The 44437-nt window shown below is 38.8% G+C and carries 38 protein-coding genes (1 of these 38 running past the window's edge); 13 read left to right on the top strand and 25 right to left on the bottom strand.

Going from position 1 to position 44437, the window contains the following annotated elements:
* Positions 1 to 447 precede the first annotated feature (447 nt).
* From nqrM to GQR52_RS11140, 11 genes are all read right to left on the bottom strand, one after another.
* Positions 448 to 660 carry a (Na+)-NQR maturation NqrM gene (nqrM, locus tag GQR52_RS11190; protein ID WP_007376137.1) on the bottom strand — a complete coding sequence of 71 codons (213 nt, stop codon included), beginning with the start codon at positions 658 to 660 and terminating at the stop codon, positions 448 to 450.
* 101 nt (positions 661 to 761) lie between these two features.
* On the bottom strand, positions 762 to 1793 hold the full coding sequence (locus GQR52_RS11185) for an FAD:protein FMN transferase (RefSeq protein WP_165728485.1): 1032 nt from the start codon (positions 1791 to 1793) through the stop codon (positions 762 to 764).
* Between the two features lie 109 nt (positions 1794 to 1902).
* Positions 1903 to 3132, bottom strand: a complete 1230-nt coding sequence (gene nqrF, locus GQR52_RS11180) for an NADH:ubiquinone reductase (Na(+)-transporting) subunit F (protein WP_007584893.1) — start codon at positions 3130 to 3132, stop codon at positions 1903 to 1905.
* A gap of 19 nt (positions 3133 to 3151) precedes the next feature.
* Positions 3152 to 3760, bottom strand: a complete 609-nt coding sequence (gene nqrE / locus GQR52_RS11175; RefSeq protein WP_002958896.1) for an NADH:ubiquinone reductase (Na(+)-transporting) subunit E — start codon at positions 3758 to 3760, stop codon at positions 3152 to 3154.
* A 10-nt stretch (positions 3761 to 3770) separates the two neighbouring features.
* Positions 3771 to 4403 carry an NADH:ubiquinone reductase (Na(+)-transporting) subunit D gene (locus GQR52_RS11170; RefSeq protein WP_007584891.1) on the bottom strand — a complete coding sequence of 211 codons (633 nt, stop codon included), beginning with the start codon at positions 4401 to 4403 and terminating at the stop codon, positions 3771 to 3773.
* A complete protein-coding gene (locus tag GQR52_RS11165) occupies positions 4403 to 5155 on the bottom strand; it encodes a Na(+)-translocating NADH-quinone reductase subunit C (protein ID WP_165728484.1) in 753 nt (250 codons plus the stop codon). The genes GQR52_RS11170 and GQR52_RS11165 overlap by 1 nt, the downstream gene beginning before the upstream one ends.
* Positions 5148 to 6350, bottom strand: a complete 1203-nt coding sequence (locus GQR52_RS11160) for an NADH:ubiquinone reductase (Na(+)-transporting) subunit B (protein ID WP_010555189.1) — start codon at positions 6348 to 6350, stop codon at positions 5148 to 5150. Before GQR52_RS11160 ends, GQR52_RS11165 begins: the two co-directional genes overlap by 8 nt.
* Positions 6351 to 6354: 4 nt before the next feature.
* Positions 6355 to 7698, bottom strand: a complete 1344-nt coding sequence (locus tag GQR52_RS11155) for a Na(+)-translocating NADH-quinone reductase subunit A (protein ID WP_165728483.1) — start codon at positions 7696 to 7698, stop codon at positions 6355 to 6357.
* 674 nt (positions 7699 to 8372) lie between these two features.
* Positions 8373 to 9566 carry an enoyl-ACP reductase FabV gene (fabV, locus tag GQR52_RS11150; RefSeq protein WP_165728482.1) on the bottom strand — a complete coding sequence of 398 codons (1194 nt, stop codon included), beginning with the start codon at positions 9564 to 9566 and terminating at the stop codon, positions 8373 to 8375.
* 104 nt (positions 9567 to 9670) lie between these two features.
* On the bottom strand, positions 9671 to 9982 hold the full coding sequence (locus tag GQR52_RS11145; RefSeq protein WP_165728481.1) for a BolA family protein: 312 nt from the start codon (positions 9980 to 9982) through the stop codon (positions 9671 to 9673).
* Between the two features lie 54 nt (positions 9983 to 10036).
* Entirely contained in the window at positions 10037 to 10648 is a 612-nt protein-coding gene (locus GQR52_RS11140; RefSeq protein WP_165728480.1) for an alpha-ketoglutarate-dependent dioxygenase AlkB, read from the bottom strand.
* A gap of 42 nt (positions 10649 to 10690) precedes the next feature.
* On the opposite strand from GQR52_RS11140, the gene GQR52_RS11135 reads away from it, so the two are divergent.
* Genes GQR52_RS11135 through GQR52_RS11120 form a run of 4 tightly spaced genes read left to right on the top strand, consistent with a single transcriptional unit; the run spans position 10691 to position 14447 of the window.
* The gene (locus GQR52_RS11135) at positions 10691 to 11833 is read left to right on the top strand and encodes a methyltransferase (protein WP_165728479.1); all 1143 of its coding nucleotides are present in this window, start codon (positions 10691 to 10693) and stop codon (positions 11831 to 11833) included.
* Positions 11834 to 12394, top strand: a complete 561-nt coding sequence (locus GQR52_RS11130) for a YajG family lipoprotein (RefSeq protein WP_165728478.1) — start codon at positions 11834 to 11836, stop codon at positions 12392 to 12394.
* 2 nt (positions 12395 to 12396) lie between these two features.
* On the top strand, positions 12397 to 13017 hold the full coding sequence (locus GQR52_RS11125) for a peptidylprolyl isomerase (RefSeq protein WP_165728477.1): 621 nt from the start codon (positions 12397 to 12399) through the stop codon (positions 13015 to 13017).
* A 50-nt stretch (positions 13018 to 13067) separates the two neighbouring features.
* Positions 13068 to 14447, top strand: coding sequence for an MFS transporter (locus tag GQR52_RS11120; protein WP_007584875.1), 1380 nt, complete (start codon positions 13068 to 13070; stop codon positions 14445 to 14447).
* A 70-nt stretch (positions 14448 to 14517) separates the two neighbouring features.
* Here GQR52_RS11120 and GQR52_RS11115 read toward each other — a convergent pair whose 3' ends face one another.
* Positions 14518 to 14757 carry a helix-turn-helix transcriptional regulator gene (locus tag GQR52_RS11115; RefSeq protein ID WP_007584874.1) on the bottom strand — a complete coding sequence of 80 codons (240 nt, stop codon included), beginning with the start codon at positions 14755 to 14757 and terminating at the stop codon, positions 14518 to 14520.
* Positions 14758 to 15209: 452 nt separating this feature from the next.
* Here GQR52_RS11115 and GQR52_RS11110 point away from each other — a divergent pair, with 452 nt between their 5' ends.
* Positions 15210 to 15398, top strand: a complete 189-nt coding sequence (locus tag GQR52_RS11110; protein WP_165728476.1) for a hypothetical protein — start codon at positions 15210 to 15212, stop codon at positions 15396 to 15398.
* 48 nt (positions 15399 to 15446) lie between these two features.
* Here the strand turns inward: GQR52_RS11110 and erpA are convergent, their stop codons facing one another.
* Positions 15447 to 15785 (bottom strand): iron-sulfur cluster insertion protein ErpA, encoded by a 339-nt coding sequence (gene erpA / locus GQR52_RS11105; RefSeq protein WP_002958911.1) that lies wholly within the window; start codon positions 15783 to 15785, stop codon positions 15447 to 15449.
* 322 nt (positions 15786 to 16107) lie between these two features.
* Here erpA and GQR52_RS11100 point away from each other — a divergent pair, with 322 nt between their 5' ends.
* From GQR52_RS11100 to GQR52_RS11080, 5 genes are all read left to right on the top strand, one after another.
* Positions 16108 to 17790: a chloride channel protein gene (locus GQR52_RS11100; protein ID WP_007584866.1), complete on the top strand. Its 1683-nt coding sequence runs from the start codon at positions 16108 to 16110 to the stop codon at positions 17788 to 17790.
* A 15-nt stretch (positions 17791 to 17805) separates the two neighbouring features.
* Positions 17806 to 18240 (top strand): CopD family protein, encoded by a 435-nt coding sequence (locus GQR52_RS11095; protein ID WP_007584864.1) that lies wholly within the window; start codon positions 17806 to 17808, stop codon positions 18238 to 18240.
* 114 nt (positions 18241 to 18354) lie between these two features.
* Entirely contained in the window at positions 18355 to 19371 is a 1017-nt protein-coding gene (locus tag GQR52_RS11090; protein ID WP_007584862.1) for an aspartate carbamoyltransferase, read from the top strand.
* Between the two features lie 33 nt (positions 19372 to 19404).
* Positions 19405 to 20685 (top strand): glutamate-1-semialdehyde 2,1-aminomutase, encoded by a 1281-nt coding sequence (hemL, locus tag GQR52_RS11085; protein WP_165728475.1) that lies wholly within the window; start codon positions 19405 to 19407, stop codon positions 20683 to 20685.
* 178 nt (positions 20686 to 20863) lie between these two features.
* Positions 20864 to 22705, top strand: coding sequence for a methyl-accepting chemotaxis protein (locus GQR52_RS11080; RefSeq protein ID WP_024608758.1), 1842 nt, complete (start codon positions 20864 to 20866; stop codon positions 22703 to 22705).
* Positions 22706 to 22770: 65 nt separating this feature from the next.
* On the opposite strand, the gene mrcB is transcribed toward GQR52_RS11080, so the two are convergent.
* The 4 genes from mrcB to GQR52_RS11060 form a co-directional block, all read right to left on the bottom strand.
* A complete protein-coding gene (gene mrcB, locus GQR52_RS11075; RefSeq protein WP_165728474.1) occupies positions 22771 to 25113 on the bottom strand; it encodes a penicillin-binding protein 1B in 2343 nt (780 codons plus the stop codon).
* 150 nt (positions 25114 to 25263) lie between these two features.
* Complete coding sequence (locus tag GQR52_RS11070) at positions 25264 to 26493, bottom strand: ammonium transporter (RefSeq protein ID WP_010555509.1); 1230 nt, start codon at positions 26491 to 26493, stop codon at positions 25264 to 25266.
* A gap of 9 nt (positions 26494 to 26502) precedes the next feature.
* A complete protein-coding gene (locus GQR52_RS11065; protein WP_004587162.1) occupies positions 26503 to 26841 on the bottom strand; it encodes a P-II family nitrogen regulator in 339 nt (112 codons plus the stop codon).
* A gap of 220 nt (positions 26842 to 27061) precedes the next feature.
* Positions 27062 to 28285, bottom strand: coding sequence for a diguanylate cyclase (locus tag GQR52_RS11060; protein WP_165728473.1), 1224 nt, complete (start codon positions 28283 to 28285; stop codon positions 27062 to 27064).
* 365 nt (positions 28286 to 28650) lie between these two features.
* Between GQR52_RS11060 and GQR52_RS11055 the strand changes: the two genes are divergently transcribed.
* The gene (locus GQR52_RS11055) at positions 28651 to 30168 is read left to right on the top strand and encodes a carboxypeptidase (RefSeq protein WP_165728472.1); all 1518 of its coding nucleotides are present in this window, start codon (positions 28651 to 28653) and stop codon (positions 30166 to 30168) included.
* A gap of 39 nt (positions 30169 to 30207) precedes the next feature.
* Here GQR52_RS11055 and GQR52_RS11050 read toward each other — a convergent pair whose 3' ends face one another.
* From GQR52_RS11050 to GQR52_RS11040, 3 genes are all read right to left on the bottom strand, one after another.
* Complete coding sequence (locus GQR52_RS11050) at positions 30208 to 32439, bottom strand: ATP-binding protein (protein ID WP_165728471.1); 2232 nt, start codon at positions 32437 to 32439, stop codon at positions 30208 to 30210.
* Positions 32426 to 33235 (bottom strand): phosphate/phosphite/phosphonate ABC transporter substrate-binding protein, encoded by an 810-nt coding sequence (locus GQR52_RS11045; protein ID WP_165728470.1) that lies wholly within the window; start codon positions 33233 to 33235, stop codon positions 32426 to 32428. Before GQR52_RS11045 ends, GQR52_RS11050 begins: the two co-directional genes overlap by 14 nt.
* Positions 33236 to 33750: 515 nt before the next feature.
* Complete coding sequence (locus tag GQR52_RS11040) at positions 33751 to 35274, bottom strand: CYTH and CHAD domain-containing protein (RefSeq protein WP_165728469.1); 1524 nt, start codon at positions 35272 to 35274, stop codon at positions 33751 to 33753.
* A 294-nt stretch (positions 35275 to 35568) separates the two neighbouring features.
* Between GQR52_RS11040 and GQR52_RS11035 the strand changes: the two genes are divergently transcribed.
* Entirely contained in the window at positions 35569 to 36174 is a 606-nt protein-coding gene (locus tag GQR52_RS11035; protein WP_007584830.1) for a TIGR04211 family SH3 domain-containing protein, read from the top strand.
* Between the two features lie 32 nt (positions 36175 to 36206).
* On the opposite strand, the gene GQR52_RS11030 is transcribed toward GQR52_RS11035, so the two are convergent.
* The 5 genes from GQR52_RS11030 to GQR52_RS11010 all read right to left on the bottom strand — a co-directional run bounded on the left by GQR52_RS11030 (position 36207) and on the right by GQR52_RS11010 (position 42178).
* Entirely contained in the window at positions 36207 to 37268 is a 1062-nt protein-coding gene (locus GQR52_RS11030; RefSeq protein WP_007584829.1) for a CNNM domain-containing protein, read from the bottom strand.
* A gap of 55 nt (positions 37269 to 37323) precedes the next feature.
* The gene (locus GQR52_RS11025) at positions 37324 to 38676 is read right to left on the bottom strand and encodes a magnesium transporter (protein ID WP_165728468.1); all 1353 of its coding nucleotides are present in this window, start codon (positions 38674 to 38676) and stop codon (positions 37324 to 37326) included.
* Between the two features lie 313 nt (positions 38677 to 38989).
* Positions 38990 to 39739 (bottom strand): serine/threonine protein kinase, encoded by a 750-nt coding sequence (locus GQR52_RS11020; RefSeq protein ID WP_165728467.1) that lies wholly within the window; start codon positions 39737 to 39739, stop codon positions 38990 to 38992.
* A gap of 117 nt (positions 39740 to 39856) precedes the next feature.
* Positions 39857 to 40390 (bottom strand): MarR family transcriptional regulator, encoded by a 534-nt coding sequence (locus GQR52_RS11015; protein ID WP_231611873.1) that lies wholly within the window; start codon positions 40388 to 40390, stop codon positions 39857 to 39859.
* A 120-nt stretch (positions 40391 to 40510) separates the two neighbouring features.
* Positions 40511 to 42178 carry a methyl-accepting chemotaxis protein gene (locus GQR52_RS11010; protein WP_165728466.1) on the bottom strand — a complete coding sequence of 556 codons (1668 nt, stop codon included), beginning with the start codon at positions 42176 to 42178 and terminating at the stop codon, positions 40511 to 40513.
* A gap of 486 nt (positions 42179 to 42664) precedes the next feature.
* On the opposite strand from GQR52_RS11010, the gene GQR52_RS11005 reads away from it, so the two are divergent.
* A protein-coding gene (locus tag GQR52_RS11005) for an endo alpha-1,4 polygalactosaminidase (RefSeq protein WP_165728465.1) crosses the window boundary here: on the top strand, positions 42665 to 44437 show its 5' portion. Its footprint extends 936 nt past the window's final position; the window shows 1773 of its 2709 coding nt (coding positions 1-1773); it begins with the start codon at positions 42665 to 42667; the stop codon falls past the right edge of the window.

Below are 44437 nucleotides of genomic sequence, written 5' to 3'. Positions count from 1 at the left end.
TAGGGAAATAAAAACAACTCAAATGCAGTCACCACCGAATTTGAGTTGCCTTTCACACTGACAACATCTTCACACACAATATAAAGATTTTTGGTTTACACTGCGTGACATTGTAGGGAAATAAAAACAACTCAAATGTAGTCACCACCGAATTTGAGTTGCCTTTCACACTGACAACATCTTCACACACAATATAAAGATTCTTTTAAGCGAGACCAACTTTGCCTCAAGCTTATGACTAGAGCCTTGCTCTGTGTCTATGATTAAACTTTAGAGTGTTAGCTCCAATTTGACAAACGAGAAAAATAAACCTAATAGGTGAAAAAAACTAAACTATAGACGTTTGTCTAATACATTAAGATTGGATTACTTATGAAATAAAAAAGATAAGAGGTTTTACAGACACAAAAAAAGCGCTATAAAGCGCTTTTTAATATTTAAGAGAACTTAAATAATTTGATTTTCTTTCCAGGCTTGCTCTTTAGCTAAACGGTTTTTGCGTTTATCACATGGATCATCGCAATCACAGGCTTTATCAATACCAACCGAACCTAAACCACCACAGCTACTTGCCATAGATTTTTTTTGCACGATCATACCAACGGCCATTGCCGACACTATTAAAATTAGTAAGCCAAAAGTAAGAAGAAAAAGTGACATTGCTTAGCCCCTATTGATCAGCAATTAATTAAACTCAAACATTTTTGAGCAAGTGTTATTATATACCCAAATAATCTGGAAATAAACAAGGCTGCACCATACTATAAATAAGGTTTAAATGCAGGGCTTGAATAAGTAACTAAACCCTCTTCTGATTTACCTATTAAATACACTGGCAAATCGTGCTGCTGAGCATATGCCTGAGCTTTCTCCATACCCATCACAGTAAGAGCAGTCGCTAAACCATCTGCTGTCATAGCGCTTGGATGAAGCACAGTTACCGACACTAAGTCGTGCTTAATAGGCATGCCGGTTACAGGGTCAATTAAATGAGTATAGATCTCCCCATCCATTTTATAAAAAATACGGTAATCACCTGATGTTGCGATCCCACTTGTACCTGGTGATAAAACACGGTGTACTTTACGCTCTCCAGGTTGTGCATCTGGTTGTTCTATCGCAATTTTCCAATCCTGGTTATTTGGCTTTTCACCCGCTATACGTAGCTCACCACCAATCTCAACCATGTAGTTAGTAATACTGTGGCTTTCTAATAGCTGCGCTATTTTGTCGATACCGTAGCCTTTAGCCGTTGCTGAAAACGAAAGCTCTAACCCATTAACTGTTTTAGCTAAACCCTGTTCATTTAAAATAAGCTTATCAATACCTATTTTTTCAACCATTGAAGCAAGCTCTTCATCTGTTGGGCGATTGGTTGGTTTTTTATCAGGACCAAAGCCCCATAAGTCAATGAGAGGTCCCATGGTTACATCAAGTGTTTTAGTTGATTCACCTAAGCGAATAGACTCAGATATAACAGCCCTAAAATCTTCGCTAATTGGCATCACTTGATTTGCAGGTAATCTGTTAAATGTATTTATTTCAGAGTCTTCTATGTAAGTAGACATAGACTGATTTACATCTTTTAAAACAGCGTCTATTTGTAGCTGTAATTGTGAGGCCGATAGCTGGGTTTGCTCATCATAATATTTAATATGATAAGTGGTTCCCATAGTCTTACCTTCTAAAAAGGTTTCCCTCGACTCTGGTTTTTCACCACACCCAGACAGTAATAAGATCAGTGTGATTAGTAAAAAGGCCATTATGCCTTGTGAAGTACTTACTCGATTCATAACAGCTCTACTTAATAGATTGATAAAATTAAAGAATAAAAAAAGCCTCGTAACACAAGTGCTACGAGGCTGGTATTTTAACCAAAACTAAACTGTTTTGGTATTAGTGTTAGCCACCAAAATCATCTAATAAGATATTTTCGTCTTCAACACCTAAATCTTTAAGCATAGTGATAACTGCAGCGTTCATCATTGGAGGACCACACATGTAGTACTCACAATCTTCCGGCGCTTCGTGATCTTTAAGATAGTTCTCAAATAACACGTTATGGATAAAGCCAGTATAGCCTTCCCAGTTATCTTCAGGTTGTGGATCTGAAAGTGCTGTATGCCATACGAAGTTAGGATTTTCAGCCGCTAGGCCGTCAAAATCTTCTACGTAGAACATTTCACGTTCAGAACGTGCACCATACCAAAAGCTCATCTTACGTTTAGAGTTTAAACGTTTAAGTTGGTCAAAGATATGTGAACGCATTGGCGCCATACCAGCACCACCACCAACAAAGATCATTTCTGCATCTGTGTCTTTAGCAAAGAACTCACCAAATGGACCTGAAATAGTTACCTTGTCGCCTTTTGTAAGTGACCAAATGTACGAAGACATTTTACCACATGGCAAGCTTAGGTTTCTCGGAGGCGGAGCAGCAATACGCACGTTAAGCATAATGATGCCTTCTTCTTCTGGGTAGTTAGCCATTGAGTATGCACGAATAGTTTCTTCGTCTACTTTTGACTCCAGATCGAAGAAACCAAAATGGTTCCAGTCGCCACGATATTCTTCAGGAACATCAAAATCTGCATATTTAACATGGTGAGGTGGCGCTTCAATTTGGATGTAACCACCCGCACGGAAAGGCACTGACTCATCACCAGGGATTTGCAGTTTAAGTTCTTTAATGAACGTTGCTTTGTTATCGTTAGAGATAACTTCACAATCCCATTTTTTAACACCGAAAATTGACTCTTCAAGTTCAATTTCCATGTCGTTTTTAACATTTACCTGACACGCTAAACGACAGCCTTCACGGGCTTCACCTTTAGATATGTGATCAAGTTCAGTTGGCAAGATATCGCCGCCACCTTCTTTAATGTGAACACGACACTGACCACAAGAGCCACCGCCACCACAAGCAGATGATACGAAAATACCTGACTCAGATAATGCACTTAAAAGCTTATTACCTGCTGATGTAGTAATGGCTTTGTCTTTATCGCCATTAATACCGATGATGATGTCACCGCTTGCAACTAACTGAGATTTAGCACCAATGATCACTAAAACTAGTAGTACAACGATAGCGATGAAAACACCAACGCCTAAGAAAATCTGATAATCCATGATTTATCCTCGCTACCCTTTACAGTGAAATACCAGAGAATGACATAAAGCCAAGTCCCATTAAACCAACAGTGATGAAGGTAATACCTAAACCACGTAAGCCGTCTGGCACGTCTGAATATTTCAGTTTCTCACGGATACCTGCAAGTAATGTAATTGCAAGTGCCCAACCAACACCAGCGCCAATACCATAAACAACAGACTCGCCGAAGTTATAGTTACGCTCAACCATGAATGATACCGCACCAAATATTGCACAGTTAACTGTGATAAGTGGTAAGAAGATACCTAACGCGTTGTATAGTGCAGGGAAAAACTTATCTAATGCCATTTCAAGTATTTGCACTAGTGCTGCAATAACACCAATGAAAGTTAAGAAACGTAAAAAGCTAAGATCTGCATCCGGGTAACCTAACCAAGTAAGTGAACCGGGTGCAAGTACCGCATGGTAAACCAAGTTGTTAACAGGTACAGAAATACCCAATACAACTATAACCGCTATACCTAGGCCAATTGATGTAGTTACTTTTTTAGATACTGCTAAAAAAGTACACATGCCTAAGAAGAATGACAACGCTAAGTTCTCAATAAAAACGGCTTTTACAAATAAACTAATATAATGTTCCACTATCTGCCCCTTACGCTTTAGCTTCTACTTGGTCTTTCTTATAAGTACGAAGTACCCATATGAATAAACCAATGATGAAGAATGCACTCGGTGGTAAGATCAATAGACCCATAGGCTGATACCAACCGCCATCTTGTACTAATGGGATAATATCAACACCGAATAGTGAACCCTTACCGAATAGCTCACGAATGAAACCAACAGTAAGTAGTACTACAGAATAGCCTAAGCCATTACCAATACCGTCAAGGAAAGACATAATTGGTGGCGACTTCATCGCATATGCTTCAGCACGACCCATTACGATACAGTTAGTAATGATTAGACCAACGAATACAGAAAGCTCTTTTGCCGTAGCGTAAGAGAATGCCTGTAATACTTGGTCAACAACGATTACCAATGATGCAATAATTGTCATTTGTACGATGATACGAACAGATGATGGGATCTGGTTACGAATAAGCGAGATAAAGAAGCTCGAAAATGCTGTTACTAGTGTCAATGCAATTGACATGATTAACGCATTTTTTAAGCTAGACGTTACCGCTAGCGCTGAACAAATACCAAGTACTTGTAGTGCGATTGGGTTGTTAGCTAAAACCGGACCAAATAGGACCGCCTTCATTTCTTTAGTATCAGCCATTATTTCAATGCTCCTTTACGTACTTTCGCAAGGAAAGGGCCAAAGCCATTTTCGCCAGTCCAAAAATCAACTGCATGATCAACACCGTTAGACGTTAATGTAGCACCTGAAAGACCATCGATCTTATGCTCATCATTGCCCGCAGTACCTTTAACAATTTGAATTGGAAGTTCTTTACCTTCCCATGTAGCCGTCCACTGTGGATTCTGAATTTCGCCACCTAGACCAGGGGTTTCATTATGCTTGTAAAAGATAATGCTCTTAACTGTTTCAGCATCGCTTTCAAGCGAGATAAAACCATACATTAAGCCCCATAAGCCGTAGCCTTGGATAGGAAGAATGATTGCATCAACTGAGCCATCTTCTTTTTTAGAGATATACACCGGCGACTCTTTAGTCACACGTTGAATACCAGCAATATCTTTAACGCCTTTCTCTTTAAGAGAAACACTTAGCGCTGCATCATATTTGCTTTTTTCAAAGTCAAAGATTGTTGGGTCTGTATCTACAAACTCACCTGTAGTCATGTTTACAACGCGCGCTTCGATTTTTGCATCAAATGTTTCTAAAACATTTTCAACTTTATCGATACCCGCAGCAGCCAAGATATTACTTTGAATATCTTTTTCTTTATTAGCTTGCTGTAAAGGACGAAGCTGTACAGAAGCAAACGATACGATGATTGCACACACTAAACATAGTGCGACAACAACTGATAACGTTTTACCGATTGATTCGTTATTACTAGACATTACGTGCCAACCTCCGCTTAATATTAGCCTGCACTACAAAGTGATCGAACAGTGGAGCGAATAAGTTAGCAAATAAGATTGCTAGCATCATACCTTCTGGGAAAGCAGGATTCACAACACGTATCATAACCACCATAAAGCCAATTAATAGACCATATGCTAATTTACCTTTGTCAGTAAATGCAGCTGATACAGGGTCAGTAGCCATAAAGAACATACCGAACGCAAAGCCACCAAGTACTAAATGCCAATACCAAGGCATTGCAAATACAGGGTTAGTTTCTGAGCCAACAGCATTTAGTAAAAATGCAGTTGCTACCATACCTAGGAATACACCTAGTACGATGCGCCAAGAAGCGATACGAACGTAAATTAAGAACAAACCACCTACTAATAATGCAAGTGTAGATGTTTCACCTACAGAACCTTGAATGAAACCGTAAAACGCATTCCACCATAATTCCATGTTTGCAAAATCAAGTGTGCCAGCAAATGCTTGGCCTAGCATAGTTGCACCAGAGAAAGAATCTACTGCTGTCCATACTGTGTCACCCGAGATTTGAGCTGGGTATGCGAAGAATAAGAACGCACGACCGGCTAAAGCAGGGTTTAAGAAGTTACGGCCAGTACCACCAAAGATTTCTTTAGCGATTACTACACCAAACGTAATACCTAATGCAACTTGCCATAAAGGAATCGTTGCAGGCAAAATAAGTGCGAATAATACTGAAGTAACGAAGAAACCTTCGTTAATTTCATGCTTACGCACAGAAGCAAATATTACTTCCCAAAAACCACCTACTGCAAATGTTACCGCGTAGATAGGCAGGAAGAAACATGCTCCATAGAACATCTTAGCGCCCCAGCCTGCATCAGCGGTTAATTCACCACCGAATAACTGGAACAAACCAACTTGCCACGTGTTTGCTAGTTCAAAACCTTGTGCTAAAGCACCTGCGGCCTGATGGCCGATATTGAACATACCAAAAAACATAGCTGGGAACGTCGCCATCCACACTAAAATCATCATGCGTTTTAGGTCGATATTATCGCGTACGTGTGTCGCGCCTTTATTTACGTAGCCTGGTGTATAAAAAATAGTTGCAGCTGCTTCATACAGTGCATAAAACTTCTCATATTTACCACCGGCTTCAAAATTCGGCTCGATATCTTCTAGATATTTTTTTAAACCCATCTCTCTAGCCTTCCTTCTCGATCGTAGTTAAGCAATCGCGTAGGATAGAACCATACTCGTATTTGCCTGGACAAACGAAGGTACATAACGCTAAATCTTCTTCATCAAGTTCAAGCGCGCCCAATGAAATTGCACTGTCTAAATCGCGTGCAATTAAGTCACGTAATAATAGAGTAGGCAAAATATCTAGCGGCATTACGCGCTCGTAGCTACCAATTGGTACCATGGCACGTTTTGAACCACCTGTTGACGTTGTCATTTTAAATAAACGACTCGGCGCAAGGTGAGAAAGGAATGTACGCGTTACAGAGAATTTATCACTACCTGGTGCAATCCAGCCAAACAATTCTTTTTCGCGACCCTCAAGTAAAACAGATACTTGAACGTGGTAACGACCTAAGAATGCATGAACACCGTTTGAAATAGAACCAGATAAAACAGAACCAGAAATAACACGGTTATCTCCGTCTTCTAGCTCACCAGCCACTAAATCATCCAATGAAGCACCTAGTTGTGTTTTCACTAAACGTGGGTTTTTAACGCGAGGACCTGCAAGCGAAATAACACGATTTGTGTAAATTTCACCAGTAAGGAATAAGTGACCATACGCAATAACGTCTTGGTAACCAATATGCCAAACTTGTTTGCTAACAGAAACTGCATCAAGATGATGGATATGAGTGCCAACGAGGCCAGCCGGATGCACACCACCAAACTCATGTACTTCTACTTGAGCTATAGATGAGCTAGGAACTTGGCTACCTGCTTTTTTACACACAAATACTTTGCCATCGGTCAAACGCGAAATAACAGCAAGACCCGCTTCAAATGCTTGCGCATTTTCGGCAATTATTACTGCAGGATCTGCAGCTAATGGGTTTGTGTCAGTTGCGGTCACAAAAATAGAACTAGGATTTGCATCCACAGCCGCTACTTTGCTGAATGGGCGAACACGAAGTGCTGTCCATTGACCAGACTGGATAAGTACTTCTTTGGCTTTTTCACGCTCTAAGCTCGCAAGCTCGTCTGCTTTGAAAGAGTCAAAGGTGATTTGCTCACTGCCTGTTACTTCAATAACAACAGATTGCAGCACACGTTTAGCACCACGATTTATTTCTTTTACTGTGCCAGAAGCTGGAGCAGTAAATAGGACGCCTGGGTTCTTTTTATCTTCAAAAAGTACCTGGCCTTTTTTGACTTGGTCATCCACACGAACATGCATGGTTGGACGCATACCGATAAACTCTTCACCAAGCACAGCTACACGTTTGACAGCAGAACCGTCATGTATAACTTGCTGTGGCGAGCCCTCTAAGGGTAAATCCAGACCTTTTTTTATATTGATCATACGCACTTGCATTACATTAAAGGAAAGAAACTGAAAAATCGTATCAACCACGTCGCCATTTGAGTTATTCCAAGTTATATCAAGGTACAAAAGAGCAGCTTGCTAGAAATATCAAACAAGCAACGTAGTAAAACTCATCACATATTGTCGAGATTTTAACATCATTTTAGATGACTATGCGAGTGTATTTATAAAAATTATACGACAGAAACACTTATTTGGTTTTGTTAAGTGACTTTAATTAAAATCAAGTTAGACCAAAGTGGTAGCCTAAGCAATTATTGTTCCTGATTTCATCGTAAATTAAACAAATCGCATAATATAAAAAAGCCGCTATAGCGGCTTTAATACCTAGGACCTGTTGACCTTTCAGGATTAAAATTTGTTCAATCTAGGGGCTATTTAATCGCGGCGTGAGGTTTGTAACCTAGTGGGCTAAGTAAAAACCGAGCAAAGCTTCCGCGTCCTGCTCACGCCCCTTACCTACATCCATTTAGGCAACAAAGAGTAAATAGCCCCTAGGCAGAACCCTTTGGGCAGCGCATGTTTGGCATTAATGCTACGTTATCGCCCATTTATGGGGAATAACCACACTACGTAGGCTCTGCCTTGCCTAAATACCAAACAGACTGCTGCAAATTTAACCTCGAAAGATAAACAGGCCCTAAGCTCTGTTAGTCAATCATATTAGCAATTGGCTTAACTGAACCTATGTCTTGCTCGTAGTCAACACCGTCTATACCAAAACCAAATAAGCGTAAAAACTCATTATGGTAACCAACATAGTCTGTTAGCTCATCAAGGCTGCTTGTATCAACACTATCCCATACAGCTTGAACGCGTGCTTGCACATCGTCCTCTAGCTCTTTGTAGTTTTGGAATAAATGCCCGCCGTCGTCAAAACGAGGCGATTCACCATACAAGTTTTCACTAAATAATGCGTGAATTTGCTCAATAGTGCCTTCGTATGTGCCATCTGCTTTCATAACTTTAAATAAAGCAGAAATATATAACGGCATTATAGGAATAGCAGAACTTGCTTGGGTTACTACTGCATTAAGTGATGAAACATACGCCTCACCCTTTAAATTTTTTGTTGATTCTTTAATAGCAGCCGTTGCACGGTCTAAGTCTTCTTTAGCCTTACCAATAGTCGCGTGTCCGTATATTGGCCATGTTAACTCTTTACCAATATAAGTGTACGCAGTCGTTTTAAAGTTATCGGCTAATACATCTGCTTCTTTTAATGCGTCTATCCACATTTCCCAATCTTCACCACCCATTACTTTAATGGTGTTGTCGATATCGTCTTGATTTGCAGCTTCAACCGTAATTTCATCAATTTCACGCTTTGATGTATTTAAGTTTTTTGTTGTTACGGCATTACCAATTGGCTTAAGTGTAGAAGAAAACACTTCACCGGTATTTGGATCAGTACGACGAGGAGACGCTAAGCTGTAAATAATACAATCTACTTTGCCCAAGTCAGCTTTAATGGTGTCGATTGCTTTTTGCTTGATTTCGTTAGAAAACGCATCGCCATTAATATTTTTAGACCAAAGGCCCGCTTCGTCTGCTGCATCTTGAAAAGCAGCGGTATTGTACCAACCAGCAGAACCTGTTTTACGCTCTGTACCCTCTTTTTCAAAGAAAATACCTAATGTTTTAGCACCACCACCAAACGCAGCAGTAATGCGCGATGCCAAGCCGTAGCCTGTTGATGCGCCAATAACTAATACATTTTTTGGTGCGCTTTTTAATGCACCCTGTTGTTTTACATAGTTAATTTGTTCTTGAACATGCTCTGCACAACCAGCTGGGTGTGCGTTTGTGCAGATAAATCCACGAATTTTAGGCTTAATGACCATTGATCATCCTATATCTTTTACAATAAAAATTAGCGCTAGTTTAAAGGCTAATACTAAAAACACTGATCTGATCAGTTAAACACCGACCAAATTCCCTATTTATTTTAGTTAAGCTTTGAGCCGCCCATACAATTAGGAGAATCAGGCGCTTCACCGCCCTGCTCTGTATATTCGTCTGGTGTATATGTATGAATAGCGAGTGCATGAATATGATTTGCTAATTCATCTTTTAAAATTTCGTTAATTTCACGATGGCGTTGTAATAAGCGCTTACCCGCGAACTCTTCGCTAACCACTATAACTTTAAAATGCGACTCAGTACCGGCACTGTGCATATGACTTTCATTGATTACGTTTAAATGTTTACACGCAATGGCGCTGCTTATTTTTTCTTGGATCTGTTGCTGCATTGACATAAAAGACCATTTTAATTAGCTAATTAATAGGCTTACTATAACAAGTTAAATTAACTAACTAAATTGCTTTTGCTTAATGTGCTTAATAAATCGGTAAGTTAAACTTATTCGCGGGTGCGCAAGCGTTGTTTGCTTGGGTATTGCATGTTGATAATCTCGTTGACTGTCTCCATTCATTATTAGGCAACTACCGCTTTGTAACTTTAAATCAGTCACTTTATTACTCGCTTTGTGCTTTAACTTTAAAACCCTATCAGCTCCTAGCGACACACACACAATTGTTGGTTTATCACCAAGCTCTATTTCATCATCACTGTGCCACCCCATCGTATCATTTCCGTCTCGGTAATAATTAACCAGTAGTGAGTTTAGAGGCTGATTTAAATGTGCTTCTAATCGCTTTCGCATATTAAGTAGAAACTCATCCCACGGTTCTACTATTTGCTTACTACTTGAATAGCCGTATTCAATATTTAAATCGCTCATGAAGCATTGAAGTCGTGGAATGGGTCCTGTTTTGCCATAAACGGTTACATCGGGCTGTTGCCAATGTAGGTTTTTCTGCAAATAATAAAACAGATCGAGGCTTTTTTGCGCACTAAGTGCCCTACTTTGATAAGAAAAGCCATTTGGTAACTGTTGGGGGTTGGCGTTTTGCCGTTGCATGTTAGAATTTACCTACATTAGATTACTGATCAACGAACCATTATGACGACGCAAGCCCAGCTAGGCGATAAAACCTTTACTCTTGAACGCTTTCCATTGGATCAAAAAAACCGCAGCTTACAAGCTTGGGATTCGGCAGATGAGTACCTTATCAATTATGTTAACGAACATCACCCTGATTGTCGCTCATTGCTTATTCTAAACGATAGCTTTGGTGCACTTGCTTGTTATTTTAATAAGTTAACGGTTTGTTCAGTTAATGATTCTTATATTAGCCACCAAGCTGCGGCTTATAACTTACAAGAAAACAAATTGCCTACTACAGATTTTACACAAGTAGATAGTTTGTCGGCATTACCAGAAGACGTTGATTTAGTACTTATTAAAATCCCTCGTAATGTGGGTTTTTTACAGTTCCAATTAAGTGAACTTAGTGAAGTACTTGCGCCTGGTACACCAGTAATTGCGGCAGGTAAAACAAAAGAAATTCATAATTCAACAATAAAATCATTTGAGCAATTTATTGGTGAAACAACAACAAGCCTAGCAGTTAAAAAGTCTCGCCTTATATTAAGCACAGCTAAAGGCGGATATAAAGCAGCAGACTTCCCTATAACATGGGAGCTTGAAGGTACTGAGTTTAATATAACAAATCATGCAAATGTGTTTTCGCGTGATTCGTTAGATATTGGTGCGCGCTTCTTTTTTAACTACTTACCAGAAACACCTAAAGCTAAAAGCATTATTGATTTAGGCTGTGGTAACGGCGTTGTTGGATTAATGACGCTTGCTCGTTGCCCTAATGCATCAATTACCTTTGTTGATGAGTCTTACATGGCAGTAGAGTCAGCCCGGTTAAATGTAGAAATTAACCTAGGCGATAAGTTTGATAACTGTGAGTTCATCGAAAACGATTGTTTAACAGGCTTTGAAAGAGACAGTGTGGATATGGTGCTTTGTAATCCTCCATTTCACCAAGCTCAAGCTGTTACCGATCACATTGCTTGGCAAATGTTTAAACAAGCAAAAGATACTTTAAAAGAAGGCGGCGAGCTGCGTATTATTGGTAATCGTCATTTAGATTATCACGATAAATTAAACCGTATGTTCGGAAACTGTAAGTTGTTAGGCTCAAACAAAAAGTTTGTCGTTCTAAGTGCAACTAAAAATAGTGGAATGCTATAAATGAAATTAACAAACATTATAATTGGGTGTTGTGTATTACTAATACTTGGTGGCTGTGCGAATCAGCCTAGCCAAGTAATACTCAATCCTGTTTATAAAAGTGGTCAAATAAGCACTATAAATAGTAGCTTAAGCACCAGTGTAATTGATTTACGTGGCGACTCATCAACACTTAAACTTATTGAATCAGACAAAGCTAAAACCTTTGCAAGCCAAGGTCTTACTGAATCAGTTAAAAGTGTTTTAGACAGCGCCCTTAGCCGCAATGGTGCCAGCATTTCTAACTTGGCAACTGTTCGCTTTGAAGTAGATATTCATGCACTGCAGGCTGTTGTGACCGAAAAACTTGTGAGCCATACCAGCGAAGCCCATATAGAGCTTGGCGTGCGCGTTATTCGCGCCTCAAGTAATTTTAGTAAAGTGTATAGAGGCAGTGCGAATTTAGAAGGCCCGTTTAGTCACGAGCGAGCAAAAATAGAAGGTCAGCTCAATAAGTTGACTGAGCAAATTATTACCCGCATTGTATCTGACCCTGAATTAATAGAATTTTTAGAAGGTTAACTATGAAACGACTTTTTTTAATCTGCTTAGGCCTATTTTTTAGTTTAAGTAGCTTGGCAGCCCAAGAAGGCCGCTTTGTTCAAAAAGATAATATTTTTCCACGCGTCGAAATCGTAACGACAATGGGCAGTATTGTTGTTGAACTCGACCGTTCGAGAGCGCCTATTACGGTCAATAACTTTTTAACTTACGTGTCAGATAAAAGCTATCAAGGCAGTGTTTTTCATCGTATTGAGCGCGATGTGGAAAATGACCGCGACTTTGTTATTCAAGGTGGTGGCTACGATAAAGATTACGACGGCTTACACGAAAACGATCCTATTTTTAATGAAAGTGGCAATGGTTTAAAAAATGATATGTACAGCATTGCTATGGCGTATCAAGACCGTGAACCTCACTCGGGAACACGCCAATTCTTTTTTAATATGGATAACAACGATCACTTAAACCCAGGTAAAGATTGGGGATTCGCAGTATTTGGTAATGTAATGGATGGCTACGAGACCCTTGATAAGATCATGGCTGTTGAAACAGGATTTAATGAAAAAATTGGTTACGATTTTGTTCCTAAAAAACCAGTGGTCATCTTAAATATTAAAATGCTTGAACAAGTTCCACTGTAATTTTTTTAAGAGCAGCTTAGCTGCTCTGCATCTAAGCCAATGAAGGCCCTATGAGCAAATCTCTCTCTATTAGCGAATATTTTTCTTACTTTAAAGACAAACGCTTAATCCATATTTTTATATTTGGTATGAGTAGCGGTTTTCCGTGGGTATTAATTGGCTCTGTTATGTCGGCTTGGCTAAAGGATGAAGGGCTAAGCCGCAGCATGATTGGCCTATTCGGCATTGTATTTGGCGCTTACAGTATCAATTTTTTATGGTCACCGCTCATTGACCGTACAAAACTCCCTATTTTATATAAATGGCTAGGCCAACGTCGTAGTTGGATACTATTTTGCCAGAGCTTTATTTTTATTGGCACCTTATTATTAGCTGGGCTTGATTTAAAAGCTAATTTAGCAATTGTTGCTGCAATTTGTTTGTTAATCGCCATTGCTTCTGCAACGCAAGACATTGCTATTGATGCATTCAGAATAGACACACTTAAAGCAAACGAATCTCACAAAGCAACAGCGGCAGCCGCTATGGCAACGTCTGGTTGGTGGACAGGTTATGCGCTTTTAGGTGCAATTCCATTTTATATGGCTGATATCCCCTCGCTCGACTGGCCACAAATTTATTACTTTTTAGCTGCTGTAATGCTGCTGCTAATGAGTGGAGCATTGTTTGCAAAAGAACCTGAATCAAATAGAGAAGCGGTACATGCAGAGCTTGAACGTGTGTACCTTGAAAAACTGTCCTCTACAAAACAAACCCCTCTTACAAAAACTGTTGCGTGGCTCGCGGTAACCGTTATTGATCCCTTTAGAGCTTTTTTTACTAAAAATGGCGTTAAAACGGCACTGGCATTACTTGCGTTTATTTTCTTATTTAAAATAGGCGAAGCGTTTTTAGGGCGAATGTCGATTGTTTTTTATAAAGAAATTGGTTTTAGCAATAGCGATATAGCTACATTTTCAAAGGTAGGTACTGCCGTACTTACAATCATATTTACCTTTGTTGGCAGTTTATTTAATCAAAAATATGGCATTGTTAAGGGTTTATTTGTTAGTGGCATTGCGATGGCGGCCTCAAACTTAGCCTTTTCGTGGATTGCTTTAGTTGGCCCTGATTTAAGACTGTATGCCTTTGCTATTGTTATTGACGGGTTTACGCAAGCATGGTCGCTGGTCGCTATGGTGGCCTTTATATCGATGTTATGCGATAGAGCATTTAGTGCAACACACTATGCATTACTGGCGTCATTAGGGAATTTAGGACGAACATTACTTTCGAGCTACAGTGGTGTAGTAATTGATGATTGGTTAATGGGAAATTGGTCGCTGTTCTTTGTTTTAACAGCCTTGATGGTTATACCTTCGCTGATATTTTTATACCTGATTAGGCATAAATTATATGAGCTTGAGAAAAATTATCATAAAAATATTTAATGCATCCCTGCATTAACATATTACTTAGCACTATCAAGTGCCCCTTAAAGTGTACTAAGCAATGTTTGAGTTAATCTACTTTTAGCAAGCTAAGTGCTTCATGTGGATCAACTTCTAGAGCTGTACAATAACGAACAAACTCAATCACATCTAAACGGCGTTCTTGATTTTCAATCTTGCCGATAAACGAATGAGGCGTTCCCAGCACTTGTGCTAGGCTTCGCATTGTATGACCCTTTTCGTGGCGCTTACTTTTAAGCCACTTTGTTAGCTTTGCATTTTCTTCAGAAGAAACTGTTTTGCCCATCATTTTACATCTCCTACTAGATGATTTGACGTACCTATTAAAGCAGTAGTCTCTATCAATAGCTGTAGGCAAGTAAGCAGTCATACCATATTTTCAATAGCAAGCTATTGCTTAACAAAGCATGTGTTGCTACTCACTCCACCAATATAGCTAAAAAACTACGCTAATAATGTGGTAAAGATTTGTTTTTATTGAGAATGAAATTTTGCCCGTCTCATTCTTGGATACATTATATACTATTAACACTTTGGTTAAATAACTAATTACATACTCGGTACAAATATGAACACGAGTGAATATTTATAAACGCTGAATATTGACCTAAGTACTCAAAAAGTATTAATAAATTAATTTCTAGTTATAAAATATTTAAATGAATTTTTATAACAATTTTGTTCCAATTTATCGTCACATGTTTATGATTAAGCAATAATTAGCACCAAAAAGGCCGAATAATGTTCAGACTTCTTTTTTTATTACCGATTGTGTTGTGCTTGGGTTGGTACTTTTTTTTGCGCCACAACGGCGTACCAATTAAGCAAGGCAAAAAAGGCTTCATATACATTTTAGCGTTTTCTACTTTTGTACTTGGCTTTTTTGTATTGATAATGCAAATAACTGAATACGCCCCAACCGATTTGTAGGCATTAAAAAAGCCGCAAAGCGGCTTCATTCTATTTAGCGTTTGGCTGTTAAACGCTAAAGCTTGCACCACAACCACAGGTTGTTGTTGCATTAGGATTAGATACAAAAAAGCGTGCGCCTTCTAATCCTTCAGTGTAATCAACTTCACCGTCAACCAAATATTGAATGCTCATTGGATCGATCACGAGTGTTACACCATTTTTTACAATTTCTAAATCGCCAGGATTCGCTTTTTCATCAAAAGTAAAACCATATTGAAAACCAGAACAACCACCACCTGTTACATAAACACGCAGTTTTAAATCTGGATTTTCTTCTTCGTCGATTAACTGTTTAACGCGAACAGCAGCTGCATCGCTGAACTTAATTGGTAATTCTTCAGACATTTTAAAACCCTCAATATCGCAATGGCGTGATTATCTAATACCCGAGTGTTTTAATCAAGTATAGTAAAACAACTCTTTACTCTAAGTTATACCTATAAATTAGTAAAAAAGTGGCTAAACATTAGCTCACTAAAATAATACTTAAGCAAACTAAAAGCGACCCTTGTAAACTATAAATTCATTAAAAATTTTAGTTATAAAAAATAGGTCTTAATCTTTACTGCAAATTGTTAATATAAGTTACGAAAAATTCAAAATCACAAGGACTTAACTAAACTCTTTTGCTAAAATGCTGCTGAAAAATGCGGCGAGGAAATAATGCATGTGGCTTGAGCAACTCAGGCGTCGACTGGCAAAACCTAAAACATCTGTACAATTATGCTTATTAGGCGTAGTTGCCGGATTAATTGCTGCATTTTTTATTATTTTATTTCGCTTAACTATTTTGTTTTTTCAAAGCTTATTTTTGGAAACACCTGACGACTTTACTACCCTACCCACTCTTGAACGCGTTTTAATGCCATTAATAGCCGCATTTTTAATTGCGTGCTTTGCTGCATTTACTGGCTTTAAACATTACCGTTTAGGCATTCCTTTTGTTATTCATCGTATTAAACGCCATTACGGGCAAATGCCTTTATACAATACGGTTAATCAATTTGTTGGTGGCGCACTTGCACTCATTAGCGGTTTTTCGGTTGGCCGAGAAGGGCCTTCCGTACATATGGGCGCAACAGGTGCGAGTATTTTAGCGGATAAACTACATTTACCGCATAACGCCATGCGTACTTTAAGTGGTTGCGGCGTTGCAGCAGGTATAGCCGCTTCGTTTAATACCCCACTTGCAGCCGTTATTTTTGTAATGGAAGTGGTACTTCGAGAATATAAAGTACACATATTTGTGCCAATCATGCTTGCTGCTGTTACTGGTGCACTCGCTACGCAGTTTGTTTTTGGTGAAGGCTCTGAACTTGCACTCATTACAATAGCGCCATTAAGTGGTTGGCATTACCCTTATTTAATATTATGCGGTATGGCGCTGGGCGCTATAGCATTTAGCTTTAATCAAAACTTAATGCTAATTATTAAAACATTTAAACCTTTAAGTATGTTTCCTCGTTTACTAATCGCAGGCTGTATTGCCAGCTTGATAGCTTACGCGGTGCCTCATGCTATGGGTTCTGGTATGAGTGCGATTACTATCGCGGTTGAATCGCCTGATAACGTAAAGCTGCTTACTACCATTTTAATAGCTAAACTACTTGCCACATTGTTTGCTATTGGTTTGGGTATTCCTGGTGGTTTAATTGGTCCGGTAATTGGGCTTGGTGTATTAATTGGGACATTAATGGCCTTTTTTGCTCAATATATTAGCCCGGGTACTGATATTGCGGGTACGTATGGGGTTTTAGGTATGGCTGGATTATTAGCGGCTACACTGCATGCACCACTTGCTGCATTAACAACAGTAATGGAGCTTACATCATCACCTGAAATAATCGTTCCTGCGATGATAGTTATAACCACTGCATATGTAACTGCATTACAATTTTTTGGAAATCGCTCCATATTTTTGCAACAATTAGATTTTCAGGGATTGCCGTACCATGTATCTCCCGCTACCGAAGCATTACAAAAAGTGGGAATAATGGATGATATGGATGAAGACTTTAAATTGCTTTACTCAGACGATAAAGAGCAAATAAAAAATACGCTTGATGCCATGGATAGCCAAACACCCTTGATTGTTTTTGACGAAGAAAATGGCTATCGCCTCGCTGAATACGATTTAACGCTAATGTCTGATGAAGCAATAAATATAAATTACATTAGCTTGCAGGGCATCAGCAGCCAAGCCACCCTAGCCGATGCATTCGATATACTAAAAGATAAAAGAAGTGGCGCGCTTTACGTTTATAACCTTTTAGATAATCAACAAATTATGGGGCTATTACGCTGGGATCAAATTCATCATATTTTAACCATTCGTAACAGCTTACTTTAAGCAATAAGGACTATTATGAGCGCATTATTGATTTATAAAACACTCCACATATTTTTTATGATTGCGTGGTTTGCCGGTATTTTTTACTTGCCTCGATTATTTGTATATCACGCAATGAGCGAAGAAAGATCATGTAACTCTATGCTTAAAGTTATGGAGCGCAGGTTACTTTATTTCGTAACCCCATTTGCTGTTTTAACGGCTGTATTTGGTGTGTTAACCATTGTTGAATATGGTCGTGATTGGTTTAAATACAGTATGTGGCTACATTACAAACTTGTACTGGTAATTATTTTATACCTATACCACGGCTACTGTTTTAAGTTATTAAGTGACTTTAAACATGACCGAAACACTAAAACAGACCGCTTTTACCGTATTTTTAATGAGCTCCCTGTTATTGCGCTGCTCATCATAGTGGCACTTGCGGTAATAAAACCTAATTTATAAGCGTTTCGGTGCATGTTAAACTGCGCTGCAATTTACAATACTTGCTATAACACGCGCGATTGCGTGCTCCATTTATGGATTATCGCGCCCATTTGATTGATTAGGAATTACCCCATGTTAAGTTTCCAAGGCGAACATATACTGTCTGTAAATCAGCTAGACAGAGACTGCATTGAACGTATTTTTGCAGTAGCTAAAAAAATGGAGCCTTATGCTAAAAAACAAAAGCAAACAACGGTGCTTAAAGGCGCTATTTTAGCTAATTTGTTTTTTGAACCAAGTACTCGCACGCGAGTTAGCTTTGGTACCGCCTTTAACTTACTAGGCGGTGGTGTACGTGAAACTACAGGTATGCAAAGCTCAGCGCTTGCAAAAGGTGAATCACTTTACGATACCGCGCGCGTTATTTCAGCTTACGCCGATGCTGTTGCTATGCGCCACCCCGATGCAGGCTCAGTAAGTGAATTTGCTGATGGCTGTACTGTGCCAGTTATTAATGGCGGCGACGGCCCAAATGAGCACCCGACTCAAGCATTACTTGATTTATTAACCATTGAGCGTGAATTACACCGTTTTGATCAAAATATTGATGGCATGCATATAGCGCTTGTGGGTGATTTAAAATATGGTCGCACAGTGCATTCTCTATCAAAGCTATTGTGCCATTATAAAAACGTAAAGTTTTCGATGGTCGCGCCTGATGGCCTACAAATGCCAACGAGCATTTTAGATGCCGTAGAAAATGCAGGACACAAAATTGAGCTAGTAAACAAGATGGAAGGTAATTTAGCCGCCGATATTGTCTACCAAACACGTATTCAAGAAGAGCGCTTTCCTTCACAAGAAGAAGCAAATAAATACCGTGGCGGTTTTAGAATTAGCCAATCTATTTACAGCGCTCATTGCAAACCTAACTCTGTGTTAATGCATCCGTTACCACGTGATAGTCGCTTAGAAGCCAACGAGCTTGATAACGACTTAAACAGTAACGACAATTTAGCAATATTCCGCCAAGTACAAAATGGCGTATTAATTCGTATGGCACTGTTTGCTTTAACACTCGGCGTAGAAAATAAAGTCGATAAGTATGAAGTGGACGTACCTTGGTTTAGCCGCAAACGCGACAGCTAAACCCTCTTTAAGTGACAATTTATAGGATTTTTCATGACAATTAGCCAAGACTTATTTGAACGCGCTCAAGCCTCTATTCCAGGTGGCGTAAACTCGCCAGTTCGTGCTTTTAACGGTGTAGGCGGTACGCCGCTATTTATTACAAAAGCAGAAGGCGCGTTTACATTTGATGCCGACGGTAATCGTTACATTGATTATGTTGGCTCTTGGGGGCCTATGATCATGGGCCATAACCACCCTGCAATTAAACAAGCCGTGCACGAAGCAGTAGAAAATGGCCTTAGCTATGGCGCGCCAACTGAAGCCGAAATACTAATGGCTGAAAAAGTAAAAGAGCTGGTTCCATCAATCGAAAAAGTACGCATGGTTAGCTCAGGCACTGAAGCAACAATGAGTGCAATTCGTTTAGCGCGTGGCTTTACCGGCCGCGATAAAATATTAAAATTTGAAGGTTGTTACCACGGCCATGCTGACTCGTTATTAGTTAAGGCAGGCTCTGGTGCACTAACAATGGGCGTACCTAATTCTCCTGGTATTCCTGAGGACTTTGCTAAGCATACACTTACTGTGTCGTTTAATAACCTAGATGAAGTAAAAGCTATTTTTGCAAAATACGCTGACGAAATTGCCTGTATTATTGTAGAGCCAGTAGCCGGTAACATGAACTGCATTCCACCAGTACCTGGCTTTTTAGAAGGTTTGCGTGATGTGTGTGACGAATATAAATCAGTACTTATTTTTGATGAAGTAATGACGGGTTTTCGTGTTGCACTTGGCGGCGCTCAAGCGTATTACAACATTAATCCAGACCTTACGTGTTTAGGTAAAGTCATTGGCGGCGGCATGCCCGTTGGCGCGTTTGGTGGTAAAACCGAAATAATGGATTACATTGCGCCTGTGGGCCCTGTTTACCAAGCGGGTACTCTTTCTGGTAACCCTATTGCGATGGCTGCAGGTTTAAAATCACTTGAGCTATTATGTGAGCCAGGTCTACACGATAAGTTAGAAGCAACGTCTAAAGCAATTTGTGAAGGCTTTGAAGCTGGCGCTAAAAAAGCAGACATTGCATTAACAACTAATTATGCTGGCGGCATGTATGGATTCTTTTTTACTGATGCTGAAAAAGTAACGACATACAAACAAGCTACTGAATGCGACCTAGAGCGCTTCAAACGTTTTTTCCACCTTATGCTTGAAGAAGGTGTGTACCTTGCTCCATCAGCATTTGAAGCTGGTTTTGTATGTGCTGCGCATACTGAGCAAGAAGTAAAAGAAACAATAGCGGCAGCAGAACGCTCGTTTGCTAAACTTTAAGTTAAAATTACTTTTTATATTTTATAAGCGCTTGTTTTTACAGTGTGTAATTAAGACTAAAGATTGAAAAAAGCCCGAAAGGGCTTTTTTTATTTGTAAAGTACTATAAATGAATGATAATTAAGCATAACAAGGTCTATTCACCTTTACCCTAATTACAAAAATACAAGAGAGCCTTATGTCAGGATTACGCCAATTTTCTTTTCCCGCTATCCAGCTAATGGCAAATTTAAAATACAAAACTAAAATCAGCTTAATGTTTGGAATTTTACTCGTTCCTCTCGCACTTAGCTTGTTTTTTTTAGTCTCATTATTAAGTGAAAGTATCGCTGTTTCAAAAATGCAGCAACAAGGTTTAAAAGGCTACAGGTCAATACTCTCAAATCAAATGCAGGGGGAAGCAAATCAAAATATAAAAATAGCTCGCTCACTCGGTTTTGATATAAAAGACGATCAAGCAAATGATGTACTTGAACTTGTTTCTATTCAGTCTAACTTAGCATTAGATAGCCAGTTAGCTAGTGCTTACGTAAACCGCTCTTTAGTCACGCCAATTCCTGCACTTATAATGCAAATAAACTCGACAGCGCAAAGCGCAAATACTGTTTTGGCAAGTAATCGTTTTACGCCAGATACGTTTATAGCACTTTCAAATTTTAGTAAGTCACTTCCTTTATACGAAAAACAACTCGATAAAATACTCAATGTAGCCACCAATGCAGACAAATCAGTAAATAAAGCGCTCATGCCCTCGTTAGATAATTTACACAGTGCTGTTGGCGCATTTAAAAAAGCGATAGATGAAAAACTACTTGAGCCAGACGATATTTTATTAACTCAATCAGAATTTACTAAACTAACAAACAATGTTCACAGCAGTATTAATCAACTTGTTAGTAAGAGTATTCCAACGCTTGAGAGCCTTATTGAAGCAAAACTGCAAACTCAACAGTGGACTCGAAATCTTGTTTTAGCCGCTTCATTGATTAGTTTGTTATTTGCATTTTATTTAATGATTGGTTTTTATTTTGCAGTTGTTGATACCATTAATCGCTTTGCTGATGCAGCGAATAGAGCCGCGAATGGCGACTTAAATGCCACTATCGATTCGAGCACTAATGATGAAATGGGAATTATTGCATCGCGCTACAACGCATTACTTAATGCATTTTCACATTTATTAATTGATGTTAAAGCAAGTACAGAAGAGCTATGCGGCGCAACTAAATCGCTATCACATGCGAGTAGCCAAACAAGCAATGATGTTTCAAAACAGCAAATCCGAGTAAATGCCATTTATAATGCACTCAGCGAAATGGCTCAAAACGCACTTGCAGTTGAAGAGTCAGCCCATCAAGCAACGCTTACCGCGCAAGATGCTGCTGCGCATGTAAAACAAGGTTCAGACAATACAATGGAGCTTGCTAAATATATGCAAGATCTACAAATTGAATTTGCAGAGAGCCAACAAGCGCTCGATAAGCTAGCACAAGATAGCCAAGAAATTAGCAAAGTAAGTAAAGGTATTAGTGAGATAGCCGATCAGACAAACTTGCTTGCACTAAATGCCGCTATTGAAGCTGCACGAGCTGGCGAGCATGGTCGAGGCTTTGCCGTTGTAGCTGATGAAGTAAGAACTCTTGCTCAGCGTACACAAACACAAACACAAGAAATTCATCAAATTATTAGCTCCTTACAACAAGCATCTGACGACACTCAGCAAAAAATGCGTTCAAGTGTTGAAAAAATGGAGCAATCGGTAAAAGCAGCCAATCAAACCAATGAAGTATTGCAAAGCGCAGAGCAAAGTATGGGCGACATTAAACATCAAGGTGAAGTTATTGCAGAGCGTGTTAAACAGCAGTCAAATGCGACAACACAAGCATTAAATGATTCGCAAGAGGTGAGTAATTTAGCAGATCAAACGCTAACATCAGCTCAATCAACGCTGCAAGATGCACAGCAGCTAAGTCGCTTATCTAATGATTTAACCAAATCAATGCAGTTTTTTAAATCTTAAGCGTTAACTACAACTCACAAAAAAGCCGCTAAATAAGCGGCTTCGTTGTTTAAAGTAGTCTTAGATTAACGAATACATTGTGGTCTTGGCTCAAACTCACTCGCTCTAAGTGGTAGCTGAATCACCTTGCCACATCCTGGTGGTGCCTGCTTACCCGTTTGCTCATTTACAAATGCCCAGCGTATTGATGGCGGACGCGTATCGGCTATTGCTTGTGGATTAAGTGGCTTTAAGTAGCGAATATATGCTTCTAATGCACCTACGCTGCCCGTTAAACCCGTGCTTTTGTTGTCGTCTCGACCAAGCCAAGCTACCGTCACTGTATTTTGATCAAAGCCTGCAAACCAACTATCACGTAAATCGTTACTAGTGCCAGTTTTGCCTGCAAGTTGGATTGATGGGAAGTGTAAATTTAAGCGTTTAGCAGTGCCGTCTTTCGTTACGCGTTTCATCGCGTATTTAGTCATATACATTGCAGATTTATCAAAACGAGGCTCTGCATTTACTTTATGCTTATAAAGTACTTTACCAACCGAGTCGGTTAATGCCGAAATTGCAGTAAGCTTTTTATATTCGCCATCTGCAGCAATTGTCGTATAAAGCTGAGCAACTTCAAAACTCGACATTTCAACAGCCCCTAAAAGCAACGATGGGTATTCGTTTATCGCCCCTTTAGCGCCTAATCCTTTTAGTGTATTCGCGACTTTATCAACACCTACATCGAGGCCTAAATTAACCGCTGGAATATTAATACTGTTACTAAATGCTTTATAAAGAGGTATTGCACCACGGTATTGATGATCAAAATTTTCTGGTTGCCACACTTTTCCCTGCTCATTTGTAACCTGTACTGGCGAGTCATCAAGCAAAGTAGCTAAATTATAATGTGGTAATTGCAGTGCGGTTAAATACACAGCAGGTTTTACCAGCGAGCCAATATTACGTTTTGTATCTAAAACACGGTTAAATCCTGAATAACGAACATCGCGCCCTGCAACAAGTGCAGATACACCGCCCTTTTCTACATTAACAGAGATCATGGCTGCTTCTAGTTTTTCGGTTCTAGGACGATTTTCCAGGTACGGTAAGCTCTTTTCAATAGACTCTTCCATTGCTGTTTGCTTTTGCAAATCAAAATAAGTAAATACTCTTACACCTGCATCAAGTGTTTGCTGATCTGGCAATAATTCATTTAATTCTCTGTTTACTAACTCTAAATAGCCTGGATATGATTTTTGTAAACTCGCTTTCATTGGCGCAATATCAATTGGGCGATTAAGCGATGCACGGTACTCTTTTGTGCTAAGTAGCTTGTTTTCAACCATAAGGCGAAGCACTAAGTCTCGGCGCTCCATTGTGCGCTCTTTATAGCGACGTGGGTTGTAATAAGATGGACCTTTAACCATTGCTACCAGCAAAGCAATTTGATCGTACTCAAGCTCATCTACCGGCTTTGAAAAGTAAAAGTCAGCAGCAAGCCCCATACCGTGCACACCTTGGTTGTATGACTGCCCTAGGTATACTTCATTTAAGTAAGCTTCCAATATTTGATCTTTTGAATAACGATAATCTAAAATAAGGGCAATAAAGGCCTCATTTATTTTTCGTACTAAAGAACGCTCACGTGTTAGGTAAATATTTTTAGCTAACTGTTGAGTAAGCGTACTGCCACCTTGAACGGTGCGCCCCGCTTTAATATTAGAATAAAGCGCGCGTAAAATAGAAAACACTGATACACCATGATGTTCGTAAAAATCACGGTCTTCAACCACCAATAGCGTATCTTTTAGCATTGCTGGAAACTTATCTAGTGGTACAAATTCTCTATCTTGTTTAGAGTCATTACCAATACGCGCTATTTGCACAGGCTCTAGACGAGCTGAATTTAAACGCCTACCAAACTTATCTTTAATGGTCGCAACTTTTTGCCCTGCAAAGCGAAGTTCAATAATATGTGATTCTTCAAGGCCATCATAAAATTCAAAATCACGACGATAAATCTTGATGCTATCTGCTGTTTTAACAAACTGTCCTGTGCGGCTTAATCTATTAACCGATGAATAATTTAAACGCTCTAGCTCAAACACTACTTCCTGGCTTGATAAAAATTGCCCCGGATAAAACTCCATAGAACGAGCATACACTTGCGCTGGAAGTTGCCATTTATTACCTTCAAATATACGCGTTGTTTTTGAATCTAAATAAATGAAGTACATTGCCATTGCAATAAAAACAGCCAAGCTTAGTTTCCAAAACACTGACCATGTTTTTCTCATAAAAGAGCGTTTAACAGTGGTTTCCACTGTTTTTTTACTGCCCTTTGAGGTGCTTTTCTTTGTCTTGCTTGACGATTTACTTGCACGTTTAACTGCAGGTTTACTGGTAGGTGTTTTTTTATTATCGGCCATTTAAGTGTAATTTATTCCAAGGGTTATTCACGAGTGTGAGCTTAGCATATTGGATATATCCTAACATCCGAAAAGTTAACCCCCCCTGAAACAAAAAAAGCCCTACCGAAGTAGGGCTTTGTGTAAACACACTATTATTTAAATAAACTATTAGCTATTTCGAACAGAAACAAACTCTGGGTAGGCTTCAATACCACAATCGTGTTGATCCATACCGTTTAGTTCTTCTTCTTCGGTTACTCGTATACCCATTGTTTTGTTAAGCACAGTCCAAACAATAAATGATGCTACAAATACAAAGGCAAGAATACATACTAGACCCGTTAACTGATTAACAAAGCTTGCGTCACCATTGGTTAGCGGTACTAACATAATACCTAATGCGCCACACGTACCATGAACAGAGATAGCACCCACTGGATCGTCAATCTTAACTTTATCAAGTGCTATGATACTAAATATAACAAGTGCACCACCAAGTAGACCAAGTAGACATGCCATTAATGGTGATGGAGATAGAGGGTCTGCTGTTATAACAACTAAGCCAGCTAATGCACCATTTAAGACCATTGTTAAATCTGATTTACCCCAAAGTACTTTACATACAAACAGTGCTGCAATAGCACCCATTGCAGCTGCTGCATTGGTGTTAAGTAATATTTGGCCTACTGCAGTTGCGTTTTCTTTATCCGAAAGTAGTAATTGAGAACCACCGTTAAAGCCAAACCAACCCATCCATAAAATAAATGTACCTAGTGTAGCAAGTGGTAAGTTTGAACCTGGAATTGGGTATATTTCACCATTCTTACCATATTTACCTTTACGAGCACCTAGGATTAATACACCAGCTAGTGCAGCTGCTGCACCTGCGCCATGCACAATTGCAGAACCTGCAAAATCAACAAAGCCCATTTCAGATAAGAAACCACCACCCCATGTCCAGTAACCTTCAATAGGGTAAATAAAACCAGTTAGTACTACAGCAAAACCTAGGAAAGCCCACAGTTTCATACGCTCAGCAACAGCACCCGATACAATCGACATAGCGGTTGCAACAAATACTACTTGGAAGAAAAAGTCAGATTCTAAAGAATGGTCAGCATCGGCAGCTTGTGTACCAATTAAAGCGCCTATTGAAGGAATAAAACCACCTTCGGCATTGTCTACATACATAATGTTGTAGCCAACTAATAAAAACATCGTACATGCAATTGAATATAGCGCGACATTTTTAGTTAAAATTTCAGCTGTGTTTTTAGAGCGAACTAAGCCCGCCTCTAACATGGCAAAACCTGCTGCCATCCACATTACTAATATACCTGATATTAAAAAATAGAAGGTATCGAGTGAAAACTTTAGTTCTATTATTGTATTTTCCATGAGACCCCCTTAAATTGCTTCTTCGTCAAGTTCGCCAGTACGGATACGAACAATTTGATCCAAGTCGTACACGAAAATTTTACCGTCACCAATTTTACCTGTTGATGCAATTTTAGTGATTGCTTCAACAACGCGTTGACAATTTTCAGTACGCGTTGCAATTTCAAGTTTGATCTTAGGAATAAAATCTACTTGGTATTCTGCACCACGATATAACTCAGTATGACCTCGTTGACGTCCAAAACCTTTAACATCAACTACTGTCATCCCCTCAATTCCTAAATCAGCGAGTGCTTCACGCACGTCGTCTAATTTAAATGGTTTTATGATTGCACTAATCATTTTCATAGCGGCCCCCTCGGACTCTTTATTGTTATCCTATTGGGTTAAACAATCCAACCTTTGTGCCACTATTTTATATCAATTAAAAACAGCCACTTAGTAAAAAACACAAACTCAAGATCAAAAAAAACGCACCAATTAGGTGCGTTAATTTAACAAGTCAGCTACATTGGTGCGTGCTATATCTCTATATATTTATCACGTACCTAGTTTTGTTTAAGAAGGGTTATACCACGCAGTTTCTGCCTTGGTTTTTAGCTTCGTATAATGCTTTGTCAGCAACACGCATAGCCTGCGTTAGACTAGTGTCTTGAAAGTCAGCCAAGCCTATACTAGTGGTAATTTTAATTGATTTATCGCTAATAGAAAAATCGTAACTAGCCATCTTTTTCCTAAATGCTTCAAAGTATTCACGACCGCGTTCTAGCTCTATTTCAGGTAATATTATGGCAAACTCTTCTCCGCCAACCCGTGCAACCGTAAACTTTGAAAACGTAGATCGTATTAATGAACCAACCTGCTTTAAAGCCTGATCGCCGCCTTCATGGCCTAATGTATCGTTAATGTTTTTGAAAAAATCGATATCAAGCAATGCCAAAGTATTTTTCTGGTTTTTACTTTTAAGGAGCTTTTCTGCATATTGATAAAAGTAGCGTCGGTTATGAAGCCCTGTTAAGTGATCCCTATGTGCGCTTTCTTTAATATCTGAAATTAACGACAGTTGCTCCATTGTTTGAAGTACTCGACAATGAAACTCTTCATTCATAAATGGCTTTGTTAAAAAGTCATTGGCGCCGTATTTAATAAATCGTGCTGATAGGCCATGCTTTCCCGCGCCCGATAAGCCAATAATTGCTAAGTCGTCTCGGCCTCTAAAATTACGTACCGCTTTGACAAGTTCAAAGCCATCCATAGAGGGCATAGCGTAGTCGGTCATAAGTAGCTTTATATCAGGATTAGCTTTTAATATTTCGAGTGCTTGTTGTCCATCGTGGGCATCTGTTACATCAAACAATTGCTTTTCTAGCATTTGCTTCATTAACGAGCGACTTAGTAATGAGTCATCTGCTATTAGTGCTTTACAGCCTTGATTTCTGAGTAATTGCGCAACGAGCTTAACGGCATAATGGTAAGAATCGCGATTATCTTTAATAACATAATCAACTACGCCCAATTCAAGCATTTGTTGGCGCTTGTACTCATCTATTTTTGAGGTTAAAACAACCGTAGGAATTTTTTTAGATAAAGTATATTTTGCAACTTCACCGTGCGGAGCATCTGGCAAAGTTAAATCAACTAACGCAAGCGTATAATCGTGCTTTTCTACGAACGTAGCGCATTCTGCTAAAGACCAAGCAAAATCAATTACTACATCAAGGTATTGTGCAGTTAAGTGGCGAAGCACCTGCTGCACTACTTTACTGTCTTCAACCACTAATACTCTTTGCATAAAGCTTCTCTTTACCTTTAATTAATTTTGTAACAAAACGACAAATACAACGCTATTACTGCAATAGCATTAGTCATAAACATCCGGTGTAGAGTGCACTTATGTGCTTGAAAGCGTAATCCATTAGATTTTTTTGGTGATAGCTTGTATATAAAATCAATACAAGTAGGCCCGCAATATACCTGAATTCTGTGATTAACTAAATAAAGAAACCAAATCCTAAATAACTATAAAAGTGGTTAGCACGCGTCTCTAAGCGCATTAATACCTTACTTAACTAGTATTATCGGCCACTAGTCTCAATACTTTTGTTATTTAACTCATTAATGTCTTTAATGGTGTATCAACAATAATAAGGACACCTAATGAAGCTTAGTCGTATTATCAGTTTACCGATAACCGTTATTGCATTAATAATCAGTACAAGCACGCTTGCCGATAACCAACGTCGTATTGATGTAGACAGCAAAGTTGTTACTCAACATAAAGCTAAAATCAACGGTCAACGCTTTAATTACACCGTTGCCACAGGCACACAACCTGTATGGGATGATAAAGGCGACGCGGTTGCGACATTGCAATACACCTACTACACACGCGACAAAGTTGACGACAGGACAACTCGCCCATTACTTATTTCATTTAATGGCGGGCCAGGCTCGGCTTCTGTATGGATGCACCTTGCTTATACTGGTCCTCGCGTATTAAAAATTGATGACGAAGGCTATCCAATTCAACCTTATGGCGTAAAAGACAACCCATATTCTGTACTTGATATTGCCGATATTGTTTACGTAAACCCTGTAAATACAGGCTACTCTCGCGTACTTGAAAACGAAAAAGGCGAACTTCCTTCTAAAGCAAAACAAAAAGAGCTATTTTTTGGTGTTAATGCCGATATTAAGTACCTTGCTGAGTGGTTAAATACTTTTGTAAATAGGGCTGAGCGCTGGCGATCGCCTAAATTTTTAATTGGTGAAAGCTACGGTACAACACGTGTATCGGGCCTAGCTCATGAGCTTCAAAATAGTCAATGGATGTACATAAACGGTGTTGTTCTCGTATCACCTACTGATATTGGTATTAAGCGCGACGGCCCGATTAAAGCAGCTAACCGCCTACCTTACTTTGCAGCAACTGCTTGGTATCACAAAGCACTTAAAGCCGATTTACAAGCTAAAGATCTAGATGAGTTACTACCTGAAGTTGAAGAGTTTACTGTAAACGAATTAATCCCAGCGCTTGCCAAGGGTGGCTTTATTAATGCTGAAGAAAAACGTCGAATTATTACAAAAATGGCACACTACGCTGGCTTATCAGAAAAGTTTGTTGAACAAAATAACTTGGATATTCCAACTCAATTTTTCTGGAAAGAGCTACTACGTGAGCGTGGTCAAACTGTGGGTCGCTTAGATTCTCGTTATTTAGGAATAGATAAACGAGGCGCGGGTGAATCCCCAGACTACTGGGCTGAACTTACCTCTTGGTTACACTCTTTCACTCCTGCAATTAATCACTACTTACGTGAAGAGCTAAACTATAAAACAGATGTAAAATATAATTTATTTGGTAATGTTCACCCATGGGATAGAACCGGTAATAATACGGGCGAAAATCTACGTTTAGCAATGGCGCAAAACCCTTACTTAAACGTGATGATTCAATCAGGATACTTTGATGGTGCAACCAATTACTTTGACGCTAAATATACGTTATGGCAATTAGACCCAAGCGGTAAAATGAAAGACCGTTTGAGCTTTAAAGGCTACAGAAGTGGGCATATGATGTACCTTCGCCACGCTGACTTAGAAAGCTCTAATAACGATTTACGTGACTTTATACAGGACGCTTTACCTAAGAAAGGGGAAGCGGCTAAATACTAAAATATTTTAAACATAAAATGGCTCTTTATGAGCCATTTTTTATGTGCGTTTTTCATATCGTAAACAATAGCTTTTAAGTTGCGTTACTACATCGTTGAAGCAGGTCTCGAGACTTTGCATTTCATTGTTATCAATAGATTCATTTTCTGCATACGTTTCGATCTGCTGGCATATATCAGCCAGTTTAATAGCCCCTACCGATTTTGACGACGACTTTAAGGCATGGGCCTGAAAAGCCAAATCAACATAATTTTTACTCTTAGCATACGCATTAGCTAATTTAATTTGCTCCCCTGCCGTTTGTAAAAACGCATTAAACACCATGCAGTGCACAGTAGGATCATCACCAAGCATTGCTTTTAATAACGTGATATCTAGTTGATCAAAACTATCTGAAGCTATATTTTCACCATCAGATTTTTCTGATCGCGTGTTGACCACTGTTTGAGAGTGCTCCATCAATAACGACTTTAATTTAACAAGCTCAATGGGCTTGGTTAAAAAGCCGTTCATTCCACAATCATAACAATTATCTATATTGTTTTTGGTAATGTTGGCCGTAATTGCAATTATAATAAGTTTATCAAAATGAGTGTTTTCGCGTATTTTTTTGGCTAACCCTAACCCATCGAGTAAAGGCATTTGAATGTCGGTTAGTAAAATATCGAAGTGTTTATTTTGCAGAGTTTCCCAGGCTTGTTCCCCATTACTTACAAAAGTAGAACACACTCCAAGCATGGTTAATTGCTGCCTTAATACTTGCTGATTTGTAACCTGATCCTCTGCTACTAAAACCTCAAGCGTAGGAAGAGTTACTGTATCTAAACTTTGAAGTGTTATTTGAGGAGATTGCACTTGTGCTGGCAAATCAGTTTGATCAAAGCTGTTAAAGTTTAGTGTAAAACAAGAACCTTTGTGCTGCTCACTTTGCGCGCTTAAAGAACCCTGCATACGCTCTACCAGCTGCTTAGTTATCACTAAACCAATACCGGTTCCATTTACTTTACTGGTTTCAGCTCCTAAGCGGTCAAAAGGTTTAAATAAGCGAGAAATGTCATCAGGAGCAAATCCACATCCGGTATCTATTACATCTATTTCGCATTGTTTATTACTTAACACCCGGCAATTTATATTAATGCTGCCATTTGGTTTGTTGTATTTAATCGCATTTGAAAGCAAGTTAAGCATCACTTGTTTAAAGCGGCGCTGATCAATGTAAATACTCAACCCTTCTAAGGAATCGAAACCTTGGGTATACAGTGTTATTGATTGCCCTTTAATAAGCTCAGTGACGAGCTCTACTGACTCCTCTAATATGCTTTTAATAGGCACATAAGAAAAACTAAACTGCATATTACCCGACTCAATAGCCGTTAAATCAAGTACATCGTCTATAAGTAATAGTAAATGTTCTCCAGCTTGATAAATGCTTTTCGCGTTTTCTTTTTGTACTTTATTAGCACTCTCATCATATCCATACAGCTGGGCTAAGCCTAAAATTGCATTTAATGGGGTTCTCAATTCGTGGCTCATACTGGCCATAAAATCTGACTTTGCTTTACTTGCAGACTCGGCTTGAATTCGTAATACATTTAATTTTTGATGGTTATTAGCAACCTCATCAACCATGTTATTAAATGCACTTATTACACTGCCTACTTCATTTTGTTGTTGTTTATCTATATGGCAATCAAAGTCACCTTTGGCTAAACGTGAAAACCCCTGCTTTAAAGTCCTTAAAGGCGACGTAACCCTGTAATCCACCAGCCAAGCTAAACCTATAAAAACGATAACTAAAATAATAAATTGTATATATATTAAGGTGTAATGAAGTTTTGAAGATTCGTTTATTTCATTCGTAAAATTAACAACCAAGCTAATATTAGCCAGCGGTTTATCTAAAAACACCACCTGCTGAGATAACAACATGTCGCCGTTTTCATTTGCTCCAACCCAGTTTTCAAGCGGGTATAATTGGTTATTTGAATCCACATCAACAATTTTAATACTTTTCCAATTAGGGCGAGTTTGGAGTTGGCTGTCTATTTCTTCATACAGCTCTGCATACTGCCTAGTTAACAACGGAGTCGTTATAGAAGTCGATAACTGCGCTAAAGAACGCTGAGCAGCCTTTGAAAGCCCATCGTTTACCCAACGCGCTTGCTCAGGTAAGGCGTAAAACATAAAAAGACAGGCCATAAGCAAGCCACAAAGCAATACAACAATAAAGCTTTGCGCCCTTAGACTACGAAACCCTCTAATTTTCAACATAAAATGAGCGCAAGCCCCACTGAGTTAACTGCTGATACTCTGCTAAAGTTGCAATACTAGGTTTAATAATTGGGATACCTGCAAGTAAATGTTTATGCTCTGGGCTTTGCCCAATATCTAAAATAGCTTGTTGCACTTTTAACTGTATTGCAGGGTCAACCCTTGGGTGGACTACAATTGGATGGCGACTAATTTCACGCGTTTTATAAAGAATTTTAAGCTTATTTTGCAAGCTTTCTGGTTGTTGTTTAAATGTGCCCATTACACCACCGCCCGCCATTGTTGAATGCAGTGCTACATTTAAATATACCGAAGGGTGGGTTTGAACATATACAGGCTTTATTGTTAGCCCATATAACAATGCTAAGTCGGCTCTCATTAATAATGACGCACCTAATGCATTAGGTGCAGGGAATGCTATTTCGGCGCCCTCTAGTTGGCTTAAATTATCAATATTACTGTCTTTGTTTACGAGCAAAATACCTTGCAGCTTTCGCCCTGCATCTTTTATTAGTGGCAAATATCCCTGCTTTTCATATGCTACAACACTGTGCCATGGATTCATGTATGCAAAGTCGTATTCGCCATTAGCAAAGGCTTTTTCAAATACCGGAATAGACTCAACTGTAATTAGCTTTATTGATACCCCTGTTTGCTTACTTACTTGCTTTAACAAAGGTTGCCAAATAGCATTTAGCTTTTGCGGCTCATATTGCGGCACTACACCAAAAGTATATTCTTGAGCCAATAAGAGTGAGCTGTGCATCAAACATAATATAGCCACTAAATACTTCATCAATTCTCCAAATAATAGCGTGTCATTATTGCTTAAGCGTAGTTAAAGACTACTCAACACACCATAAAATTATTATATATTCGATATTTAGCACTGACCTACTTTGATTACAGGTAGTTTTGGAGTGTATTTTTATGTGTGAGCATATGATGTAAATTAATAAAGATGTCGTAAGTACTTTTTAGGCCGGCTTTATTGATTACAGGTAGTTTTGGAGTATATTTTTATGTGTGAGCATATGATGTAAATTAATAAAGATGTCGTAAGTACTTTTTAGGCCGGCTTTATTGATTAGCCAAGTAGGGATTGATCCATGAGGCAAAGCTGGTTGGTATTTCGCTCATCTGCGCTTTTACTTCAAAAATATTATCACTGTGGCTTTGATAATACACACTTACGCCATTTTTGTTTTTATACAAATGCCATGTTGGCTCAGCGTAAGTGTTAAAAATAACGAGTTAAAAAATAACGGATAAGCACTTTTGTAACTGAATTTCATTACAAAAGTGCATCATTTATTTTTGCCAGTAAGGTTCTATGTCAAATGAAGCAAGGCGACTTTGCTCCATCGCACTCACCAAATATTCAGACTTTTGTTCAAGCCATGACTGGATTTTAGCAAGCTGTTCGTCTTCTTGCCCAGCACATAACTGCTTTAAATACTCAAGCGTACTTAACTCATAAATACCATGAGAAATATCAAGCCAAGGCAATCTAAACTCTAGGCGTTCCTCTTTATCAAATAACGATCCTAAGCAGTTACCGCTCAGTAAACTATTTTCAAGTTGAGTGCGCAGGTTTAAATACGAAGCGACATCGAGTGTTTGTTCTTTAGGGAGTAATTCGTGCAGATTTTTCCAGTCTTTATTAAAAAGCCTACTCGCAATGGACGACACGTTTTGCTCAGCCGCTTGAAGCTCTATTTGCCCCCAATCTTTACGCCACTGTTTATCAATTAACCACGTAGTTAACGACAGTAATAAACGATTATAACGCGCGCTATGAAACAGTGCATTTATATCGTCAATGCTTGGCTGTAACTCTTTTAAATCACCAATGACTTGAGTAAGTGCTGGAGCAGCATTAATTTTTTTATAAAAAGCATGGCGTTTAGACGTGTACGTTTTTAATTGAATCGCGTTTTCTACCCACGCTAATTCGCTTAATAACCATTTAAGCTCTGTACGTAAATGTTCTGTACTTTCTTTGGATACTATATCGTCGTACAGCCAAAAAGTATGGCGTATTAGGCTAATGCCGTCAGTTACGCGTTTAAGCGTTTTTAAACTTGGCTTATCGAAATAGCATTGCTCATGCTTTTGCACAAAGCGAATGCCAAAGTTCATGGCTTCAACTAAAGCACGCTCTTGGGTAGTCGACTTTGGTAATTGAACAAAACCAATAGATTTGCTTGGTATTAAAGGTTTTTCATCTGCAAGGCGATAACCACGCGCGGCCTTAGAGTATAATCCTAAACGGATACAGTTCTGGCTAACCAGTACATCTGCAAACGCAAACAACTCATTACGACTGCCCTCAACAAGCTCAATTTCAAGCTCGCTAATAATTTCAATTTTACCCGAAGCCGCAATTTCACCTTTATCGAGTACAACTTCAATTTTAGCGCCACTTTCGGTTTCAATTAACCAAGTACGACGAATAAAGTTAGTACTAAATATTGGATACAAGTTTTTTGAGATTGCGCTTATTTGCATGCCATGAGGCCAAATATCAGCATCAAACGCCATTAAATTAGGGCGACTTGATTCAATTGGTAAATTGTACTCTGGACGTTGGTGTAAACCACCTACAACTTCACCTGCAAGCTTTATAGTTTGCTCGCATTCGCTGTCAGAACAGCGAGTTCTAAAGCCTATGTCAAGCGCTCTAAGCTCTCGGCTTGGCGTGTCGTAGTATGCATTTTGTAAGCTGCGTGACGGTTTATTCTTCACCGTTTTTGCAAATTGAGTAATTAACGAGGGGATCAGTGGAATAACGGCATCTGATACCAAAAATTTCAGTTCTATCTCAGTATCCATTCGGTTTGCGGATTACCTTTAAAATAAATAAGTGCTCAAAATAAACAAAGCACACTAACAATGCAAATTTTTTAGCCTTATTTTAGTGCCTGTTGACCTTTGTGGATTAAAATTCGTTCTATCTAGAGGCAATTTAATCGCGGGGCGAGGTTTGTAACCTAGTGGGCTAGGTAACTGCTACTGGGTTACAATATCAGTCTTGCTATTGAGCTATTTAATCCATACTATCTAACTACTTATGTGAAATGAAAATCACGTTCATAACGGACGCAGTTAGATCAACAAGGTAGATAAATGCTAAAACATTGTTTATTAGGGCTACTTTTAACAGCCACCACATTTATGAGTTATGCAGAAGAAGCAAAACCTGCAAATTCAACTAATGCAAACACCGCTTATATTATCGATAATTTATATACTTTTATGCGCTCTGGTGCGAGTAAGAATTATCGACTACTCGGCTCTGTAGATGCTGGAACAAAGTTAACCTTGTTATCTGCTGAAGAAAACGGCTTTATAAAAATTAAAGATGATAAAGACCGCGAAGGTTGGATAGAAACTAAGTTTGTTACCAAAACGGCAGGCTTACACCAACAGTACAAAACACTAAGTAGCGAAATGAGTACTATGCAAGAAAACCTGCGCCAAGCTCAAATAGAACTTCCGCAGCTACAAGAGCAAAACCAAACTTTAACTGATCAAAACCTGCAGTTATCGGCCCAAATTACTAAGCTTAAAACAACGCTAGAGCAAGAGCGCACCCAAAAAGAAGCTGCTAGCTCAAAAGAGAAACGTCAGCTACTTACTTACGGTGGTGCTATTGCGTTTTTAGGCCTGTTTTTAGGTATTATATTAACGATAGTGTTGTCACGTCGTAAACGCTATGAAGGTTGGGCATAACCCTCCTTTCTATTGAATACAAAAAAGCCGTTTTATAGCGGCTTTTTATTTTCTGTATTTTCATGCAGTTCGAGTTTTGGTGCACTCATACCTTTGAGTAACCGACCAAATATATCAGCGCCGGTAATAATGCGCTTCACATCACTCCACACTAACACCACATCGTGATCAATGGCCCCATCAAACGATTTATCTAAAGAATGACTAGCCCGTATTTTTAAAATAACTTCACTCAGGCGCATCGCCTCATCAGCAACAATAATAGGTCTGTGACAATAATGATAAGGGTCGAACGTCTCTGGTTCAAACAAGGCTGAACGTAAAAAGCCGTCAGCATCTACCACTAATAAAGGCCAACCGTCTTCATTGGTAATGATCACCCAGTTATAACCTGACTTATGTAGTTTTCGTAAAAACTCATTATCAGTCGTTAATGTAAGGTCTGGGAAAATAGGCAAATCAAGCTTAGTAGGCAAAGCAATAATAGAGTCTGGATCAATTACCTCACCCTCTTTGGTTACGCTTATTTCATCTAAGCTAAAAAAGTTAAGCGCGCCTATTCCCTCAACGTGCTGAACATCAGCCTCTTCTGCTTCTATGTGTTTGCGAATAATACCTCTGAGCTCACTTTCAGCAAAGTACGTAATCCCCTCTTTACCTAACCATGCATCGAGAATTAAAGCCGTTGGCTTAGCAACTACATAAAACAGAATCTGATAAAACTTAATTAGCGGCGAAAGTAGGCTCGCCATTTTTAGCGCATTACGCGAAAAATAAGCCTGCGGTGTTATTTCACCAATAATAGTAATTGCGATAGTTGAGAATAAAAACGAACTTGCGCCCATTAATACCGAATCAGAAAGTAGTGTAAGTAGTACGTTAATACCTACGTTGCCCCACAAAATAGTCGATAATAAAAAGTTAGAGTCGTTTCGAAGGGCCATCACTTTTATGGCCGCCTCGTTCCCTTTTGCACTTTCCATTTCGAGCTGAAGCCTACTTAGTGAAAAAAACGCTAAGTTTAAGCCCGAAAATATTGCCGATTGTGAAATACACAAAGCAATTGCACACCAAATCATGACTTCAAAGGTCATTGTATTTTCCTGTTAGTAATACCAATTCACTTAATTAAGCGAATTGGTATAAGGCTTATAAAAGCAATAAACTGCCTAAACCTAAAAAGGTAACAAACCCAACAATATCGGTAACGGTAGTTAAAATTACCGAGCCAGATAACGCAGGATCAATTTTCATTTTGTCTAAAATAGACGGAATAACAACACCAGCTAGTGACGCGGCCACTAAATTCAATAATATGGCTACCGTAATCGTAATACTGAGCATTAAATCGTTAAACCATAAGAAGGTAAGCAGGCCTATTACAAACGCCCATACCAAGCCATTTACAGCGCCAACACGTAGCTCTTTTTTAAGTAACGCATTGCGGTTTGAATCTGTAACCTGTCCGAGCGCTAAACCACGCACAATAACGGTTAATGTTTGACTACCTGCGATCCCGCCCATAGAAGCAACCACTGGCATTAATACAGCGAGTGCTACAACCTGTTCTATAGTTGCGCCAAATAAACCGATGAACCAGGACGCTAAAAAGGCAGTAGCTAAGTTAATACCTAACCATATACCACGGTTTTTAGCACTTTTTCGCACACTTGCGAACAGGTCTTCGTCTTCACGTAAACCACCGGCTTTAGCGGCTGCTTCATCAGCAATTTCTTGTCGTAATTCATAAGCAGAGGCAATGGTTAATCGCCCAAGTAATTTGTTATCAGCATTAACCACTGGCAGTGCCATTTTTTCACTGTGAATCACCACCTCTGCCGCTTCATATAAATCATCATCAGCATGGAGCGATGAAAAGTCATGATTTGCCAATGTCATTAAGTTATCAGTGTCGCTGGCTTTTATTAAATCATTTACCGCAACCTCACCTATTAAACTACCCTTGCGGCTTACTAAATAAATAACTTCACTGTATTGCGGTAAACCTTTATGTAGCAATTTTTTAGCACCACCGGCTGTTAGCTTCTCCGATACTTTTAAAAAGTCAAAACCTAACCAGTGACCAAGTTGTTCTGGCGGGTATTGCTGCGCTAATTCATATTGTTTGGTTTGCGCTTCATCGAGTTGCTTTTTTGCATACTCAACAAATCGCTCTGGTATAACTTCTTCAAGTTCCAGTAGCTCTTCTACATTAACTTCATCAAGAAGTTTAAAAGCCTCAGTGTCTTCTAGTGTTTGCAGCAACCACAAGCAACTATCTTCACTTAAATTAACAAAAATTTCGTGTTGCGTGTCTTCGTCAAGCAACTGCCAAATTTCAAGTCGTTGTTCTTTTGGTATCGCCTCAAAAAGTAATGACAGGTGCTCTGTTGAAAGCGTTAACTGCGCATCTGCTAATAATTTATTTTTGCGTTCTGTTGTATCGCATTGCAATAAATCATTTATGAGCTGTGGAAGTTGGTCTACCGGATACTCAATCATCTTAAAACCTTAAATTTAAAAGCGTACATTATTCACAGTTTACTTGAACAATAAAAAATTGCAGAAAAAACGTGAACTTATTAAGCATGCGCAGGCTATTTTTGCGCATTGTATGGGCAAACTAAATGCAGTACTAATATTTATTTTAAAAAATTAAAAAAACAGTAAAAGGAATTGTTTTTAAGGAATTAAACGACAAGTAAGTAAACCAAACGGATTACTTATAATAAAAAAAATCCCATATTAGCCAGGCTAATATGGGCAAAATCACACAATGAATAAGGTGTTTTTAAATTACGGTTTATGCTTTTAATTAAAGTCTATCGGTAATATTTCGTACTAAGTCAGAATCTACAAATTGAGTAATAAGTGCAGCGCCCCACGCATAGCCACGCTGTATTGGGTAACCTTTAAAAATCCAGCGTTTACGCACGTGATTGAAGCGATCTAAATAGTCTTGCTTTTTTTTAGGCAGAGGTTGATCGCCCAATTTATTCCATGCTTTATATACACCTGACATGTCAGAGCCTCGCATAAAGCGTTGCAACCAACGCGGAAAACGCGAGAAGCTAATGGTTGACTGAAAATCAATAAAATAAGGTTTACCGTCTGCGCCGCATAAAATATTACCCATATTACGCAAGTCTAAATGCACGATGCCTTTACGATGCATTTTTGCTACTTGGCGCTCAAGCTCGCTAAAAAAGTTAACAGGTAGTGTTTTGTCTTCATGAATTAAAGAGCGCAGTGGCATGCCTTCAATATAGTTATAAGCCACAGCTATCGGCGATAACCTACAAAAGCGATTAGCAACAGCATCAAGCTCAGCTAATCGGCTCAACCCTTTATATTCTTGATTTACAGATAGTCGCGCAAATGTTTTACGAATAAGCCACGGGCTTTGGCTAAAATCTTTAACAATCAAATCAAATTCATTATCTTTATATCGATACACAATCGCGTTAGCAAAACGTCCCTTATGGACAACACTTAAGTGATGTTGCATAAAAGTATGTTCTGGATATTGCTGCTGTAATTGTACTAACAAATTATTTTCAATCATAACAAACCTAACAAGATGATAACTTTAATTGCCTAGGCAATTATATTATCAAAGTTAGATTCTACGCACAATCAGATCAACTAATTAGCACGCTAACTTTCTGTTGAAACAGTATCACTATTTTATTGATAATCTATTTGTGGGGGGAATTTCGGGTAATGTATCTAGATTATTTATAGCTTTAAATAATAAGTCTATTATTTGATTTTTTTCTGGCTCTGAAAAACCATTTAATGCTTGAGCATAGACTTCGTTTACTACAGGCATTATTTCTGGACAAAGAGCTTTACCCTTTTCACTTAAACACAAAATAGTTGAGCGCTTATCAAGCTCACATTGCGTTTTAATAATGAGTCCTTTTTCTTCAAGTCGGTTTAGTAAGCGGCTCATAGCGCCACGATCATAAACCATATACTCACAAAGTCCTGCAAGCGTATTAACCGACTCTCTCGCAAGTAGTACTACCACAATATATTGCGCTGAGGTTAAGTCCATAGGAAGTAACTTGGCATCAACATGAATGGCTAATCTCGAGCGTAAAAAAGACACTAAACGCCCCAAGTCTTGCTCTGGCGCTAACTCTTCTCGAGTACAACGTTTAATTGATGGCATGTTTTGCATGGTTATTCCACTGTATAGGTATATTTGCATGCTGATAGACCTTAACACATACAAAAAATTCAATAATTTTTATAAAAACTAAGCGGCTAAAACTAAGCCACAAAAATAAAGCCGCTATTAGCGGCTTTTACTGTAAAGTTTTAAACTTTGTTAAATTTTAAACTGGCCAACGAGTTGTCCTAAGTTTTCACCACGCGCAGCTAAATGCTGGCCTACCGAAGAGGTAGTTTTGCTTGAAATAGTTAGTTCATTAACGATTTCTTGAATGGCAAATACATTACGGTTTATTTCTTCTGTAACGCTACTTTGCTCCAGCGCCGCTGTCGCAATTTGCGTACTCATGTCGTTAATTGATCTAACTGAGGTTGTTACCGCACCTAAACTTTCTGAAATAGCACGAGACGATTCTACTGAGCGATTACAACTATTCTGACTCGCTTGCATTGCGGCTACAGCATCCGATACTAAATTATGTAACTCACTCAACATTTCACTAATCTCTAATGTGCTAACTTGAGTACGACTTGCTAAGCTTCTTACCTCATCAGCAACAACAGCAAACCCTCGCCCTTGCTCACCTGCTCGTGCAGCTTCTATTGCAGCATTAAGTGCAAGTAAATTTGTTTGCTCGGCAATTCCACCAATTACGCTTAGTACACTATTAATCTTTTTAGATTGATCACTGAGTGAATCAACTTGTTCTGCGGCTAGGTTTATCTCGCCCATTAGGTTAGACACCTCACTGAGTGAAATATCAACACACTCTTGAGCTTTAGCAACTTCTTGCGTTGCCGCTTGGGTTGACTCTGCCACTTGGTTCGTATTTTGAGCCACCTCATGAGAAGTAGCCGACATTTCGGTAATAGCCGTCGCAACAAGGTCTGTTTCATGATTGTGATTAAGTAGCTTGTCTTCAATTAATCGTGTTTGTGTATTTATATCACTAGAGGCTGTTTTTACATCGTGTGTTACATCAACCACATTAGCAATAATGCCATGTAACTTACTTACAAACATATTAAATGCTTCGCCAAGTTGGCCTATTTCATCGTTAGTATCAATATCTAAACGTTTAGTTAAATCGCCCTCACCTTTGGCAATATCGTCAAGGCTTTGCGCCATACGCTGTATTGGTTTTACCATTGTATTTGCGGCAATTAACGCACATATAATAGTTAACACAACCCAAAATAAAGCAATTAGCAATAAGGTCACTACCTTATCATTCATGTGCTCTTGCATTGCTGTTTGATATTTAAGTAGTTCTGCGTCTATATCATCCATATATGCGCCAGTACCAATCATCCAGTTTGTACCTGGGATCATTGCTGCATAGCCCATTTTTTCAACTAAGCCTGTGGTATTTGGTTTTTGGAAATGATAGTTAAAAGCGCCACCGCCTTTTCTAGCTTGATCTAATAAGCCCACTATTATTTTTTTACCGTTAGGGTCAGTCATCCCTATTTTGTTTTGCCCTTCAATAGCATCACCTAATAATGCATGAAAAACACTAACGCCATTTGTGTCGTATATAAAAAAGTAACCACCTTGACCAAATGTTAAATCTCTTAAAGCATTTTTAGCATCTTGCTCAGAGCCATTTGCTATTTGGTAGCGCACAATTTTACTGGCAATTTCTACCTCGGTGCTTAGCAACGTTTGTTTGTCACTTATTAGTTTAGTTTGAAATGCTTCAAAATTTTGTTGCTGATTTTTATTCTCTAAATAATAAGAACTCAGCATCAAGCTAATCAAAAGTAGCATTAAGGGCAATATAGCTAATAACAACAGTTTGTTTTTCAAGCTTAAATTACTCATTATTTCTCCGGGGTATATAAATGCATATATAGCGACAATAGCCAAAAATTAAATTACGGCTGTTTACATTGTTTTATTGGGTTTAAAAGCATAGTAAATAAAAAAAATTGGTGGGAGTAAACTCATACCATGCTCAATTAGCTGATATTATAGTCACAAGGAAGGTATTTGGACACTAAAAACACTGAGACCTTCGTATTAATTAATATATAATTTGCCACTCTTTCACTAGAGATTTAAAGTTCTAGCAGCTGCATTGATCTAAACTTAATTTTATAACGTACTAAGACGATTAATCACCAGCTATGTAATGAGTTAACGCACGACTCATGTTAGTATTAATTTTAGGTTCATATAAATAATGAACATATAGATATTAAACTTCCATTAACATATAATAACCCTATATTACTAATACCAAACAACTAGAAAATCGGAACGCATCACTTTGAGCCACAGTTATAATCTAATAAAAATGAATTATTAATGAAATATATTTTATACCTTGCACTTTTAGTGTCTGCTCATGCATTCTCAGCACCTGTAAATAATAGTATCGCTTTTTACTACTCAGCGCCGATGCCATTAGCCGAAATGACTTTTTATTCTCGCGTTGTCGTCCAGCCTGAACTCGTTACCGAGCACGAGCTTAATTGGTTTAAAAAACGAAACATTGCCGTTTACGCTTATTTAAGTGTGGGTGAATCGTTCAATAAAAGTGATTCTTCACTTTCAGTTAATCCTAATTGGAACAGCCACATTGCAGATTTAACATCTACGGATTGGCAACAACAAATGCAAGACAGCGCAGCTTCTTTAAAAGCGCGTGGTTTCAGTGGTTTATTTTTAGATACGCTAGACAGCTATCAACTTTTAGATGACAAACACAGTAAATCAGATCAACAAGATGGCTTAGTCGCGATTATAAAAAACCTCTCTGGTACGTTTAATAAGCATCTTATTCTTAATCGAGGCTTTGAGTTATTACCTAAACTTACTGGTTTAGCCAATGATTTAGTTGCTGAAGGTTTATATAGTCATTACAACCCAACTAATAATAGCTACAAATTAACCACAGAGAACGATCAAGCTTGGCTAAGCGCACAATTAAAAACAGCACAAAACTTAGGTTTTAAAGTACAAGTTATTGATTATGCGCAGCCTGATAACCGCCTTGCTATGGCGCAAAAAATAAAACAAGCTGGCTTTACTCCTTGGGTAACAGATGGGCACTTACAAACATGGGGTACATCAACCATATCGCCAGTACCAAGACGCATCCTAATTCCGTTCAACAGTAATGTAAGACCACTCATTTACACTACCGTACATTTAAAGCTTGCGACCATGATTGAGTATTTGGGATATATTCCTGATTATGTTGATGTAGCTAAACGAGATTTGCCATTAGTAGATCCAAGTTTACATGCTGGTATTATTTCATGGACAAACAGCGATGCTTTTTACACCCCAACTATTACTAATTGGTTGGAAAGTAACTTAGGCGTTGTACCTGAGCTAATTATGGGTGAGCTACCGCAATCAACTAAACTATTACTTAACCTTGGTATTGAAGCGCTTAGCGTATTGCCTCCAGCCCCTTATGAACTTAATCATTTTACTACATGGCTAAAAGGCGAAGCGACAACATCGCCTGCGATAATTAAGCCCTACTTACTGAAATTAGCAACTGATGCCACCCCGCTTATCAATATAAAAGCGGCTGATGGAACTATAATAGTGCAGAGTACTAAAACAAAATATGGCGCGGTTGTTGTTGCACCTTGGCTTATAGATACCTTGCCAATGGAAGGGAGTAAATGGGTTATTGACCCACGTACACTACTCACCAAAGCAATGGGACTACCTCCGATTCTAGTGCCTGATACGACAACTGAAAGCGGTAGGCGCATGCTAACGCTGCATATAGATGGCGATGGCTTCACAAGCCCGGCACATTATGCAGGTAAACCATATTCTGCAGAAGTGATTCGCGATGAAATAATTAAGCGCTATAAACTGCCTTTGACCTCATCGGTTATTCAAGCTGATATTGAAAAAAGTGGCTTACATTCAAAACAAAGTGCCAAACTTGAAGGTATAGCGCGCAGTATTTTTAATTTGCCTTATGTAGAAATTGCTTCGCATACTTATAGCCACCCTTATTTTTGGACTGCGTTATCTGGCCTTAGAATAGTAGATAAAGATGAAGTAGATTATGGTTTTCATCTTGATGTACCTGGCTACGACAAAATAAGC

The organism is Pseudoalteromonas sp. 31A1 (assembly GCF_011378815.1).
GTDB classification, from domain to species: domain Bacteria; phylum Pseudomonadota; class Gammaproteobacteria; order Enterobacterales; family Alteromonadaceae; genus Pseudoalteromonas; species Pseudoalteromonas arctica.
Note: the sequence above shows the minus strand (reverse complement) of the source record. Positions and strands in the feature narration are given on the sequence as shown.

Excerpts from the sequence above, each read along its gene's own strand:
- nqrM (WP_007376137.1), bottom strand. The coding sequence starts at position 660 with ATGTCACTTTTTCTTCTTACTTTTGGCTTACTAATTTTAATAGTGTCG.
- GQR52_RS11185 (WP_165728485.1), bottom strand. The coding sequence starts at position 1,793 with ATGAATCGAGTAAGTACTTCACAAGGCATAATGGCCTTTTTACTAATC.
- nqrF (WP_007584893.1), bottom strand. The coding sequence starts at position 3,132 with ATGGATTATCAGATTTTCTTAGGCGTTGGTGTTTTCATCGCTATCGTT.
- GQR52_RS11170 (WP_007584891.1), bottom strand. The coding sequence starts at position 4,403 with ATGGCTGATACTAAAGAAATGAAGGCGGTCCTATTTGGTCCGGTTTTA.
- GQR52_RS11165 (WP_165728484.1), bottom strand. The coding sequence starts at position 5,155 with ATGTCTAGTAATAACGAATCAATCGGTAAAACGTTATCAGTTGTTGTC.
- GQR52_RS11160 (WP_010555189.1), bottom strand. The coding sequence starts at position 6,350 with ATGGGTTTAAAAAAATATCTAGAAGATATCGAGCCGAATTTTGAAGCC.
- GQR52_RS11155 (WP_165728483.1), bottom strand. The coding sequence starts at position 7,698 with ATGATCAATATAAAAAAAGGTCTGGATTTACCCTTAGAGGGCTCGCCA.
- fabV (WP_165728482.1), bottom strand. The coding sequence starts at position 9,566 with ATGGTCATTAAGCCTAAAATTCGTGGATTTATCTGCACAAACGCACAC.
- GQR52_RS11145 (WP_165728481.1), bottom strand. The coding sequence starts at position 9,982 with ATGTCAATGCAGCAACAGATCCAAGAAAAAATAAGCAGCGCCATTGCG.
- GQR52_RS11140 (WP_165728480.1), bottom strand. The coding sequence starts at position 10,648 with ATGCAACGGCAAAACGCCAACCCCCAACAGTTACCAAATGGCTTTTCT.
- GQR52_RS11135 (WP_165728479.1), top strand. The coding sequence starts at position 10,691 with ATGACGACGCAAGCCCAGCTAGGCGATAAAACCTTTACTCTTGAACGC.
- GQR52_RS11130 (WP_165728478.1), top strand. The coding sequence starts at position 11,834 with ATGAAATTAACAAACATTATAATTGGGTGTTGTGTATTACTAATACTT.
- GQR52_RS11125 (WP_165728477.1), top strand. The coding sequence starts at position 12,397 with ATGAAACGACTTTTTTTAATCTGCTTAGGCCTATTTTTTAGTTTAAGT.
- GQR52_RS11120 (WP_007584875.1), top strand. The coding sequence starts at position 13,068 with ATGAGCAAATCTCTCTCTATTAGCGAATATTTTTCTTACTTTAAAGAC.
- GQR52_RS11115 (WP_007584874.1), bottom strand. The coding sequence starts at position 14,757 with ATGATGGGCAAAACAGTTTCTTCTGAAGAAAATGCAAAGCTAACAAAG.
- GQR52_RS11110 (WP_165728476.1), top strand. The coding sequence starts at position 15,210 with ATGTTCAGACTTCTTTTTTTATTACCGATTGTGTTGTGCTTGGGTTGG.
- erpA (WP_002958911.1), bottom strand. The coding sequence starts at position 15,785 with ATGTCTGAAGAATTACCAATTAAGTTCAGCGATGCAGCTGCTGTTCGC.
- GQR52_RS11100 (WP_007584866.1), top strand. The coding sequence starts at position 16,108 with ATGTGGCTTGAGCAACTCAGGCGTCGACTGGCAAAACCTAAAACATCT.
- GQR52_RS11095 (WP_007584864.1), top strand. The coding sequence starts at position 17,806 with ATGAGCGCATTATTGATTTATAAAACACTCCACATATTTTTTATGATT.
- GQR52_RS11090 (WP_007584862.1), top strand. The coding sequence starts at position 18,355 with ATGTTAAGTTTCCAAGGCGAACATATACTGTCTGTAAATCAGCTAGAC.
- hemL (WP_165728475.1), top strand. The coding sequence starts at position 19,405 with ATGACAATTAGCCAAGACTTATTTGAACGCGCTCAAGCCTCTATTCCA.
- GQR52_RS11080 (WP_024608758.1), top strand. The coding sequence starts at position 20,864 with ATGTCAGGATTACGCCAATTTTCTTTTCCCGCTATCCAGCTAATGGCA.
- mrcB (WP_165728474.1), bottom strand. The coding sequence starts at position 25,113 with ATGGCCGATAATAAAAAAACACCTACCAGTAAACCTGCAGTTAAACGT.
- GQR52_RS11070 (WP_010555509.1), bottom strand. The coding sequence starts at position 26,493 with ATGGAAAATACAATAATAGAACTAAAGTTTTCACTCGATACCTTCTAT.
- GQR52_RS11065 (WP_004587162.1), bottom strand. The coding sequence starts at position 26,841 with ATGAAAATGATTAGTGCAATCATAAAACCATTTAAATTAGACGACGTG.
- GQR52_RS11060 (WP_165728473.1), bottom strand. The coding sequence starts at position 28,285 with ATGCAAAGAGTATTAGTGGTTGAAGACAGTAAAGTAGTGCAGCAGGTG.
- GQR52_RS11055 (WP_165728472.1), top strand. The coding sequence starts at position 28,651 with ATGAAGCTTAGTCGTATTATCAGTTTACCGATAACCGTTATTGCATTA.
- GQR52_RS11050 (WP_165728471.1), bottom strand. The coding sequence starts at position 32,439 with ATGTTGAAAATTAGAGGGTTTCGTAGTCTAAGGGCGCAAAGCTTTATT.
- GQR52_RS11045 (WP_165728470.1), bottom strand. The coding sequence starts at position 33,235 with ATGAAGTATTTAGTGGCTATATTATGTTTGATGCACAGCTCACTCTTA.
- GQR52_RS11040 (WP_165728469.1), bottom strand. The coding sequence starts at position 35,274 with ATGGATACTGAGATAGAACTGAAATTTTTGGTATCAGATGCCGTTATT.
- GQR52_RS11035 (WP_007584830.1), top strand. The coding sequence starts at position 35,569 with ATGCTAAAACATTGTTTATTAGGGCTACTTTTAACAGCCACCACATTT.
- GQR52_RS11030 (WP_007584829.1), bottom strand. The coding sequence starts at position 37,268 with ATGACCTTTGAAGTCATGATTTGGTGTGCAATTGCTTTGTGTATTTCA.
- GQR52_RS11025 (WP_165728468.1), bottom strand. The coding sequence starts at position 38,676 with ATGATTGAGTATCCGGTAGACCAACTTCCACAGCTCATAAATGATTTA.
- GQR52_RS11020 (WP_165728467.1), bottom strand. The coding sequence starts at position 39,739 with ATGATTGAAAATAATTTGTTAGTACAATTACAGCAGCAATATCCAGAA.
- GQR52_RS11015 (WP_231611873.1), bottom strand. The coding sequence starts at position 40,390 with ATGCAAATATACCTATACAGTGGAATAACCATGCAAAACATGCCATCA.
- GQR52_RS11010 (WP_165728466.1), bottom strand. The coding sequence starts at position 42,178 with ATGAGTAATTTAAGCTTGAAAAACAAACTGTTGTTATTAGCTATATTG.